This window comes from Roseovarius litoreus (genome assembly GCF_900142765.1).
In the GTDB taxonomy this organism is placed as follows: domain Bacteria; phylum Pseudomonadota; class Alphaproteobacteria; order Rhodobacterales; family Rhodobacteraceae; genus Roseovarius; species Roseovarius litoreus.
This window is the reverse complement of the sequence record NZ_FRCB01000003.1, coordinates 344,223-400,778: the sequence shown is the minus strand read 5'-3', so window position 1 is coordinate 400,778 and position 56,556 is coordinate 344,223. Positions and strand designations below refer to the sequence as shown.

55 protein-coding genes, 2 tRNA genes, 1 other RNA gene and 1 pseudogene (1 of these 59 cut by a window edge) are annotated in these 56,556 nt (G+C 61.3%); 31 read left to right on the top strand and 28 right to left on the bottom strand.

What is annotated here, in order from left to right:
• Window positions 1–659 carry the 5' portion of a 2-hydroxyacid dehydrogenase gene (locus F3H35_RS08300; protein WP_149779136.1) on the bottom strand. 328 nt of this gene lie to the left of the window's left edge, so 659 of the gene's 987 nt are visible here — the first part of the coding sequence; it begins with the start codon at window positions 657–659; its stop codon lies off the left edge, out of view.
• Between the two features lie 111 nt (window positions 660–770).
• Between F3H35_RS08300 and F3H35_RS08295 the strand changes: the two genes are divergently transcribed.
• Both F3H35_RS08295 and F3H35_RS08290 read left to right on the top strand, forming a co-directional pair.
• Window positions 771–1,271 (top strand): SH3 domain-containing protein, encoded by a 501-nt coding sequence (locus F3H35_RS08295; protein ID WP_149779135.1) that lies wholly within the window; start codon window positions 771–773, stop codon window positions 1,269–1,271.
• 127 nt (window positions 1,272–1,398) lie between these two features.
• Window positions 1,399–1,473: transfer RNA gene (locus F3H35_RS08290), tRNA-Gln, on the top strand.
• Between the two features lie 456 nt (window positions 1,474–1,929).
• Here F3H35_RS08290 and F3H35_RS08285 read toward each other — a convergent pair.
• Window positions 1,930–3,077 (bottom strand): annotated as a pseudogene (locus tag F3H35_RS08285) (IS3 family transposase).
• A 481-nt stretch (window positions 3,078–3,558) separates the two neighbouring features.
• Between F3H35_RS08285 and F3H35_RS08280 the strand changes: the two are divergent.
• The 7 genes from F3H35_RS08280 (at window position 3,559) to F3H35_RS08250 (ending at window position 11,350) form a co-directional block, all read left to right on the top strand.
• Window positions 3,559–4,974: a TRIC cation channel family protein gene (locus F3H35_RS08280; RefSeq protein ID WP_188129921.1), complete on the top strand. Its 1,416-nt coding sequence runs from the start codon at window positions 3,559–3,561 to the stop codon at window positions 4,972–4,974.
• Window positions 4,975–5,650: 676 nt separating this feature from the next.
• A complete protein-coding gene (locus F3H35_RS08275) occupies window positions 5,651–6,649 on the top strand; it encodes a substrate-binding domain-containing protein (protein ID WP_149779133.1) in 999 nt (332 codons plus the stop codon).
• Window positions 6,642–7,379, top strand: a complete 738-nt coding sequence (locus tag F3H35_RS08270; protein ID WP_188129920.1) for a 50S ribosomal protein L11 methyltransferase — start codon at window positions 6,642–6,644, stop codon at window positions 7,377–7,379. Before F3H35_RS08275 ends, F3H35_RS08270 begins: the two co-directional genes overlap by 8 nt.
• Complete coding sequence (locus tag F3H35_RS08265; protein WP_149779131.1) at window positions 7,376–9,019, top strand: transporter substrate-binding domain-containing protein; 1,644 nt, start codon at window positions 7,376–7,378, stop codon at window positions 9,017–9,019. The genes F3H35_RS08270 and F3H35_RS08265 overlap by 4 nt, the downstream gene beginning before the upstream one ends.
• Window positions 9,016–9,672, top strand: coding sequence for an ABC transporter permease (locus F3H35_RS08260; protein ID WP_149779130.1), 657 nt, complete (start codon window positions 9,016–9,018; stop codon window positions 9,670–9,672). Before F3H35_RS08265 ends, F3H35_RS08260 begins: the two co-directional genes overlap by 4 nt.
• Window positions 9,669–10,901, top strand: a complete 1,233-nt coding sequence (locus F3H35_RS08255) for a type 2 periplasmic-binding domain-containing protein (RefSeq protein WP_149779129.1) — start codon at window positions 9,669–9,671, stop codon at window positions 10,899–10,901. The genes F3H35_RS08260 and F3H35_RS08255 overlap by 4 nt, the downstream gene beginning before the upstream one ends.
• A 38-nt stretch (window positions 10,902–10,939) precedes the next feature.
• The gene (locus F3H35_RS08250; protein ID WP_188129919.1) at window positions 10,940–11,350 is read left to right on the top strand and encodes a cupin domain-containing protein; all 411 of its coding nucleotides are present in this window, start codon (window positions 10,940–10,942) and stop codon (window positions 11,348–11,350) included.
• 291 nt (window positions 11,351–11,641) lie between these two features.
• Here the strand turns inward: F3H35_RS08250 and F3H35_RS08245 are convergent, their stop codons facing one another.
• From F3H35_RS08245 to F3H35_RS19205, 6 genes are all read right to left on the bottom strand, one after another.
• A complete protein-coding gene (locus tag F3H35_RS08245; protein ID WP_149779127.1) occupies window positions 11,642–12,385 on the bottom strand; it encodes a response regulator in 744 nt (247 codons plus the stop codon).
• Between the two features lie 12 nt (window positions 12,386–12,397).
• Window positions 12,398–12,991, bottom strand: a complete 594-nt coding sequence (locus F3H35_RS08240; protein ID WP_149779126.1) for a winged helix-turn-helix domain-containing protein — start codon at window positions 12,989–12,991, stop codon at window positions 12,398–12,400.
• A gap of 846 nt (window positions 12,992–13,837) precedes the next feature.
• Complete coding sequence (locus F3H35_RS08235) at window positions 13,838–14,173, bottom strand: DnaJ family domain-containing protein (protein WP_149779125.1); 336 nt, start codon at window positions 14,171–14,173, stop codon at window positions 13,838–13,840.
• Window positions 14,174–14,709: 536 nt separating this feature from the next.
• Window positions 14,710–16,881, bottom strand: coding sequence for a TRAP transporter permease (locus F3H35_RS08230; RefSeq protein WP_149779211.1), 2,172 nt, complete (start codon window positions 16,879–16,881; stop codon window positions 14,710–14,712).
• Window positions 16,882–17,077: 196 nt separating this feature from the next.
• The gene (locus F3H35_RS08225; RefSeq protein WP_149779124.1) at window positions 17,078–18,073 is read right to left on the bottom strand and encodes a TAXI family TRAP transporter solute-binding subunit; all 996 of its coding nucleotides are present in this window, start codon (window positions 18,071–18,073) and stop codon (window positions 17,078–17,080) included.
• Window positions 18,074–18,455: 382 nt separating this feature from the next.
• Window positions 18,456–18,623, bottom strand: coding sequence for a hypothetical protein (locus F3H35_RS19205; RefSeq protein ID WP_223228363.1), 168 nt, complete (start codon window positions 18,621–18,623; stop codon window positions 18,456–18,458).
• Here F3H35_RS19205 and F3H35_RS19005 point away from each other — a divergent pair.
• The 8 genes from F3H35_RS19005 (at window position 18,564) to F3H35_RS08185 (ending at window position 28,149) form a co-directional block, all read left to right on the top strand.
• Window positions 18,564–18,683: a TIGR00366 family protein gene (locus tag F3H35_RS19005; RefSeq protein WP_223228356.1), complete on the top strand. Its 120-nt coding sequence runs from the start codon at window positions 18,564–18,566 to the stop codon at window positions 18,681–18,683. The genes F3H35_RS19205 and F3H35_RS19005 overlap by 60 nt on opposite strands.
• 56 nt (window positions 18,684–18,739) lie before the next feature.
• On the top strand, window positions 18,740–20,152 hold the full coding sequence (locus tag F3H35_RS08215; RefSeq protein WP_149779122.1) for an amidase: 1,413 nt from the start codon (window positions 18,740–18,742) through the stop codon (window positions 20,150–20,152).
• A 284-nt stretch (window positions 20,153–20,436) separates the two neighbouring features.
• Complete coding sequence (locus tag F3H35_RS08210) at window positions 20,437–21,072, top strand: TetR/AcrR family transcriptional regulator (protein WP_149779121.1); 636 nt, start codon at window positions 20,437–20,439, stop codon at window positions 21,070–21,072.
• A 65-nt stretch (window positions 21,073–21,137) separates the two neighbouring features.
• Complete coding sequence (locus tag F3H35_RS08205; protein WP_223228355.1) at window positions 21,138–22,664, top strand: acyl-CoA carboxylase subunit beta; 1,527 nt, start codon at window positions 21,138–21,140, stop codon at window positions 22,662–22,664.
• A 3-nt stretch (window positions 22,665–22,667) separates the two neighbouring features.
• Window positions 22,668–23,462 (top strand): crotonase/enoyl-CoA hydratase family protein, encoded by a 795-nt coding sequence (locus F3H35_RS08200; protein WP_149779119.1) that lies wholly within the window; start codon window positions 22,668–22,670, stop codon window positions 23,460–23,462.
• Window positions 23,459–25,459 (top strand): acetyl/propionyl/methylcrotonyl-CoA carboxylase subunit alpha, encoded by a 2,001-nt coding sequence (locus F3H35_RS08195; RefSeq protein ID WP_149779118.1) that lies wholly within the window; start codon window positions 23,459–23,461, stop codon window positions 25,457–25,459. Before F3H35_RS08200 ends, F3H35_RS08195 begins: the two co-directional genes overlap by 4 nt.
• Window positions 25,431–26,576, top strand: a complete 1,146-nt coding sequence (locus F3H35_RS08190; protein WP_149779117.1) for an acyl-CoA dehydrogenase family protein — start codon at window positions 25,431–25,433, stop codon at window positions 26,574–26,576. The genes F3H35_RS08195 and F3H35_RS08190 overlap by 29 nt, the downstream gene beginning before the upstream one ends.
• A gap of 460 nt (window positions 26,577–27,036) precedes the next feature.
• Window positions 27,037–28,149 carry a serine hydrolase domain-containing protein gene (locus F3H35_RS08185; protein WP_149779116.1) on the top strand — a complete coding sequence of 371 codons (1,113 nt, stop codon included), beginning with the start codon at window positions 27,037–27,039 and terminating at the stop codon, window positions 28,147–28,149.
• Window positions 28,150–28,511: 362 nt separating this feature from the next.
• Here F3H35_RS08185 and F3H35_RS08180 read toward each other — a convergent pair whose 3' ends face one another.
• The 3 genes from F3H35_RS08180 to F3H35_RS08170 all read right to left on the bottom strand — a co-directional run bounded on the left by F3H35_RS08180 (window position 28,512) and on the right by F3H35_RS08170 (window position 31,017).
• Window positions 28,512–29,450, bottom strand: a complete 939-nt coding sequence (locus tag F3H35_RS08180) for a pirin family protein (RefSeq protein WP_149779115.1) — start codon at window positions 29,448–29,450, stop codon at window positions 28,512–28,514.
• 187 nt (window positions 29,451–29,637) lie between these two features.
• Window positions 29,638–30,186, bottom strand: a complete 549-nt coding sequence (locus tag F3H35_RS08175; protein WP_149779114.1) for an amino acid synthesis family protein — start codon at window positions 30,184–30,186, stop codon at window positions 29,638–29,640.
• Window positions 30,187–30,630: 444 nt separating this feature from the next.
• A complete protein-coding gene (locus tag F3H35_RS08170; protein ID WP_149779113.1) occupies window positions 30,631–31,017 on the bottom strand; it encodes a lysozyme inhibitor LprI family protein in 387 nt (128 codons plus the stop codon).
• 350 nt (window positions 31,018–31,367) lie between these two features.
• Between F3H35_RS08170 and F3H35_RS08165 the strand changes: the two genes are divergently transcribed.
• Entirely contained in the window at window positions 31,368–31,790 is a 423-nt protein-coding gene (locus F3H35_RS08165; RefSeq protein ID WP_223228354.1) for a c-type cytochrome, read from the top strand.
• Window positions 31,791–32,091: 301 nt separating this feature from the next.
• Here F3H35_RS08165 and F3H35_RS08160 read toward each other — a convergent pair.
• Both F3H35_RS08160 and F3H35_RS08155 read right to left on the bottom strand, forming a co-directional pair.
• Window positions 32,092–32,178: transfer RNA gene (locus F3H35_RS08160), tRNA-Leu, on the bottom strand.
• Between the two features lie 69 nt (window positions 32,179–32,247).
• Window positions 32,248–32,745, bottom strand: a complete 498-nt coding sequence (locus F3H35_RS08155) for a DUF2306 domain-containing protein (RefSeq protein WP_149779112.1) — start codon at window positions 32,743–32,745, stop codon at window positions 32,248–32,250.
• Window positions 32,746–32,846: 101 nt separating this feature from the next.
• Between F3H35_RS08155 and F3H35_RS08150 the strand changes: the two genes are divergently transcribed.
• The 5 genes from F3H35_RS08150 (at window position 32,847) to folP (ending at window position 38,389) form a co-directional block, all read left to right on the top strand.
• A complete protein-coding gene (locus F3H35_RS08150; RefSeq protein ID WP_149779111.1) occupies window positions 32,847–33,641 on the top strand; it encodes a LytTR family DNA-binding domain-containing protein in 795 nt (264 codons plus the stop codon).
• The gene (gene lipB, locus F3H35_RS08145; protein ID WP_149779110.1) at window positions 33,634–34,308 is read left to right on the top strand and encodes a lipoyl(octanoyl) transferase LipB; all 675 of its coding nucleotides are present in this window, start codon (window positions 33,634–33,636) and stop codon (window positions 34,306–34,308) included. The genes F3H35_RS08150 and lipB overlap by 8 nt, the downstream gene beginning before the upstream one ends.
• Window positions 34,309–34,564: 256 nt before the next feature.
• Window positions 34,565–36,238: a cytochrome c oxidase subunit I gene (gene ctaD / locus F3H35_RS08140; RefSeq protein ID WP_149779109.1), complete on the top strand. Its 1,674-nt coding sequence runs from the start codon at window positions 34,565–34,567 to the stop codon at window positions 36,236–36,238.
• 165 nt (window positions 36,239–36,403) lie between these two features.
• Entirely contained in the window at window positions 36,404–37,336 is a 933-nt protein-coding gene (locus F3H35_RS08135) for a dihydroneopterin aldolase (RefSeq protein WP_149779108.1), read from the top strand.
• 42 nt (window positions 37,337–37,378) lie between these two features.
• Complete coding sequence (folP, locus tag F3H35_RS08130; protein ID WP_149779107.1) at window positions 37,379–38,389, top strand: dihydropteroate synthase; 1,011 nt, start codon at window positions 37,379–37,381, stop codon at window positions 38,387–38,389.
• Between the two features lie 119 nt (window positions 38,390–38,508).
• On the opposite strand, the gene F3H35_RS08125 is transcribed toward folP, so the two are convergent.
• Window positions 38,509–39,429: a DMT family transporter gene (locus tag F3H35_RS08125; protein WP_149779106.1), complete on the bottom strand. Its 921-nt coding sequence runs from the start codon at window positions 39,427–39,429 to the stop codon at window positions 38,509–38,511.
• 110 nt (window positions 39,430–39,539) lie between these two features.
• On the opposite strand from F3H35_RS08125, the gene F3H35_RS18830 reads away from it, so the two are divergent.
• Window positions 39,540–39,701, top strand: coding sequence for a hypothetical protein (locus F3H35_RS18830; RefSeq protein WP_188129918.1), 162 nt, complete (start codon window positions 39,540–39,542; stop codon window positions 39,699–39,701).
• 58 nt (window positions 39,702–39,759) lie between these two features.
• Here the strand turns inward: F3H35_RS18830 and ilvC are convergent, their stop codons facing one another.
• Entirely contained in the window at window positions 39,760–40,782 is a 1,023-nt protein-coding gene (gene ilvC / locus F3H35_RS08120) for a ketol-acid reductoisomerase (protein WP_149779105.1), read from the bottom strand.
• A gap of 132 nt (window positions 40,783–40,914) precedes the next feature.
• Here ilvC and F3H35_RS08115 point away from each other — a divergent pair, with 132 nt between their 5' ends.
• The 4 genes from F3H35_RS08115 to F3H35_RS08100 all read left to right on the top strand — a co-directional run bounded on the left by F3H35_RS08115 (window position 40,915) and on the right by F3H35_RS08100 (window position 43,552).
• Complete coding sequence (locus F3H35_RS08115; RefSeq protein ID WP_149779104.1) at window positions 40,915–41,370, top strand: Lrp/AsnC family transcriptional regulator; 456 nt, start codon at window positions 40,915–40,917, stop codon at window positions 41,368–41,370.
• Window positions 41,367–41,825, top strand: coding sequence for an Lrp/AsnC family transcriptional regulator (locus F3H35_RS08110; RefSeq protein ID WP_149779103.1), 459 nt, complete (start codon window positions 41,367–41,369; stop codon window positions 41,823–41,825). The genes F3H35_RS08115 and F3H35_RS08110 overlap by 4 nt, the downstream gene beginning before the upstream one ends.
• Before the next feature lie 103 nt (window positions 41,826–41,928).
• Window positions 41,929–42,276 (top strand): YgiW/YdeI family stress tolerance OB fold protein, encoded by a 348-nt coding sequence (locus F3H35_RS08105; RefSeq protein WP_223228353.1) that lies wholly within the window; start codon window positions 41,929–41,931, stop codon window positions 42,274–42,276.
• A 148-nt stretch (window positions 42,277–42,424) separates the two neighbouring features.
• Window positions 42,425–43,552: an aminotransferase class V-fold PLP-dependent enzyme gene (locus F3H35_RS08100; RefSeq protein WP_149779102.1), complete on the top strand. Its 1,128-nt coding sequence runs from the start codon at window positions 42,425–42,427 to the stop codon at window positions 43,550–43,552.
• A gap of 36 nt (window positions 43,553–43,588) precedes the next feature.
• Here F3H35_RS08100 and F3H35_RS08095 read toward each other — a convergent pair whose 3' ends face one another.
• From F3H35_RS08095 to F3H35_RS08085, 3 genes are all read right to left on the bottom strand, one after another.
• On the bottom strand, window positions 43,589–44,791 hold the full coding sequence (locus F3H35_RS08095; protein WP_149779101.1) for a UbiH/UbiF family hydroxylase: 1,203 nt from the start codon (window positions 44,789–44,791) through the stop codon (window positions 43,589–43,591).
• Window positions 44,792–44,838: 47 nt separating this feature from the next.
• Entirely contained in the window at window positions 44,839–45,051 is a 213-nt protein-coding gene (locus F3H35_RS08090; protein WP_149779100.1) for a hypothetical protein, read from the bottom strand.
• Between the two features lie 85 nt (window positions 45,052–45,136).
• Window positions 45,137–45,781, bottom strand: a complete 645-nt coding sequence (locus F3H35_RS08085; protein ID WP_149779099.1) for a pyrimidine 5'-nucleotidase — start codon at window positions 45,779–45,781, stop codon at window positions 45,137–45,139.
• A 113-nt stretch (window positions 45,782–45,894) separates the two neighbouring features.
• Between F3H35_RS08085 and F3H35_RS08080 the strand changes: the two genes are divergently transcribed.
• Window positions 45,895–46,539: a GntR family transcriptional regulator gene (locus F3H35_RS08080; protein WP_149779098.1), complete on the top strand. Its 645-nt coding sequence runs from the start codon at window positions 45,895–45,897 to the stop codon at window positions 46,537–46,539.
• Here F3H35_RS08080 and F3H35_RS08075 read toward each other — a convergent pair.
• Together F3H35_RS08075 and carA are read right to left on the bottom strand one after the other, a co-directional pair.
• On the bottom strand, window positions 46,513–48,411 hold the full coding sequence (locus tag F3H35_RS08075) for a glycosyltransferase (protein ID WP_149779097.1): 1,899 nt from the start codon (window positions 48,409–48,411) through the stop codon (window positions 46,513–46,515). The two genes, F3H35_RS08080 and F3H35_RS08075, sit on opposite strands and share 27 nt — an antisense overlap.
• A 94-nt stretch (window positions 48,412–48,505) precedes the next feature.
• Window positions 48,506–49,654: a glutamine-hydrolyzing carbamoyl-phosphate synthase small subunit gene (gene carA / locus F3H35_RS08070; protein ID WP_149779096.1), complete on the bottom strand. Its 1,149-nt coding sequence runs from the start codon at window positions 49,652–49,654 to the stop codon at window positions 48,506–48,508.
• A 187-nt stretch (window positions 49,655–49,841) separates the two neighbouring features.
• Here carA and F3H35_RS08065 point away from each other — a divergent pair, with 187 nt between their 5' ends.
• Window positions 49,842–50,300 (top strand): GatB/YqeY domain-containing protein, encoded by a 459-nt coding sequence (locus F3H35_RS08065; RefSeq protein ID WP_149779095.1) that lies wholly within the window; start codon window positions 49,842–49,844, stop codon window positions 50,298–50,300.
• Between the two features lie 19 nt (window positions 50,301–50,319).
• Here the strand turns inward: F3H35_RS08065 and F3H35_RS08060 are convergent, their stop codons facing one another.
• From F3H35_RS08060 to F3H35_RS08030, 7 genes are all read right to left on the bottom strand, one after another.
• Window positions 50,320–50,829 carry a DUF2244 domain-containing protein gene (locus F3H35_RS08060; RefSeq protein ID WP_149779094.1) on the bottom strand — a complete coding sequence of 170 codons (510 nt, stop codon included), beginning with the start codon at window positions 50,827–50,829 and terminating at the stop codon, window positions 50,320–50,322.
• A gap of 118 nt (window positions 50,830–50,947) precedes the next feature.
• An RNA gene (gene rnpB, locus F3H35_RS08055) (RNase P RNA component class A) lies at window positions 50,948–51,353 on the bottom strand.
• An 11-nt stretch (window positions 51,354–51,364) separates the two neighbouring features.
• Window positions 51,365–51,985 carry an N-acetylmuramoyl-L-alanine amidase gene (locus F3H35_RS08050; protein WP_223228362.1) on the bottom strand — a complete coding sequence of 207 codons (621 nt, stop codon included), beginning with the start codon at window positions 51,983–51,985 and terminating at the stop codon, window positions 51,365–51,367.
• An 84-nt stretch (window positions 51,986–52,069) separates the two neighbouring features.
• Complete coding sequence (locus F3H35_RS08045) at window positions 52,070–52,789, bottom strand: hypothetical protein (RefSeq protein WP_149779093.1); 720 nt, start codon at window positions 52,787–52,789, stop codon at window positions 52,070–52,072.
• A gap of 39 nt (window positions 52,790–52,828) precedes the next feature.
• Window positions 52,829–54,310: an Asp-tRNA(Asn)/Glu-tRNA(Gln) amidotransferase subunit GatA gene (gatA, locus tag F3H35_RS08040; protein ID WP_149779092.1), complete on the bottom strand. Its 1,482-nt coding sequence runs from the start codon at window positions 54,308–54,310 to the stop codon at window positions 52,829–52,831.
• A complete protein-coding gene (gatC, locus tag F3H35_RS08035; protein ID WP_149779091.1) occupies window positions 54,310–54,597 on the bottom strand; it encodes an Asp-tRNA(Asn)/Glu-tRNA(Gln) amidotransferase subunit GatC in 288 nt (95 codons plus the stop codon). Before gatC ends, gatA begins: the two co-directional genes overlap by 1 nt.
• A gap of 33 nt (window positions 54,598–54,630) precedes the next feature.
• On the bottom strand, window positions 54,631–55,293 hold the full coding sequence (locus F3H35_RS08030) for a ceramidase domain-containing protein (RefSeq protein ID WP_149779090.1): 663 nt from the start codon (window positions 55,291–55,293) through the stop codon (window positions 54,631–54,633).
• Between the two features lie 58 nt (window positions 55,294–55,351).
• Between F3H35_RS08030 and F3H35_RS08025 the strand changes: the two genes are divergently transcribed.
• Entirely contained in the window at window positions 55,352–56,047 is a 696-nt protein-coding gene (locus F3H35_RS08025; protein WP_149779089.1) for a metal-dependent hydrolase, read from the top strand.
• Between the two features lie 16 nt (window positions 56,048–56,063).
• Here the strand turns inward: F3H35_RS08025 and F3H35_RS08020 are convergent, their stop codons facing one another.
• Window positions 56,064–56,537 (bottom strand): nucleoside deaminase, encoded by a 474-nt coding sequence (locus F3H35_RS08020; protein WP_149779088.1) that lies wholly within the window; start codon window positions 56,535–56,537, stop codon window positions 56,064–56,066.
• Window positions 56,538–56,556: the final 19 nt, after the last annotated feature.

Sequence of the window (56,556 nt, the reverse complement as noted above, 5' to 3'; positions counted from 1 at the left end):
GTCGAGGGCGTATGCGGACAGTTGATGCTCAGAACATCCATCCGCGCCACCATCTGATCCAGACTTTCCCAAAAGGTCGCGCCCAGGTCCTGTTCAGTCTCTTCGCGCAGCCGGCGCCGGTTGTGGTAATGGATCTGCATGCCGAACGCCGCCGCGCGCCGCGCCACCGCCTGCCCGATCCGGCCAAGCCCCAGGATTCCAAGGCGCCGCCCCGCCAGACGCCCGCCCAGAAGCGCCGTCGGCGACCAGCCGTCCCAGCCGCCTGCCTGCATCACCGCCAGCCCTTCGGGAATCCGCCGCGTGACCCCCAGGATCAGCGCCATCGCCATATCCGCCGTATCATCGGCCGAAACGCCCGGCGTATTGGACACGAGGATGCCGTGCTGACGCGCCGTGTGCACGTCGATATGGTCCACCCCCGCGCCGTAATTCGCGATCAACCGAAGCTGGTCGCCGGCCTGTGCGATCAACGCGGCATCGATCCGGTCGGTCAGCGTAGGCACGATCACATCCGCCGTCCGCACGGCCTCGACCAGGTCCGCGCGGCTCATCGGGGTGTCATCCTCCCGCAGGGACACGTCGAAAAGCTCGCTCAACCGTTTCTCGACCGGCTCGGGCAAGCGTCGCGTAACGACAACACTCAAGCGTCCAGATGACATGTCCCCCTCCTTTTTCTTTTCTTGCCTGCGCAATACTGCCAGACTGGCGCAGGAACGGACGGGGCACAAGAACCCCATGCAAATCGTCGGGCAGAAATCGGATCACGTGAAATGAAAACACTGCTTGTGTTGCTGTGCGCGCTGTTGGTGTCGGTCGGATCTGTTGGCCAGGCACAGCAACAAGAGCGTGGCCCGGTGACGAATCTTCCCCTGCCGCGCTTCGTGTCGATGAAGGCGAGCGAAGGCAATGTGCGCCGTGGTCCCAGCCTGACCCACCGGATCGACTGGGTCTTCAAGCGCCGCGACGTGCCGCTCGAGATCACCGCCGAACATGGCCACTGGCGCCGCGTGCGCGACCGTGACGGCGCGGGAGGCTGGGTGCATTATTCGCTCCTGTCGGGCAGCCGCACCGCGATCGTCGAAAAGGACATGCTCGACCTGCATGTCCGCCCCGATCCCTCGACCCGGGTGACGGCCCGGCTCGAGTTGGGCGTGATCGCCCGGATAAAGTCCTGTGCGCCCGACTGGTGCGAGATATCGGCAGGCGGCTATGACGGCTGGGCGCCGAAATCGGCGATCTGGGGCGTCGGCGCGGATGAAATCCTCGAGTGACGCGGCACGAACCCGCCCCAGCCGCGCCGCTTCTTCGCAATGTTGCCCGGCTCGTCCTCTTTAGGCGCATTTTTTTCATTTCCGGCCTTGAACAGCCCAGAGGTCCAGAGTAATTAGCGCGGCACGTTGGGGTGTAGCCAAGCGGTAAGGCAGCGGTTTTTGGTACCGTGTACCGTAGGTTCGAATCCTACCACCCCAGCCACTACCCTTAAATCATTATTTTTCAATAACTTAACTTGGCGCTACTTCGCGCCTCCGGAACACTTTTGGGGACCATGCTTCCGTCCCATTTTGATCTGCCGTTGAGCCGACGAGTCGGTCAAGACAGATAACAGACCGCGGCTGACCGTTCGGACACTTCAACTGAAACGGCGCAACCTGAACCCGCGGATGCTACAGTCACGCGGGTCCATGACTGCCAATAAGCGTTCAAAATGACCCGTTTTGAAATCGCCACCGCGGTCGTGTTCATTGGGAGCGAGCGTATCGCGGGCCGTTTGAGATCGACCTCGAAGTCTGCGGCTATGGGAGGATAGGTCGTCGGACCGTGCCGACGCCAGACTGCATCCCCGTCGTGCTTGACGAAAAGTCTAGGACTTCGTCGGATCCCATGCACTTTGTCTAGTGTGTGGACTTTCCCGGATTTAGTGGAGAGCGTTTAGCTCACTTTCCGGGCTTTTCGCTCGAATGCGATGGGGCTGAGAAAGCCGAGCGATGAATGTCGCCTGACGGGATTATAGAACCCGTCGATGTATCTGACGATGGCGTTTTCAGCCTGTTTCCGGGTTTGCCAGGCGACCGGCCAGATCAGTTCCGACTTGATGGACTTGAAGAAGGTCTCGACCATCGAGTTGTCGTAGCAGTTCCCCTTGCCGCTCATCGAGATCAGGATGCCGCGTTTTCGGAGCGCGGCCTGATAATCGACAGAGCAGTATTGCGATCCACGATCGGAATGATGGACCAGCCCCGGCGCAGGTTCGCGGTTCACGATGGCGCGCCGCAGAGCCTCGACTGCGAGGCCGCGCTTCAGCCGGTCACTCGTCGCCCAGCCGACGACCCGCCTCGAGTAGAGGTCAATGACCACCGCGAGATAGAGCCAACCCTGCGCCGTCCAGATGTAGGAAATGTCAGCGCCCCATTTCCGGTCCGGCTTCTCGGCCCGGAAGTCCTAGGCGATCAGGTTGGGGGCGACCGGCCAAACATGCTGGCTGTCCGTCGTCCGCTTGAACCGCCGTTTCTGCCTTGCCACGAGGCCGTTCTCGCGCATCAGTCGGACCGTTCGGTGACGCCCGATCCGGTGCCCGTCGTCGATCAGATCCCGGTGCATCCGCGGGCTGCCATAGGTGCCGTTCGACAAGGCGAAGGCCGTGCGGATATGCGCGAGGTAGACCATGTCCTGCCGCTGGCGCTGGCAGGCCGGGCGTTCCCGCCACGCAAAGAAGCCGCTCTGGCTGACACCCAGAGTCTGGCACATGCGACTGATGGGCAAGCTGGCCTTTTCCGCTTCGATGAAGGCAAAGCTCATCGACTTGCGTCTTTCGCGAAGAAGGCTGCGGCTTTTTTTAGGATGTCGCGCTTCTGCTTCAGCACCGCGTTCTCCTTGCGCAGCCGCTTCAGCTCGGCCCGGAGATCGGCCTGGTCTTCCGCAGGCTCCTCGGCATCCCGATCCTGCCTCACCCATCGCGTCAGCGTTGAGAGGCCCATGCCGAGATCATCTGCGATTTCACGTCGTGTGCGTCCGCTGGTCAGTGCCAGCCTGACCGCTTCGCGCCGAAACTCCGGCGTCGGTCTGTTTCCGTTTCCCATAAAACACCTCCTGGTTCCTCAGTTGGTGCTCTCCACTTTTTCAGGGCAAGTCCAGTCCCTGTCAGGCAGCTTCTGCAGTAGTCCAAACCGCTCACTGGGCCTCACAAGCCGATCGGCAATTTTATCTTGTATTCTGGGATGTAATCCTCCAACCAATCATCAAGTGTCCCTCGCTTAGGAAATAGCGCTTGCATGAATCTAACGAAACCTGTGCGGTGATCAACAAGGTCACTGCTCCAGTAACGAGAACGTTCGTGTGTCCGCGACGCAGTGACTGGTAACCGGAACGAGCAGTATTGAAATGCGATCCTGGGCCCAGGTATTCCTGTTTTTCACTACCTTGAGCTTCGCTACTGCTTTGAGCCTCTGCGTCCCACTCATTCCAGCGGCGATGGCGCAGGACATAGTAGGTCCATCGGGAACAGCTCCTCCGCCAGCGCTACCGAAATACGGCACGGCTGTCCTGCGTGGTGGATGGATCATGTCCAAACCTTACCAATTTCCAGTGGCCGGACAGCTGCAGGGCGTTGAAGGGCTGGATATCACGATCCTGACAGATGTTTTGCAGCTAGCTGGCATCGAAGCTAATTTGCGCAGGCAGTCTTGGCATGATCAGCTGCAATATCTTGCCGAAGGTCGGGGCGATATTGCGCTTGGGGCTTTCAAGCCAGACAACGGCGACGACCGGTTCCATTATTCTCTTCCTTATCGATGGGCGCGGATCTCGCTTTATGTCAGAAAGGACGAGACCAACCTGTATGACACGACCGATATCGCCAAGCTGATAAACGAACTGCCCGACTTCCGGCTTGGAGTAGTTCCGGGTCGCCTGTTCGCAGACTCCGCACTGAATGGAAGCATAAAAACCGCGACACGGGCCGGGCGTATTGTTAACGCATCGAGTGACGAGGAAAACCTGCGTAACCTATTGGCAGGACGGATCGATGGGTTTGTTGGAGACAGGCTTGGCGTATCGACGTCGGCACTCGAGGCTGGGCTTAAGTTTCAGGCCGCCGAAATCGTGATGCCGGGTATCGCGAGTGTTCACTTCATTTTCAGTAAAACTACCATGCAACCCAAAACACTGGCCGCCATCGATCAAGCGATTAAGACACTTGAAGACAACGGACAGTTGAAGAAACGCCTGCATTCAGGCATTTCTTCTGTCCTGATGAGCTACGTGCTCGATACCACGCTGTTCTACATTCTGACAATTGTCGGGACAGTGGCTTTTGCAGTCTCAGGGGTATTGATCGCCTACCGCGAAAATTTCAGCTTCTTTGGCGCACTGGTGCTGTCCGCCCTTCCCGCCTTGGGCGGGGGGGCCTTGCGGGACATACTGTTGGATCGGCACCCAATGGGCATGATGTCATCGCCGCTCTACCTGTGCCTGGTTGGTGTCACCGTTTTGGTTGGCTTTTCCATCATTCTAGCGATGCGACTACTGGCAGGCCGGGGCTGGACCTTGTCGCGCCTGCCTAAAGCGCCGCGGTTTCTCACGATGGCAAATATTCAGGAACTTGCGGACTCAATGGGAATGGCTGTTTTTACGGTTTCTGGCCTTGCCATCGCAATATCCATGGATGCCGAACCGCTGTGGCTATGGGGACCCATTATCGCGATGCTGACAGCCGCCGGTGGCGGCATCCTGCGCGACATCGTGCGCCAATCCGGTCAAGTTGGAACCCTCAAGACCGAGCTTTACGCCGAAGTTCCCTTTTTCTGGGGGCTGGCCTTTTCGGTCTTCTTGTTGACTCGTCCCGACGTGCTGGCGCCGGAAGAAATCCAACTGGCCATTATCATTACCGTCCTCGGCACTTTCCTGACGCGTATGACCGTCGTGCTCCTCGGGGTGCGGCCGTTTCCGTTCAGTTGGACGCCTAAAGCTTCCGGCTGATAATCTGAACGCGAGGAATTGAACTAACCCGCTCACGCTTGATGAGTGTCGCTATTGGCCTGAATCGCCTTATGATGAGAAGGGTTGGTTGCTGATACCAACCTTTGTTCAGGTGCCCGGAATAAGCCTAGTTCACTTGAAACGTAAGCTCAGGGTATGGCGCATATCCACAAGCGTCACACAACCGAGGATGACGCATGTCGAATAGCCGACAGCAGCGTGCTTCTGCACGCGAGCCAGAGCTGTCAAGCCGCTTTCGTTCCGTTTGGTTTTGGCGTGCGGCAACGCACATGACAGATGCACTCAAATACAGATCATCGAGGCGAGCATGACGCGCATTATCAGTCTGGTGACCGCCATCTACGCCAGATGAAAGGTAATGGCACGGATTTGACGGCGACTAACTGTTCACGAATGACATGCTCTTAAGCAAGGCTATCTTTGATTTCGCGGCAAAGCTGGACGAGCTAATGCAAGCCCAACGATCCATCGGAGATCGTCTCTCCAAAGATAGATAGGTCCAAGCCTTTTGCTGGTCTACCCAGTTTAGGCACTGGAAAGGCCGATATGCATTCGATCCGCGCACGAGCACAGCCAATGGCACATACGCCTGAGCCGGCCCTGCAAGCTCGGGTCTTGGCATGTGCGGGTCACGCACAATTAGACGGAATATACCTTGCGGCGGGTTGATGCCCATGACGTGCCTCTATCCCGTCGTGCCTTTGGTCTGGGCGCGGTCACGAGCCTTGTCACTCTAAGTCACCCCGCGTGGGCCTTCGGGGCCGAGCCGACGCGCACACTATGGCTGCGCGGGGTTGGCGCGTCGGTGCCGCATCCGATCTACTTGGCATGGGCCGACCGTTTTGGACCGGAGCTGGGGATCAAGCTCGGATATGTGCCGCTTGGGTCCGGGACCGGACTGAGGGCGGCGCGCAACCGCGAGGCCGATTTCGGAGGCTCGGACATTGCCATGCCGCGCGTCGAGCTTGAGCGCGCCGATCTTGAGCAAGTCCCTATCGTTGCGGCGGCACTTGGATTCGCGGTGCACCTTCCGGGGATTGACGTGGGCCGGCTGCGGCTGCGTCGGGATGATGTGCGGGCGATCTTCGAGGGTGAGATCCGTGTGTGGTCCGATGCACGGTTGCGCGCGGGAAATCCGGGGCTGGCGCTGCCGGATCTTGCGATCACGCCTGTCGTCCGGCGGGATGTGTCGGGGTCTTCGCGCTTGGCGGCAGCGTGGCTGGCCGGGCAACGTTCAAACGCTCAGGCCAAGGACACGCCCTTCACGGCAACGCCGGGCCTTGCGGTTTTCGGAGCGCATGGGGTGGCGCAGACAGTGCGCCGTTTGCGCGGCAGTATCGGATACCTGGAATTCTCCACGGCGCGGCTATTCGGGCTCGAGATGCTTGATCTGGAGCTCGCAGATGGCGGTTTCTCAACATGGCAACCGGACCATGGCGCGACCGCGCATGAATGGCCGCTGCTGACGCGCACGCGGATTTTGATACCGCGCGCGGCGGCGCTGGCGGAACGGTCGAATGCGGTGGCGCGTTTCTTCCGGCATTGCCTGTTGCATGGCGGCGAGCTTGCGATCTCGGCGGGCTTCGTCCCCCTGCCCGCCCCTGTGCGCGCTGCCAGCCTGGCGCAATTGGAAAGGGTGCTTGGCCGTGGATGACCTCGGAGTGATGACCAGCACCGGGATCGCCGGGCTGCGCCCTTTCTGGCCTAGCGATTATTCCGGACTGATCGTCCGGCATCTGATGCGGCATCCGGGCCTGTGCCGGGGGCGCCACGTCCTCGATCTGGGCACCGGATCGGGGGTTCTGGCCGGAACTGCCCTGCAGCTTGGGGCGACAGATGTCGTGGCGACCGATCTGGATCCCGATGCATTGCATCTTGCCGAAGACCGGTTGGCACGGATCGCGCCCGAGGCCCGTGTGCAGCTTGGCCAGGGCGCCATGTGGGACGCGGTCGAATCGGACCTCCGGTTCGATCTGGTGCTGGCAAACCTGCCCAATTTTCCCGCCGAGCAACTTCAGAGCGGAAGCCGTGCCGCGTTCTGGTCGGTGGGCGGTGAGGATGGCCGTAAGGTGCTCGATCCATTTCTTGCCGGTCTGCCAAAGCGGCTTCGGCAAGGCGGCAGCGCGGTCTTCACGCAGAACCGCTGCGTCGGGTTGCGCATGACATTGGACCGTCTGGCGGAGGCTGGTTGCGGCGCACGTGTCGTGGAAACGGCGTTGGTGCCGGTCGGGCCGGACAAGCTCGCGGCACTCTCGAGGATCAGCCACGAGCCTGAAGGTCTGATCGAGATGGCGGGTTTCGTGTTCCTCGAGGTGGTGCTGGTCGTGGTCGAAAGCGAAGGGCCAGAGCGCCGGTCAATATCGGGACGGGAGAAAACGGCATGAGCAGGCTTCAAGGCTTCGGCGCCCTTTTCACGCTAGCCGCACTGATCTGGGTGATAGCGCCGACGCCGGGCGCGACGCAGAGCACCGAACTACCAGCGGTCAAAGCTCTTCACGCGAAAGTTGCCGCAGGCTGTGAGAACCAAGCCAACGAAACCCGGTCGGTGGAAACGCGGGTGGTCTGCGACCGGCTTCTGCGGGTCGGGCTGCGCGGCGACTATCCGCGCTTCGCCGAGATCGGGCCGGCTGGCGCCACCGGGTTCGAGGCCGATGTCGCGCGTGAGATCGCGGCACGGCTGGACGTGGCGTTGGAGGCTGTGGAGGTCACGCCGGTGAACCGGATCTCGAAGCTAGGCGAGGGAGAGGTCGATCTGGTCATCGCGACCATGGGGCATAACACGCAGCGCGATCCCACAGTTCATTTCCTGCGCCCGCATTACTTTCAGAGCGAGACGATCGTTGTGGGCGCAGGGGATCAGACTCCGCTGGCGTGGGAGGACCTGGAGGCGCGTCTGGTCTGCACGACGGTGGGGAATTATTCCAACGTGATCCTTGCGCCTGATGTGGGGCGCTTGATGCTGTTCTCGCGGTCGCAACAACTAATCGATGCGCTGTTGAACGAGATGTGCCCGCTCATCGCGCAGGATGACACGCTGCTGCTGCCGCTAGTATCATCCGAAACCGAACCGAGCCGGTTCGAGCGCAAGCTTGGCTTTGCGCCGGTGCCTTGGGGGATGGCAATGCCCTTGGGAATATCCGACGAGATGGCGGCGGCTATGTCGGAGATTCTGAAGGAGATGCACCGCGACGGAAGCTTTCTGCGGCTTGCCCGCAAATATGATGTGCCGGTAGCGTTCCTGACCGAGGAACAAGAGCGCTGGCAATCGGCGGAGTGCCGTGCCGCGCCCGAAAGCTGCCTGTCGCCGCCGCTGAACGTGCAACTGGCACGTAGCCCGGTGGCTGGTCTGGGCGCGCGGTTCGAGAGCGCACTGAAAGCGCGGCTGGGGATCGAGGTTCGTCTGGGATTCATGGAAAGCGACGTAGCTTGGCGCTTGTTTCTGGGCGGTCTTGGGACATCCATGCTTGCGGTAAGCCTTGCGCTGATGGCGACGACGCTGGTGGGCCTGTCAATTGGCAAGATGCTGGTCAGCCCGATCTGGCTGTTGAGGGCGTTGGCGAAATCGGTGCTGACGGTCTTTCAGAATGCGCCGGTCATGCTTGTCCTGGTGGTGATGGGCACGCTGACCGTTTGGACGTTTTCGTATTCCTACAGTTCGGCCATGCTGGCGGCCATTCTGGCGATCGCGGGGATGAACGGCAGCTTCGCCGGTGCCGCTGTGGCCGAAGCCTACAGGATCACCGAGGCCCGCGAGGGCACATCGCGGTTCATGCGCGCGCTCAGCCTGTCCTCTGCACAGGTGGACAGTTACCTGATCAATGCGGTGCGTGGCATTTCGGCGGCGAGTGTCGTGGGCGTGCCCGATCTGGTCAACGCGCTGAACGGCATCACCGCCTTTTCCGGGTCACAGACGTTCTATTACTGGCTTCTGGTGCTGTTCTATATCGTCGCAGTGCTGTTTGCGGCACAGCTAACGCGGCGGGGACTGTCCCGGATTCTACCCTCGGAAGGAGCCGTCTCATGATGCTGTTGGAGGCGGTGTCGCCGGATTTCCTTATGGCGTTCCTGCGCGGGTTTTCCCTGAATCTGGGTGCATCAGTGCTGGCGCTGGCGATCGGCCTGCCGCTGGCCCTCGTAGCGGCGTTGGGTATGTTGTCGCGGGTCGGGATCGTGGCGCGTTTGTTCAAAACCTATAATCGACTGTTGCACGCACTGCCGGTCTTCGTGGTCCTGTTCTTCCTGTCGGGCCTGTTGCCGAACGGGGGCGCACGGCTTGGCCCGCTGGCCGAGATGCGGCCCCTTGTGCTGCTCGTGTTGGGCAATATCCCTTATGTTGCGGCCTATGGGGCCGATCAATTCGTCGCCATGTTCCGACATCTGAGGAAAGGCGACAGGCGCGCCGCGCTTCTGGTCATTCCCAGTTTCGGGCGGGCTTTGCAGATGGTGATATCGTCATCCTGTCTGGGGGCGGCGATTGGCGTGCCTGAGGCGATGTCCGTAGTGATTTTCACCGCCGAGCAGATCGCGGATGAAGCTGCGCGGCTGATTTTCTTCGTGGCGGTCGGCCTTCTGTTTGTCGCGGCGCAGCGGATCTGCGTCATACCCTTTGGCATCCTGCACAGGGTTACGGACCGGCGCGCCATGTCGGCGCAAATGACCGCGGACGCAGCCCGATGATCCGGCTCAAGGTCGTGGTGGTGACGCTGTGCGCCGCGGCCTTGGGCCTATATGTCGTGTTGGCGCTGCCGCCACGCGGCATCGTAATCGAGGCCGGGCCAGTGGGCGGCACGTATCATGCTCATGCCAGGGCCTATGCAGAGGTGCTGGCCGAGCACGGCTTCACAACCGAGCTGCGCGCCAACCCAAACTCCGCCGAGATCATCGACAATGTGAACGCTCCCGACAGCGGCGTTGATATCGGCTTTGTCGCGCAGCCTGTCGATCCGGCGGCCACGCCGCGGGTGCGGAGCCTCGCAAAGGTGGAACTTCAGCCGCTTTTCATGTTTCATTCCATTGCGTTGGGCGAACTTGTGTCACCAGTGAACCTGCGTGGTCGGCGCGTGATAATGCCCCCCGAGGGCAGTGCCACGGCCGTGGCCGCGCGCGCATTGCTGACGCTTTACGGGGTGACGCCACAGACCGCCACGATCGAGCATGCCGAGATCACCGAAGCCGCAAGGCGGCTCACCGATGGGGAGGCTGATGCGGGCTTTTTCATGCTGGCCGCTGAAAACCCATTGATTCACACTTTGGCTCGAGACAGAGATCTTGCGGCGTTCAGCTATGGAGACGCACGCTCGATAACGATCAACCTTGATTATCTGAGCACCACCATGCTGCCGGCGGGTGGGTTCGACCTGTCGCAGTCATTGCCTCCCGGCAATCTGGACCTTGTAGGCGCAGAGGTAAATGTCATCACCCATACGGATCTGCATCCGGCGCTGGCCTTCGCTATGTTGGACGCGCTGGAGCGCAGACATCAGTCCGCCACGGCGATTGCCCGGATGGGGCAGTATCCTGACATAGTGGGCACGCGTCTGCCGTTATTGCCCGAAGCCAGGGATTACACGCAATCTGGGCGGCCCTGGAGTTACCGGTTATTCGGCACCTATTGGGGCAGTTTGATCGATGAATTCTCGGTGGCGATCTTCGCGCTGTTCGTGATCACGCAAGGGTATCGGACAATCAAATATATGCTGGAAGCGTTGACGCTGGTGGGCTTGTGGCTCGCCGGCGGACTGATCGAGCGGCAAATCCGCGCCCACGCCCAAGGACGCAATCCGGGCCGGCTGGAGATGTTGTTGATGGCTTTGAGTGCGGGATTGATCAACCGGGTGAGCGTATCGGGACGGGCGCGCGCCAAGTTGGAAGATTGGCGACGACTGACCGCGGGCGCTGCGAGATGAAGCAAGACCGAAGGGAAATATCACAGATGTTCAGAACAATGACCAAGTGTTTGATTGCGGTGCCGGCGCTGGCCCTTCTGGCGGCGCCCGGCCTAGCTAAAGACAGCTACCCGCCGGTCGAGGTGCTTTTGCAGACGGAAACGACGGTGATCGGCCAACCGATTGCCTACCCCAAAGGCCCGGCGCAGATCACGGTGGCGATCGTCACCATGCAAAGCGGTCAAAAGACGGGCTGGCACCTGCACGAGGCGCCGCTGACCGCGCATATGCTGGAGGGAGAATTGACCGTCGATTACGGCGCGGATGGAACGCGGGTCTATCGCGAGGGCGACACGCTGGTGGAGGCCTTGGGCTCCTGGCATCAGGGCACCAATACCGGCGCGGGCATTGCGCGGATATTCGTCGTGTTTGCAGGTGCCGTCGGCACGCCCAACACGGTGGCCGAGTGATCTTGTAATATGCGTGACCTTTTGGGATGCAAATGAGCGATTTGGCCATAGAGCTGGAACGGCACTGCGGAGAAATCGTTGAAGCAGACTTCCAGACCAAAAACAATTGAATTGGTAGGTTTCAATCGCCAGAGTCTGATGGCGCCGGAAGGCATCCCCAACGCTGTTCACTGGAATTTCTAGGAGTTCGACTTGCGTCTGGGATCCGACGGCCAGCATTGGCATGAACGTGAATGCTTAGCCATTCCTGAGCCCGACTGCGCATCAGGGAACTCTTGCCCTCCCATTCCATCAACGGCTTAAGCAGACCTGCAGCCCAACATTATCCAAGCCCTCAAGCAAACGGTTCCGAAAGACTGGCTTGTATAATGTGACGTCGCCGATCGATTTCCTATGGCATGAGAAATCATCTTTTTTCGCCGTACTGGACAAAAGGATTATCGGTATGTGGGAGCAGGCTTGTCGGAAATCCATCAGATCATCGACGCTTGCCTCAATGCAGGAACCTGCATCAAGGTCGAAGATCAGCAAATCCCAAGTCTCAGGCTGATCACAGATGCTTTTCAGAATTGCATTGCTGTCGGTGGAGTGATGAACCTCATGTCCAAGACCCGCGAGATCGGTTCCGATGATACGGCTTTGTGCCGCGTAACGACCGAAAGCAGCGACCCTTAAAGGGAATGACGCAGCGGCCCGTTGATCATAAGAACGCCATACGTCACCCGGACCGTGTGATTCATCGCATGTGTCATCGGCCTCGAGACATGCCATGTCTCGGCGTTGGACACTGATGAAGCCGATGGCGTGAATGCCTAGGAACGACATGATCTGGGCGCCCCAGGCGATCAGCAATGACGCCAGGATTAACCGACCTGCGACAAGCAGGGTAGTGAGGGTTACAAGCCCAACAGCGACACTTCCCACCACGCCAGCCAAGGCGACATTTGGCTGGCTTGTCTGCCAATCCAGAGTATCTCGAGTGAGCTTACCCGCCTTAGTCTGCTCGAGTTTGCGTGATAGGTTGGAGAATTTCATGCGTCCGACTTTTCAGCTTGGACCTAGACGTTGTTCGCAGACCATCTTGTATCCGCTGCCATATACGGATGTGATCAAATGCTTCGAGATACCGGCATCCAGAAGTTTGGTTCTGATCCGCTTGATGTGACTGTCGATCACTCGACTTTTGGCCTTGGGCATGTTCGGGTCCAAGGCTTTGGCCAAATCCTCTCTGCTGATCAGACTGTCCCGGCTGTTCCACAAAACTTCGACAATCTTGGTTTCAGCAGGGGTAAGACTGATCTTTCGCCCTTCTACCAAAAGATGCTGGTTCTGAATGTCGACGTCGATATGCGGACCGGCGACGGCACTTTCCACACCCATTCGTGAGGAAAGTGGTCCAGTGCCGTGAATGTGAAGGCTTTGCGCCGCCGTGATGCGTTCCTTGATCACCCCGGTGCTCATCCTGTGATGAACCACGTCATACACTCCGAGGCGAAGCCCCAACAACTCGGCCACTTCGTCATATTTTGGCAAGTAGATGACCGCAGGTATTCTCCCCTGCGCCTGATCGAGATGGCTCGCCGTGGTACAAATCTGGTGATAATCAGAGCTGGCCAGAACGACGAAATCGGAACTCTTCAATCCTGTTGGCAGGTTCACACCGGTCGTCGGGTCGATCAGGTGAATACCTGACCCACAGCGCGCCACTGCGTCTCGGATTTTTTTGACGTGAGAATTCGTGCTTGGTCAGTGGGCTCAACGACTTGAACCCACTCTGTGATGTCGGCTTTGCGTTCTTGTCCATGACGCCCCCGGAATTACACCTAGAGCGGGTGCTTCCGAATTCAAGTATACCTCAAGGCAATACGAACGGCTTACTGTTATGACGCGGTTGATCTACACTCGCTGTCTGTGAAACAGGGTGAAATCGGACTGGCCGCTGCAACGCTTCCCAAAGCGCGAACGCTTCTACTGTCGTGAGCGGTCCAAACCGCGCCCTGCCCTGCAACGCGTTCAGTCAGGCCGGGTGAACCTGTTCGCCGTTCGCATGAAAGAACTCAGTCCTGGAGAAAATTTTCGGCCAGGGACCGTCATGGCTGCAGCCTGGCGTTCAACCTCGGGTTCCACGAACGGGCGTTGTATCAAACCGGGAAGGCTGACGGAAAATTATGGCATAAACGCATAGCCTATCGCGGCGGGCACTATCGCCTGCACCCAGCCTTCCCGCTATGAACGAAAGCGTGCATAAAGTTCCACGCCTTCCGTCTGAAAACCTTCATGACCATCTCGCGCATCTCGCAGGATGATCGAGGCGAGAATGACGCGCATCACATGCACGTTCATCATCTTTGAAGTCAGTTGAAAGGTAAAGACGTGGATGTGGCGGCCAACAGCTGTTCACGAAGGACATGCTCTTCAGCAAGGCTATCTCTGATTTCGCAGAGCTGGACGAGCTGATGCAAGCCTTAGATGAGTGGCCGAGTCAGTCTAATTCCCCATAAACCTACGCCTTGCCTCGACCGCTATGTTGTAACGCTGCTGAAGGTCAGCGATTAGGGCCATTGCAATGCGTCTGGCATCCTCGCCTTCAGCTTCCCTGTAGCTTTGCTTTGCTGCGTCCAGCAGTTTCTTGATTTTGAACTCCTCGGGCAGTGCGCCTGCTTCGGCCATTATTCGAACTGCCACTGCTGTTGCCATGTCGGTAAAAGCCTCGCCTGAGCGATCGGGCAGCGGCTTCCCCTCACCTTTGAGACCGCGCAGTTTGCCCTCCGCCAGCACCTTTTGGATTTGACGCTCCACGAGGCGATCAAAGGATTGGGTCATACAGCATACCTGCCTTAAAGAAGCCCCTGCGCAGAAATTCACGAACAGATATGTTGTCCATAGTTCCTAGAAACAAGGCGGACATTCGAAAACCTAAGTCGAACGGTGGTTTCGTTCGCGTAGCTAGCCAAGGCGGCGGCAATGGTCTTGAGACAGTGGGTCGGACCGTGAAAGAAGTGGCTTCGGACGTTCATAGACAATTCTGAAGCAATACTTCTCCTGACCTTAATCTCAATCTCGATCACTATGCGCTGAAACGATACGGACCGCAGGCCTTGAGGCTCGGCGTCTAGAACGCGAAAGCAGTATCGGCAATGGCCTCTGGTTCGCCGGTTTTGGATTTCTCATGTCAAACCGCGCCATTGCGTCAAGCTGTGCTGCTTGGGTGAGAGCCTGCTCGGGCAATGCGTTCCCTCCCTTGACCAGCAGAGACTGATAAGTGTTTGAAATGCTTGAAAGCATTCCAAACACGTCGCCATTTTCGTGAAAAACCCGGAGCAAACACCACCGTTACACGTGCCATTTAAACGGAGGCCTCAGTCCATTCCTCGAACGTCGAGCTGTGCATCAGGCGGTGGGGCAAGCACCTTTTGCACGAAGAACACCGCCAGCGCCGCCCCAATGCCGATCAGGTCCGTGATAACCCCGCCTTCGATCATGAACAGCGCCGCCAGGATCAGCCCGGCACGCAGGAACCATGCCGGACGCGCGCCGATGAACCATCCCTGGACCCCTGCGCTCAGCAGGAAGACCCCGAAGATCGCCGTGGCCCCTGCACGCAGGATTTCGAAGGTGCCGCCATCCATCAGGAGCGCACTGTTGTAGAAGAACATGAAGGGCACGATGAACGCTGCGATGCCGATCTTGAACGAGGCAACCGAGGTCGACATCGGGTTGCCGCCCGAAATGCCGGCCGCCGCATAGGACGCCAAGGCCACAGGCGGTGTGATGGCCGAGACGACCGCGAAGTAGAAGACGAAGAAATGTGCCGTCAGCGGTGGAATTCCGATCTCGATCAGACCGGGCGCCACCACCGAGGCGGCAACGGCATAGGCGGCGGTGGTCGGCATCCCCATACCCAGAAGGATCGCGATGCACATCGCGAACATAAGCGCCAGAAGCTGGCTCAGGCCCGCCAGGTTCAGCAGCAGTGCCGAGAAGCGCGCGCCGACGCCGGTCAGGCTGATGACGCCTACGATGATACCGGCCGCGGCACAGACGGCGATGATCTGGATCGACATGAGGCCCGCAAGCTCGAGCGCCTTGACGATGGCGCGCGGCCCCATGCGCACCGGTGTCAGCCAACTGACGACCGCCGCCGAAATCGTGGCCAGCGTGCCGGCACGGATGACCGAATATCCAAGGAAAAGCGCCACGATCAGGATGATGATCGGGATGAACAGGTAAACCCGCTTGATCATCTCCTTGAGCTTGGGAAGCTCGTCCTCGCGCATGCCGCGCATGCCCAGCTTTGCGGCCTCGAAGTCGACCATGAAATAGATCGACACGAAGTAAAGCACGGCGGGGATGATCGCCGCGAATGCGATCTCGGTATAGGGAATGCCAGTGATCTCGGCCATGATGAAGGCGCCCGCACCCATGATCGGCGGCATGATTTGCCCCCCGGTCGAGGCGGCCGCCTCGATCGCGCCGGCGGTTCGTCTATGGTAGCCGACCTTTTTCATCAACGGGATCGTGAGCGAGCCTGTGGCCACGACATTGCCCGCCGATGTGCCGTTGATCATACCCATGAGGCCCGATGCAAAAATCGCCACCTTGGCCGGGCCACCGCGCGCGCGCCCTGCCGCGGCGAAAGCAAAGTTCACAAAGTAATCACCAACTTTCGAGGCCTGCAGGAAAGCCGCGAAGATGATGAAGAGGATGATATAGGTCGAACTGACCGCAGTAGTCGGTCCGAGAATGCCCGCGTCGGAATAGACATGGCCGAAAAAGCGCTGCCAGGTATAGGCGCTCTGAACGGCAAGGACCCCGGGCAGCAGATGCGCGGTGAAGGTATAGGCAAGAAACACGCCGGCGATGATGACCAGCGCAAGCCCGGCCACCCGCCGCGTCAGCTCGAGGATCAGGGCGGAGCCGGCCGTCGCGGCAAAAGCCACGCCGATGGGCACGAAGGACGTGCCGACCGAATTGCGCGCCGCGGTCGAATAGATCGCAACGAGGTAGAGCGCCACGAGAACGCCGCACAACGCCATGACTATATCCGAGGCTGCCATAGTTTGTGGCTTGCTGCGCTCGAACCAGCTCAGGATGATGGCCCCGAACGTGGCGATCAAGAGCGGTGTGCCATACCACCAAAGTTCTTGCGCGTAGACCTCTGTTCCGGGAAAGGCGGGCCATGTCACCAAGCCCCCCATGACGGGCAGCTCGCCACTGTTGAGCCGCAAAAGGAACTGGACCACGGTCCAGGCCGCGATCGCAACGGGGATCAGCAGAGCATAACCCGTCAGGCGCAGGATTGGTGTCTCACGCGGGTCGTCATCCGTGTTCACCCTGTATGCGGCGAACATGAGAAACCCCAGAACCAGTGCCCCGGCGATATGCACGACGCGGAAATTCCAGGTTTCCATGGGAAACTGAGGCAGAAGCGGCAGATCGATCCCGGTATAGTCGGATATCGAAACACCGTTCAGCGCCGCCATGTGGAACGCCGCATAGACGATGGCGAGAAATGCCGCAAACTTGGCCATCAGGCCGGTGAATTGTCTGCGATTGGGTTCGACCGGTTCCTGGTCGACGCCTTCTGCAATAACGGGTTCGACAATTTCTGATCTTTCGTCCGACACGTCAACTCTTCCCTCGTGCTGCGGCTTTTGCCTTCTTTTATACGGATGCGCCGCGCCCCACCGAAGGGGCACGGCGCTTTGTTGGGTCACTTATTGGATATTACATCGCCGAATGGATCATGTCGTCCGGAATGTCGGCTCCGGCGTTTTCCTTGAACCATTCCGCAGCACCCGGGTGCCATTTCATGACCTTGTTCTTGTCCCAGTTCTCGGGCAGCGTCGACCGGGCGGCGCGGTGAATGTTCATCATCCGCTCGTTATCCGACATCACCACATCGACGGTGGCCTTCACGAAGCTTGCGGGCAGATCGCAATTGGCGACCGCGAAGTTCCACATCGACACGGACCGCGCCGGTGCCTCGAGCGTGGTATAGATGTCCGCCGCGATCTCGAATTCCGAAACCGGGAAGGCCTCGAGCAGCTTGGCCTGCTCTTCTTCGGTGAATTCGATGATGTTCACGTCGGTCTGCACTTCAAGCTGCGACACCGCCGGCACCGGCACGCCCGCCGCGAAGGCGATCACGTCCAGAAGACCGTCCTGAAGCTGGCTGCCAAGATCGCCCCAACCGCCGTTGCGGCGCTCGAACTCGACGCCGAGCGTTTCCATCATGCGCGGAAAATAGGTGTCCGAGGTCGATCCCGCGGGACCAAAGCCGATGCGCGCACCGGCGGGGATTTCGGAAACCGACGTGATGCCCGACGAGGACAGAGCGGTTACGCTGAACGGCGTCTGATACATCGGGAACATGGCACATGCGTTGGTCATCTGCAGACCCGGTGCGATCGGGTTGGTGCCTGCCAGCGATTCTGCCGCCGGTCCCATGGTCGTCATGCCGAACTGGGCTTCGCCGGTATGCACCAGCGCCATATTCTGCATCGGGCCACCGGTCACTTCGGCGCCACCGGTCAGGCCAAGCTCTTCGGCAACAAGGCTCGCCCAGCCCGAACCATAGGCGAAATAGGTGCCACCCTGTGATGCCGTGCCAACCGTGAATCCTTCGGGCCAGCCCGTGCGGTCTTGAGTGGTGTCGGCAAAAACGGCTCCCGCCGTGATGGTAGTCCCAAGTGCCACGACTTTGAAAAGTGTCGTCGTCATGTTCTCTCCCTCGATGTTTAACTGAAACTCCAGCATGAGAATGTCGGAGCGTATCTTACGAATGCTCAGGATCGTCTGTCTCTAATTGCGTTCGCTCGCTACAGATGTTGCAGATAGCATGAATTGCAACACATCTGTCCATGTCCATTTTTCAAGATATTTCGAAACTCGCCGTTTATTCGATCATTCTCGAGCCAACCCGGGCTTCTATCAGTGTTGGGGAGCAGAGCAGTTCCTACCACCCCAGCCAACTCCTCCCGATTCTTGAACCGATGCGCCGCGCGGGTTGCCCCCGGGCCAAAGTGCCCCGGAAAGTGTCCCGCGACGGGTGGCTCGGGTGACGCCTAGGTCGGCTCGGCGTGGCCCCTCCTGCGCGCGAAGGTCAGAGGAAGTGCGGGTCAACCCCGTAAGCCCAGTTCTCCCAGTCGTCGCGCTTGTTGTCCGCCTGCGAGCCGATCTGCAGGTGCTCGGGGGTGATGCATGTCCGGTTGTGACACCGGTGCCCATACTGGCCATCGCGGGCTTGGGCATTCGCAACATCATGGGCTATACGGTTGTTGTCCTGCTGGTCAGAGATGTGGTCATTGGTGATATCCTGCTCGCTGTCTAAACCTGAGCGGGGCGTCTGTTCAACAGGTGCCCGATCCCAAAACCCGAGGATAAGCCGTGTCCCATACCGATGACATCACCCAGCTTTCCGCCGTGGAGCTTGCTGCGCTGATCCGGGCTCGGCGCATCAGCTGCCGCGAAGTGACTGGCGCCTTTCTCAACAAGATCGAGACGCACAATCCCACGATCAACGCGATCTGCACGCTGGATGCCGACCGCGCGCTGGACACGGCTGATGCGCTTGATCGTGACATCGCGGCGGGCCTTGGCGCAGGACGCAGCCTCATGGGGCTGCCCATCGTGCTCAAGGACCTCACGCCCACCGCCGGCATCCGCACGACACGCGGCTCGCGGCTTTTCGAAAACTGGATCCCGTCCGAGGATGCGGCCCTCGTCACCCGGCTCAAGGATCAGGGCGCGATTGTCCTCGGCAAGACCAACACGCCCGAATTCGGGCATAAGGCGGTGACCGACAATGCGATCTTCGGCCCAACGGCCAACCCCTGGCGGCTCGACCGGATCGCAGGAGGGTCAAGCGGCGGGTCGGCAGCGGCCGTGGCGGCGGCGCTGGTGCCTTTCGCCGAAGGCAGCGACGGCGCCGGATCGATCCGAATTCCCGCCAGCATCTGCGGCACGGTGGGCTTCAAGCCCACCTTCGGGCGGGTGCCGGATGTGGCGCAAAGCTTCTTCAGCCACACGCCCTATTTCCACAACGGACCGATCGCGCGCAGCGTGGCGGATGCCGATCTGCTTTACCGCGCGATGCTCGGCCCCACCGCTGGCGGCATCTTCTCGCTCCCGGTCGAGCAACCGAACGGTCTTGCGCAGAAACCGCTTTGCGACATTCGCGTGGGCTTCAGCCCCGATCTCGGCCTCTTTCCCGTGCGCGCCGATGTCGCGCGGGCCTGTCGCAAGAGTGCCGAAGTGTTCGCCACCCTCGGCTGTCAGGTGGTCGAGGCCGATCTGACGCTGCCCCCGGACACCGAAGCGGCGTTTCTCGATCTCTGGCGCGCCAAGGTCGCGGGCCTTTATGGAGAACTCGGCGCGGGCGATCTCGATCTTCTCGAACCGGTCGTCCAAACCCTGATCGAAGAAGGGCGCGCCATCGACATGGTGCGCTTCGGCAAGGCCCTCAAGACCCGTGACCGCGTATGGCAGGCCATGACCGCGCTTTTTGACAAGGTCGATATCCTGCTCTGCCCCACGACCTGCGTTACCGCCTTTGCCCAGTCAGGCGGCCCGCCGTCGGATATTTCGGGACAGCCGGTCAATCCGCTGATCGGCTGGTTCCTGACCTACCCGATGAACATGACAGGACACCCGGTCATCTCGGTGCCGTGCGGGCTCTGCGACGAGGGGCTGCCCGTCGGCCTGCAGATCGCCGGACGCAGGCTCGAGGATGATCTCGTGCTCGGACTGGCGGCGCATTTCGAAGCGGCGCACCCCTGGCCGAAGATCGCACCACTCTGACCCTGCCACGAGACCGGATCACCGTTCTTGCCCCTATGATGTGATCGGCGTGGTCGCGGCCATGCGCCCGAAAGCGGCCATTGGCTAATCTCGGGACTGGTTTTGAAATGTTGGAGCGGGCACCGTTTCATCATCTTCAGAGGCTACGCCCCCCCCCTGCCCGCGTCCAGACAAGTCAACCTGACAAGACCCGTTGAATTTGCAGCCGTGCTGCGCCAGCACTTGACAGGGGGCGTATGCTGTATGACATTCTATCTATCGTTAGTTAGGCGATTGCTCACCCGATGTCAGCCGCAGATCCATCAGTCAAGCTCAGCGCTCCCCGTAAGACCAAAGGCGCGCTCCCTGCCGCGCGGCCCGATCAGATCATGGATATCGCGGCGCGCCAGTTTCGCGCGCGTGGATACGCGGCCGTATCACTGCGCGACATCGCGACCGAGGCGGGCATGCGCACCCCCAGCCTTTATTATCATTTCCCGTCGAAGGACGATCTGGTCATCGCCGTCATGAACCGCGGGATTGCCGTGGTGCGCGAAGCCGTGACAGAAGCGCTTGCGGCCCTCCCACCTGATGCGGAACCCTTCGCGAAGCTGGAAACGGCCATGCGCGTCCATCTGCGCGCCCTGCACGGGCTGAGCGATTACACATCGGCGAATGTGCGCATCTTCGGGCAGCTTCCGGAGGAACTTCGTCGCGCCAACCTACCCGAACGACGCGCCTATCAGGAAATATGGGCCGATCTTCTGTCTGCGACCTGTCCCGACAACCTCGAGATGCTGGCCATTCGTGTTCCCTTCGTCATCGGGGCGCTGAATGCCACGCTGGAATGGTTCGACCCCGATCGTGGCGATCTTGACGTGTTGGCCGATCAGGTTGGTCGCGTGCTGCTGGCTGGTCTGAAAGAGCGAGAAGACAGGTGATATTCGAGACAGCGATCCGCACTGACAGTGAAAATTTTTGCGCCAACAGGGCCGCTTACCAGGCTTTGATTGATGAATTGCGCGCCCGCGTCGCGCGGGTCACGCAAGGCGGCAATCCCGCGCATGTGGCCCGGCATCTGGCGCGCGGCAAGCTTTTGGTACGTGACCGGATCGACAGGCTATGCGATCCGGGAACCGCTTTCCTGGAACTTTCCACCCTCGCGGCCTGGGGGCAGTACGACAACGATGTGCCCGGCGCCGGGATCGTCACGGGCATCGGCGTCGTGCAAGGCCGGCCCGTTGCCATCATCGCCAATGACGCCACCGTGAAAGGTGGCAGCTTTTTCCACGAGACGGTCAAGAAACACTCCCGTGCGCAGGAAATCGCTGCCAACCTGCGACTGCCCTGCCTCTATCTTGTCGATTGCGGCGGCGCTTACCTGCCCGAACAGGACCGTGTCTTTCCGGATCGCGACCATTTCGGGAACGCCTTCTGGCGGCAATGCCGGATGTCGGCCTCTGGGCTGGCGCAAATCGCGCTCGTTTTTGGCGGCTGCACGGCAGGTGGGGCCTATATCCCGGCGCTGGCCGATCAGGTGATCATGGTCGAAGGCAACGCTCGCATCCACCTGGGCGGCCCCTCCATCGTCAAGGTCGCGATCAACGAGGATGTGGATGGCGAAACCTTGGGCGGCGCGGCCATGCACACGACCGTGTCGGGTGTCAGCGATCACCGCGTGGCAACCGAACCCGAAGGTCTGGACCTTCTGCGTCGACTGGTGGCCGATCTGCCTGATCCGCGCGCCGGCTGGACCCCGCCGAACCAACCGGTGCCGCCTGTACTGGATCCGTCCGAGATTCCCGGCATCGTCAGCGCCGATCCAAAGAGCCCTTATGACGCGCGCGAGATCATGGCCCGGTTGGTCGATGCCAGCGACCTGTCCGAATTCAAACCCGAATGGGGCGCAAATGCAGTCTGCGCCTTCAGTAAGATCCATGGCTGCCAGGTGGGTATCATTGGCAACAATGGCGCACTTGTGTCAGAGGCTTCGCTAAAGGCAGCTCAATTCATCCAGATCTGTGACCAGCGGCGTATCCCGCTGCTTTTCCTGCACAATATCACTGGCTTCATGGTCGGCACTGCGGCAGAGCGCGGCGGTATCGCCAAGGACAGCGCCAAGATGGTCTATGCCATGGCCAATGCCCGAGTGCCCAAACTCTCTGTGATTGTCGGCGGCTCTTATGGGGCGGGAAATTACGGGATGTGCGGGCGTGGTTTCCGGCCTGATTTCCTCTTCGCCTGGCCCTCGGCCAAGCTGGCGACCATGTCAGCCGATATCGCGGCCAACGTGATGCTGGAACTGCGGCGCAGCAATCTTCGACAGAAACCCACGCAGACCGAGCTGGAGGCAATCGAAGCGCAGGTGCGCGCGCAATACGGCGAACAGAGCGATCCCTACTACGCCACCTCGCGGCTCTGGGATGACGGGCTCATCGAACCCGCAATGTCGCGCGATGTACTGGGCCTGTGCCTGTCCTTGCTGGCCTCTCGGCCTGACGACGCACATTTCGCCCCCGTCTACAGGATGTGAACCATGGCTGACTTCGAGACACTGACGCTTGAGATGGACGCACGTGGTGTGGCGCGCCTGACGCTGAACCGGCCAGACAAGCATAACGCGCTGAATGCAGCGTTGATCGCCGATCTAGCGCGTGCGGCGGCGCTTCTTGCGGCGGATGATGCAGTGCGCGTCGTGGTGCTAACCGGGGCGGGCGCCAGTTTCTGCGCGGGTGGCGATATTGGCTGGTTTCGCGATACGCTGGCGCTGGACCGGGCGGGCCGCGTGGCGCAAAGCGCCGATCTGGGTCGGATGCTTGCGGCTCTGGCGCGTCTGCCCAAGCCCCTGATTGGCCGCATCCAAGGCCCGGCCTATGGCGGAGGTGTCGGCATGATCGCAGTCTGTGATGTGGCCATCGGCGCGGATGACGCCCGTTTTGGATTGACCGAGGTGCGGCTTGGCCTGATCCCGGCCAATATCTCGCCCCATGTGATCGCCAGGATCGGGCCGGCACGGTCGCGCGCCACGATGCTGTCGGGTGCGCTGTTCGATGCGGCCCATGCCGAACGGATCGGGTTGCTGGATCGCGCCGTGTCTGCCGACGATCTGGACGCGGCGGTCGAGGAAGTTGTGACCGCACATCTGCAAGCCGCCCCCGGTGCGGTGGCCGCGACCAAGGCACTGATCCGAGACGTGGTGGCGACCGCACCTGCGGATCATGTGACGCTGACCGCAGAGCGTTTGGCCGATGCCTGGGACAGCACCGAGGGCAAGATCGGGATTGACGCGTTCCTGTCGGGCCAGACCCCACCCTGGCGGAGCGGTTCATGAGTTTTGATACCGTCCTCATCGCCAACCGGGGCGAGATCGCGCGCCGCATCATCCGGGCCTGCCGCAGCCTGGGTCTGGGCGCCGTCGCCGTCTATTCCGAGGCTGATCGCGATGCGCCTTTCGTGGCCGAGGCTGATCTGGCCCTGCCCATCGGCCCGGCGGAGGCCGCGCAAAGCTATCTTGATCCCCACCGGCTGCTGGATGCCGCGCGACGCGCGGGTGCTCAGGCGGTGCATCCGGGTTATGGCTTTCTGTCCGAGAATGCCAATTTCGCCCGCGCCGTTGTGCAGGCCGGGCTGGTCTGGATCGGCCCTGATGCCGATGTGATCGCGCTGATGGGATCGAAGGCTGCGGCCAAGGCCGAAGCCCAGGCCGCCGGTGTGCCGATCCTGCCCGGCTATCGCGGGTCGGATCAATCCGATACGACCCTGCTCGCCGAGGCAACCAGCTTGGGCGCGCCGTTGCTGATCAAGGCCAGTGCCGGGGGCGGCGGGCGCGGCATCCGGCGGTTGGATGATCTGGCGGATTTCCCCGCAGCCCTTGCCTCTGCCCGGCGCGAGGCGCAAGCGGCCTTCGGCAATTCCGATGTACTGCTCGAACGGTTTCTAGAGGGCGCGCGCCATGTCGAGCTGCAGGTGCTGGCCGACCATCACGGCACTGTCCTGCATCTGGGCGACCGGGATTGTTCGGTCCAGTCGAACCACCAGAAACTGATCGAAGAGGCGCCCGCTCCGGATATCCCCGACAGTATCCGCGCCGCCATGGCGGAGGCCGCGGTCAGGCTGGCGGCCAGCATCGGCTATCGGAACGCGGGCACAGTGGAATTTCTTTACGACCCGGACAGCTATGCGTGGCACTTCCTTGAGATGAATACACGTCTGCAAGTCGAACATCCGGTAACAGAGGCGGTGACCGGGCTTGATCTTGTCGCTTGGCAGATCCGTATCGCTCAGGGGCAGGCGCTGACCCTGGCACAATCCGACATTCGCATGAGTGGCGCCGCCATCGAGGCCCGTATCGCGCTGGACGGCCCAGGGGGTAATGTGGTCACCCACTGGGATCTGCCTGAACTGCCCGGGCTCCGGCTGGACAGCGCCATTGAGGCAGGCAGCCCCGTGTCGCATCACTATGATCCGATGATCGCCAAGCTGATCGCCCATGGCCCCGACCGCGCGACGGCGTTGGCGCGACTGCGTGCGGGACTTGCGGCGCTCGAGGTGGGGGGGATCGGCACCAATGCGGCGCAGGTGGCGATGGTGCTGGCCACGCCCGATTTCGCCTCCGCCCGGCTGGGCACGGATTTCCTGGCGCGCCATCCGCAGGCGCTGCCCTCTGCGCCAACGGCACAGACGCAGGCGCTGGCGGCATTGGCCCTGGCCTTGCACTCGGCGCGTATCAGCGGCGCGCAGGGTCATCTTGGTCCTTGGACAAATCTTGGCGCCTGGCGTCTCACGGCTTTAGCGGGGCGTGGCGGAGCAAGCTGGCATATGATCGACGGCGCGGAATACGCCGTACACGAGACAGCCGCCGGGCATGAGGTAATGGACATCGCGGGCGCGGTTTTGCTGCGCGCGGCCCATGCCCGATTGCAGGGCAATACGCTGGATCTCGAAGCGGACGGCGTGCGGCGGCGGATCGCGGTTGGCTGGAGTGCGACCGAGATCACCCTGACCGAAGGACTTGTGACCACCCGCGTGCCCCACGGTCGGCAGCACACAGGCGCTGACCGGGGCTCGGGCGGCACCGATATCAATGCACCCATGCCGGGCCTCTTGGCCGAGATACTGCACCCCTTGGGGACACCACTGAAAGAGGGTGATCCCGTTCTGGTCTTCGAAGCAATGAAGCTCATGCAAACCATGACCGCGCCTTGCGACGGTATCCTGACCGATCTGCCGCATGCTGCCGGTGCAACCGTTCCCAGCGGGGCCTTGCTGGCCCGATTTACCCCTGACGAGGATACCGGATATGACCGACATGCCCCTTCTGACCGATGAGCATCGCATCTTCCGCGATCAACTGCGCCGCTTTGTGGAGAACGAAGTCCGCCCCCATGGCGATACATGGGAAGCGGACGGCCAGATCCCGCGCGAGGTCCTGCGCCGCATGGGCGAGTTGGGCTTTCTGGGCATTCGCTATCCCGAAACCTATGGCGGGGCAGAGATGGACACGGTGGCGACGGTCATTTTCGCCGAGGAACTGGGACGGTCCGGCTATGGCGGTTTTGCAATCACGGCGCTGGTGCATACCGACATGGCCTCACCTCATCTGGCCAATGCGGGCACGCCCGATCAGCTGGCGCGCTACATGCCCGACATCATCGCCGGGCGAAAGATTACAGCGGTGGCAGTCACCGAACCGGATGCCGGATCGGACGTCAGCGGTATAAAGACCCGTGCGCAACTGGACGGGAACCACTGGGTGCTGAACGGGCGCAAGCTTTACATAACCAACGGGGTTCTGGGGGATCTCTATTTCGTGGCCGCGCGGACCGACATGGCGCAGAAATCCTCACGCGGGACGACCATCTTCATCGTCGAGAAGGGCACTCCCGGCTTCACCGTGGCGCGTCCACTGGACAAATCGGGCTGGCGCAGTTCGGACACGGCCGAACTGATCTTCGAGGATGTCCGCATCCCGGCCGACCAGGTGCTGGGCCAGATCGATGGCGGGTTCTACGCAATCATGCAGAATTTCCAGAACGAGCGCATCGTGCTGGGCGCACAGGCCATGGGCGAGGCGCTGCGCGCTCTGGAGATTACGCTGGATTACGTCAAGGACCGCAAGGCCTTTGGCGCGACGCTGTGGGACAAGCAGGCAATCCGGCAGCGTTTGTCACAGCGTTGGGCCGAGGTGGCGGCGGCGCGGGCACTGATCTACCAGACAGCACTTGCGATGGATGCAGGCAATGACTGCGTGCGCGAGGTCTCTGCAATCAAGGCGCTCTGCGGTGATCTGGTCAACAAGGTGATGTATGACTGCCAGCAATTCCACGGCGGTTTCGGCTACATGTCCGGCACCGAGATCGAACGCATGGTACGCGATGCCCGCGTGCAGGCAATCGGAGGCGGCGCGACCGAGGTGATGCTTGAAGAAATCGCCAAGCGTCTGTGACCAGCGTTGTGTCCGGCCTAAGCCCTTGCTGTCCATGTCGCCATTCAGATCCCGCAGCAAACGCTTGTGCTTGCACATCTCGGTCAGCACATCTCCGAAGGTGCGCAGGCCGCGCACCCAAAGCATCGGGAGCATACGCAGGGTGCGATCAGACCAATGCGGACCCGCTACGATGCAGTATCATCATCAGGCTGATGATCTCGGGGCTGTTTGAAGTCCTTGATGGGCGAGCGTTTGGTCATGATCACAGACTGCGAGCGCCCCCTGCCCGCCTCAAGCCAGGTTCGTGAGAACAGACCGTGCTGGCCGCTACGGGTTTCTGGGCCGGCCAATGGACGTGCTTGATGTCGTCTGAAAATATGCCATGGTGATATCGCCCATGGCAGTCCGGTCTCGGACACTCCCGGACAACGCTCCTTCCCGCACAAGTCAGGCTTTCAGACAAGCGAGACCTTTGAATATGGATCAGAAAACCTTTGAGGGCTGGGATACGATCGATGCCGAGGAGGCTGGGCTTGATGCCGACGCCTTGGAGCAGATCATCGACTACGCCCGTGGCAACGAGTCCACGATGAACCGCGACATCGGCCAGGCCCTGGCTGATGGTCACTTCGGAGAGCCATGGCCAATCGGCGAAGTCGTCGGCCCGGTCAAGAACAGGGCTGGACCGTCCGGCCTCCTCCTGAGGCGCGGGAAAATCGTCGCCAGTTGGGGCGACGTCGACCGCGTGGATATGACCTTCAGCATCAGCAAAAGCTATCTGTCGCTCTGCGCCGGGATTGCAGTCGATGACGGCCTCATTCCCGACATCGATGCGCCCGTCCGTGAATTGGTGCGGCCCGGTTGCGGGTTCGACAGCCCCCAGAACCGCGACATCACTTGGCGACAGCTTCTCCAGTTGACCAGCGAGTGGGAGGGCACGATGTGGGACAAGCCCGACTGGATCGATCATAACCGCGTCGTGATGGGACAAGCCGGCAACGGTGCCCCGAAAGGACAGAAACGTGATCTGCACCGCCCCGGCACACATTGGGAATACAACGATGTTCGCGTCAATGTCGCGTCCCTCGCCCTGATGCACGTTTTTGAACGGCCGCTGCCCGAGGTGCTGAAAGAGCGCATCATGGACCCGATCGGCGCGTCGGAGACCTGGCAGTGGCATGGATATGAGAAATCCTGGATCGAGATCGCTGGCCGAAAGATGCAGGCTGTTTCGGGCGGGGCACACTGGGGCGGCGGTCTGTGGATCAGCACCATGGATCACGCGCGCGTCGGACAGTTGATGCTGAACAAGGGTGTTTGGAACGGTGTGCGGATCCTGTCGGAACGCTGGATCGAAACGATCACGACGCCCTGCGATTTGAACCCGGTCTATGGGATGCTGTGGTGGCTAAACACCGATGGCAGCCCGATCTACCCTGCCGCAAGCCGATCGAGCTTTTTCGGGATCGGCGTCGGGACCAACCTTCTTTGGGTGGATCCGGACAACGACATGGTGGTTGTGGCAAGATGGATTGAGGGCGACGCGATAAATGGCTTCACAGAGCGCGTGATGGCATCATTGATCCAGTGAAAAGGTTACTCCGATAGGTGCTTTCCCGGTACTAAAAACGGTAACTTGCGAATACGCGTGTTGAACGCCTTTGGCCCCTGCCCCAACAGATATTTGGGCCTCAGGTAGATTAAACATCTTGGCGCCTGCGCGTGTCATGCACATTAAATCTCGAAAGCGGATTTTTGCGGCAGTTGTCCCAAATGACCGCCAAGCGGACAATCCCGCCATTCGTTTCGCCGTCGCTTTCAAGAAAAAGGCCGCCTTGAGGCGGCCCAAGACCCGCAAATTGATATGCCGTCATTCCGGCACGATAGCGGCATCGAGCATTTGGATTATGCCGTTTGAAGCTTAACCGTCGGCGTTGACGTCGGATGCATCATCTACTTTTCCGGTAACGGTATGAACTCTGCATCGTCGCCCGGCGGCAGTTGGAACCGACCGTTTTGCCAATCGCCCGCGCGCCATGCCTCCTTGGCTTCTTCGATCCGTTCCTTCGATGATGCAACGAAGTTCCACCAGATATACCGGGACCCCTCAAGCGTTTCGCCACCGAGCAGCATCACCCGGGCGCCCATAGGCCCCGCCTTCATAGACAACCGGTCTCCGGGCCGTAACACCATCATCCGACCAGCTTCGAATGTCTCGCCGGCAATTGTCACCGCACCCTCCACTACATAGATGCCGCGGTCTTCATGTTCGTCGGGCAGCGGAATTGCGGCGTTCGGCGCAAGCGTTGCATCGGCATAGAACATTTCGGAGGCTGTTTTCACCGGCGCGCGTTCGCCCCATGCGTTCCCAAGGACGAGCCGCACCGATTTGCCCTCGCCTTCGAGCAGGGGCAACGCATCGACCGGCGCATGCACGAACTCAGCAGCCCTGTCCTCATGGTCCTTCGGCAATGCGACCCAAGTCTGGATGCCGAAGAATGGCATCGGGTCAACCTGCGTCTTGTCATCGGTGCGTTCGGAATGGGTTATGCCGTGGCCCGCGACCATCCAGTTCACCGCTCCGGGTTCGATCCAAGCATCTGTTCCGAGGCTGTCGCGGTGATGCATGCGCCCCCGGAAGAGATAGGATATTGTGGCCAGCCCGATATGCGGATGTGGCCGCACGTCCATACCCCGCGTTGGAAGAAACTCGGCAGGACCCATCTGATCGAAGAAAATAAACGGACCAACCATCTGGCGGCGCGGAGCCGGCAGCGCACGCCTTACCTCGAAACCTCCAAGATCACGGGCGCGAGGGATGATGATTGTGTCGATCGCGTCCACCTCGTCTCCGGTAGGGCAATGCGGATCAAGGGCAGGGTTCCAGCTCATGCTTGCTCTCCATTTTTGGCTTAACAGGCAGGATAAATGTTCTTATCCGCGCAGCAACTCCTTCCTGAGCGCATAAATTGAGCATTTTTGCACAGATCCTCACTGCGAGCGAAAATTGGTCGACATGGTCATTCGTTCCGAATTTGCCGAATTTCCGAATTGCGGAACGAAGTGGACGTTGACCTGCCTAAGTAGACATCGGTCCCTTGCCGCATCTCGGAAGCGGGCGCCCGCGATCCGAATAGGCGAGAAACATTACGATCTCGTGGGGTGCGGGACCGTCGGGAATGCAAAGCGTCATAGTATCGAAATGATCGAAGGACCAAGGGTTGTCCTTGTGTCCAAGCGGTAGATCGATCGACGCCCCGGCGGCCCCAACCTTCACGTTGGACGGAATGACGGCTTCGCCGCCCCCAGAGGCTGCACGCATTGGCGCGCCCAGACGGGGATGTATCACCGCGCCGCCGTGTTCCATATCCCCGGACGTCCCGACAATTGCAGCCTTTCCGTAAGAAACCGGAACGTTGCCCAGCAACGCGACGGCCTGCTTGGCGAGACGCTGCCCCAGTTCCGCCCCGATCTCGAAAAGCGGGGAAAGGTCCTGCTCGAAACGCCCGCTCAGAGGGTTACTGAATACCGCAGCGATGGCGACGCGCGAAACGGGTTCGCAAGGCTCACCGAATGAATCTGTTTCGATCAACTCCCGCACGACGACGGTCTTGCGTGTCTTGGTCATTTTCGAACTCCAAGCACTCCATTGATAGCAAGATGGCCTCCTATTTGGCCAAGGTCGAGCATTTTCGCTGCGTCACTATTTAATCAATGTCTGCAAAGCGCTCCTTGCTGCCGTCCGGTGCACTTCGCCGGAACGTCGGCTCTAGCAATTTCGAGCAGCTGGAACATCATGCCGCATAGATCAGGTACAGTATCGCGTCCCTGTTCGTTCCATCACATTCACTGTTATCAGGGAAGTTCCCTGCAGACTTGATAGCTTAGCACTGCCCACCCCAGCCAACTCCTCCCGATCCTTGAACCGATGCGCCGCGCGGGTTGCGCCCGGGCGAAACTGCGCCGGAACGTGCCTCGGGTGACCGATCGGTCGGCGCGGGCCAAGGTCAAGTGCACCACATAAAGACCGGCCGCACCCGCTAAAATGGATGTCAGGCGCGTCCTGCTGGTCTCATTGCGCGTATCGCATCAAGTCTTCCGCCCTGTCCCGGCCCAGCTTGATCTTGCACGAGTCCACCCCAATGGCGGTTCCGGAACCGCCGCCGAAGGTTGCTCCGACATAGTCGCAATGCGCATCCCGATAAGCCGACCACGCGGCTTGCCCGGCGTCCAGAGCCGGAACGGCACTGCTTCGACCGGTGATCTCGTCCAGCGCCTCAGCCGCGCGCATTGCGAAGCCGAGGTAGATGTCCACCGTCAGATCGACACGCTCCAACGTTTCAGCGACGCAGGCTCCGATCTCGACCTGGCTGCTGCCACCACACTCCGTTGCCGGGTCTGAAAATACCGCACTCGGCACACAAAATGCGCAGAGCATTGCTGCCAAAAGACGTTTCATGGCTCCACCTCGGCCGGTTGACGCAGGCGTGCGAAAAAGCCCGCCGCCTGTGTGAAACATGATAGATCCTCACCCATTATCGCGACACAAGAAAATCCCTTGCGCGCAGGACGACCACACAAAGCCTTCTCTTGTCGCGGCACGCGCGCATAAAGGATGCCAAGCGCCGTCATAATGCCCGATGTTCGTTTCTCACGCGACCCTTGTTCGGACAAAGACCCTCCACCGGCGTCAAACGACTTTGGTTTGACACGCCCCGTTTCTTTCCGGCGGCTCATTGACCATAGGCAATGCAAAAAATACGCGTCGGCCTACACGTTTTCCCTGCAATCGCTCAAAGGGAGGATGACATGTTTTCCAATAAATTCATTGCTTCGATGTTTTTGGCTGCTCTATCGAGCGCCGGTATTGCCCATGCTCAAGACATGACGCTTGGTGAGTTCGAATATCAGAACAGCTGCGCCGCCTGTCACGGCATGTCAGGCAAAGGCGATGGTCCTGTGACCGACTTTCTATCGGGGGCCGTTGTGCCGGACCTGACCATGCTGCAAGAAAACAATGGTGGGGTGTTTCCGGTTGCCGCCGTATTCGCGACAATCGATGGAAGTGAGACTGCAAGCGCACATGGAACCCGCGATATGCCGATTTGGGGAAGTCGCCTGCGTGCAAGAGCATCCAGCGATCCGGATTTCTCGCCATCAGATGCCGAGGCTTTTTCGCAGGCCCGGATCCTTGCGCTGATCGAGTACATTTCAAGTCTGCAGAAACAGTAAAACGTTCATTTTCCGGCTGTTCCGCAAAACTGGGTTATCGGCCGTTTTTTGTGTAAGGCTGATATCTGGAACGACCTCGCGGGCATTTTAAGAGCCACGGTGCAAATTTTGGTATCCCCGGCCAACGATCCTCAGCCGGGGGGCTTCTCAGGGCAGCCTGCGCCACCCCGTAGTCCGCCACCCAACGCCAGATTGCTCCGGGCGTGTCTTGCTTCGGAAGCACCCTCAGTCCCGTCCGTCCCCGGCATGGGCCGGGCCTGCATCGCCGATGCGGGATCAAGCCCTTGATTTGATGGGTGATTGGTGCGGTCGAGAAGACTCGAACTTCCACGGGTGTTACCCCACAGCGACCTCAACGCTGCGCGTCTACCAATTCCGCCACGACCGCACATGATCCGTGATCTGGTAGGTGCGCGCTCTCTAGCCCAAGGCCCAGCCCATCACAAGTACAAATTTATCACCGTCCTCTCACCTTGCCGCGCATCCCCCTCCCGCGCAGCGCACGCCCCAGAACAGCCGTCACGCCCACAGCGATCACTCCCCAACCAAGGGACGGGTCCGCGGCGAAAAACACCTCGTTCAACGTGCGCCCAGGCAGAAAGGTGAACAGCCCCGCAAGGATCACCCCGTACCAGTAAAGGCTCCGGAATGCCGCCTGATGGGCGGCGATATCCTTGCGGATCGCGGCCCGTGTACCGACCCACAGCGTCCACAGCGTCAGCACCGACAGAAGGTGAATCGGACTGAACGGGCCGATAAGACCGATCGTCCAGATGAAAAACCCCGACGCGGCCGTGATCACCATCATCCCCACCCAGACATAGCCCACCCGCTTGTGCCACCTGTCGCGCCGTGCGCGATACAGCGCCACCGGCCCCGTGATCACCGCCACCAGTGCGGCGATCGTATGAAGTTGTATGACAAGCAAGGCTTGCGTGAATGCGGCAAGGGTCATCTGGCGTCTCCGGTCTTGGCAGTTGCAACGGGATGTCCTAACCATTGGGTCGCGCTGTAACGGCGCTCAACGGCGGATGCGTGACACACGAAAGGACATACGTGACTGACGTCGCCTCGCATTCCACGCTTCGCGAATGGTGGCACCACCTGCGCCAGCCCATCGCGCTCGCCCTCATGGCAGGTGTCGCCATCGTGCTGACCCTGATGGGGCCGTTCGGCACCGACAGCAGCCTGCGCCCCGTCCCGCGCCTTGCCTTCTGGATGTCGATCACCACCAGCACTTATGCCGTGGGATGCTTCGTCGCGATCCGGCTCGGCGCCGCATGGCCTGCGGACAAGCCGCTGGTCATGCGGATCGCTCTGACCGGCGTGCTGACGGGTCTCGGCGTGACCGCGACGGTGATGCTCATCAACTGGGCCGCGCTCGGCCAGCGGCCCGACAGCATCTCTTTGCCCGCCACCGTGTTCGGCATCGCCGTGATCGTCTCGATCATGTTCGACCTGCTGCGGACCCGGCACGATCCGCCGGCTGCACCCGCGCCGTCCATCACACCACAGACCACCGGCCCCACGATCCTCGATCGTCTGCCCGTCGAACGGCGCGGCGCCCTGCTGGCGCTCTCGGCCGAGGATCATTACGTGCGCGTCCACACGGATCGTGGCGACGCGCTCTGCCTCATGCGTCTGTCGGACGCGATCCGCGAAACGGGGGATATCCCCGGATTGCAGGTCCATCGCTCGCACTGGGTCGCAAGACCCGCCATCGCCGCCACCCGTCGCAACGGCGACAAGGCGGTGATCCGCCTGACGGACGGCACCGAGCTGCCCGTCAGCCGCCGCTACGTTCCCATCCTCAAGGAGGCGGGGCTTCTGCCACGCGCATCACATGGTTGAATGGATCACATCCGCCGGTCTGACCGACTATGACACCGCCATCCGCGAGATGGAGGCGCGCGCCGACGCCATCGCGGAGGGCCGCGCAGGCGAGGCGGTCTGGCTGCTCGAACACCCTCCCCTTTACACCGCCGGAACCTCGGCCAATCCTGCCGATCTGCGCGATCCGCACCGCTTTCCGGTGCATCCCTCCAAACGCGGCGGGCAATACACCTATCACGGGCCGGGCCAGCGGGTGGTCTATGTGATGCTGGATGTGGGACGGCGCGGGCGCGATGTGCGCGCCTTCGTCAAGCAGCTCGAAACCTGGGTGATCGACACGCTGGACCAGTTCAACATCCGCGGTGAGATCCGCGAGGGCCGGGTCGGCGTCTGGGTCGTGCGCGACGACAAGCCGCTCACCGCCACGGGCCACAAGCCCGAGGACAAGATCGCCGCCATCGGCATCCGTCTGCGCAAATGGATCAGCTTTCACGGCATCTCGATCAACGTGGAACCCGATCTCGAGCATTTTTCCGGCATCGTGCCTTGCGGCATTACCGAGCATGGCGTGACAAGCCTCGTCGATCTCGGTCTGCCGGTCAGCATGACCGATCTGGACGTCGCACTGAAACGCACCTTCGAGGACAGCTTCCCGCCACTGACCCGATCCAGCATGGCGGGCTGACATGCCGCACCCGCCCGGTGCCCACCGCCGCAGGACGGAAAGCCACGGCTGATATGTAGGCTTTTCAAGCCCTTGCGCTTCCTCCACGTCAACGGAACGCCCAAGGCCCACCGCAAGGGGGTGCGACAAAATTATTTGATTTAGGTCAACTTCACGCATTGCCCTGCATGCATCGGCATTCTAAAACCTGAATGGATAGCGGACATGCGGTGACGGGAATCGTGTGTCCATGAAATTACCTAGCAGGAGGCATAAAATGGCAGACGCAGCCATTCACGGCCACGAGCATGAGGATCAGCGCGGGTTCTTCACCCGGTGGTTCATGTCCACGAACCACAAGGATATCGGTATCCTTTACCTGATCACCTCGGCGATCGTCGGCCTGATCTCGGTTCTATTCACCGTATACATGCGGATGGAACTCATGGAGCCGGGGGTACAGTACATGTGCCTCGAAGGCGCTCGCTTCACGGCCGCGGCCGCGGGCGAATGCACACCCAACGGTCATCTGTGGAACGTCATGATCACCTATCACGGTGTGCTTATGATGTTCTTCGTCGTGATCCCCGCCCTGTTCGGCGGCTTCGGCAACTACTTCATGCCTCTTCAGATCGGTGCGCCGGACATGGCGTTCCCGCGGATGAACAACCTCAGCTTCTGGCTGTTCGTCGCCGGGACATCGCTCGGGGTGGCCTCGCTGCTTGCGCCTGGCGGCAACGGTCAACTCGGCTCGGGCGTGGGCTGGGTGCTCTATCCGCCGCTCTCGACGCGCGAGACCGGCATCTCGATGGACCTTGCGATCTTCGCCGTGCACGTGTCGGGCGCCAGCTCGATCCTCGGCGCGATCAACATGATCACCACCTTCCTGAACATGCGTGCCCCGGGCATGACGCTCTTCAAGGTGCCGCTGTTCGCCTGGTCGATCTTCGTGACGTCGTGGCTCATCCTTCTGGCCCTGCCGGTTCTGGCTGGCGCCATCACGATGCTGCTGACCGACCGTAACTTCGGGACCACCTTCTTCGATCCTGCCGGTGGCGGCGATCCGGTGCTCTATCAGCACATCCTGTGGTTCTTTGGCCACCCGGAAGTCTATATCATCATCCTGCCGGGCTTCGGCATCATCAGCCACGTGATCGCCACCTTCAGCCGCAAGCCGATCTTCGGCTATCTGCCGATGGTCTGGGCGATCATCGCGATCGGTGTGCTGGGCTTCGTCGTGTGGGCGCACCACATGTACACCGTCGGCATGAGCGTGACGCAGCAATCCTACTTCATGCTGGCCACCATGGTCATCGCGGTACCCACCGGCGTGAAGGTGTTCAGCTGGATCGCCACCATGTGGGGCGGCTCGGTCGAATTCAAGACACCGATGCTGTGGGCCTTCGGCTTCCTGTTCCTCTTCACCGTCGGCGGCGTGACGGGCATCGTCCTCAGCCAGGCCGGCGTGGACCGCGCCTATCACGACACCTACTACGTCGTGGCGCATTTCCACTACGTGATGAGCCTCGGGGCCGTGTTCGCCATCTTCGCGGGGATCTACTTCTACTTCCCCAAGATGACGGGCCGCATGTATCCCGAATGGGCCGGCAAGCTGCACTTCTGGGCGATGTTCATCGGCGCCAACCTGACATTCTTCCCCCAGCACTTCCTGGGCCGTCAGGGGATGCCCCGCCGCTACATCGACTACCCCGAAGCCTTCGCTCTCTGGAACTACTGGTCGTCGATCGGTGCGTTCCTGTCCTTCGCGTCCTTCGTGTTCTTCTTCGGCGTGATCCTCTACTCGCTGTTCCGTGGCGCCCGCGCCACCGAGGCGAACCCGTGGAACGAATACGCCGACACGCTGGAATGGACCCTGCCCTCGCCGCCGCCCGAACACACGTTCGAGCAGCTGCCCAAGCAGGAAGACTGGGACAAGCAGCACGCACACTGATCCCGGATCGGACCAGCACACACCCATCAGGCCCCGGATATCCTCCGGGGCCTGTTTCATTTGCACAGGTCCCTGCCGCAAATGGCCCCTTCTGTGCCGCCCCCCTGCGTGTTAAAGCGCCGCCAACATGCAGACTGGCCCCAGCCTGACACCGGAGCACGCGACATGAGCAACGAGATCCGCCTCGCCTTTGAACATCCCGCCGCGCGCGCCGATGCCACCGCCCCCGATGGGCCGCTCGATCGCATTTCCGTGCGCGATCACATCGTCGAGGTCGAGATCGGCGCCTTTCAGGCCGAGCGCGGCGTCACACAGCGCGTCTGCTTCAACGTCGTGGTCGAGGTGCGCCCGATCACCGACCCTCTCGATGACGACGTGGACCGCATCCTCAGCTACGACAAGGTAACCGAGGCGATCGCCGCCGAACTGGCCGAAGAACGGCTCAACCTGCTCGAAACGCTCGCGGAGCGCATCGCCGAGCGTATCCTCTGGGAGCCTCAGGCCGTCCGCACCTTCGTGCGCATCGAGAAGCTCGATCGCGGCCCCGGTGCGCTTGGCGTCGAAATCGTCCGTTCCGTCAGCGATCTGGCCACCAAGCCCGTGGGCCATCACCCGGTCATCAAACCGCACCCGCATGTGGTATTTCTCACCAACCCCGCCATCCGCTCGCCCAACCTTGCCCGGTGGCTCGATCAGCTCGAAGCCCGGGCCGAGCCGGTGATCCTCTGCGTGGGCCATCCCGAAACCTCCGCCCCGCGCACCGGCCACCGCATGACTCAACGTCGCGTCGACCTGCTGGCGCTCGAGCAGAACGCCTGGGTGCTGGCGGGCCGCGATGATCGCTGCGTTGTGGTCAACACCCGCACCGAGCTCGACTGGGCGATGAAGAACGGGCAAATCTCGGTCTGGGCGCCCTCCAAGATCGTGCTGGATGCGGTCGATGGCCCCTCGAGCGGCCCTGATGATCCCGTTGCACTGGCTGCATGGTTCTCCGGCCATATGGAGGCGTCGGACCTGCTGCTGATCGGCGAAGCCCCCCCGAAGACCGGCGCGCCCGTTCCGGTGCAGGTGCAGGACATCGCCCAAAGCGGTCTATAACGCCCCTGCCAGCCCTCTCTGCCCCGATCCAAGGTCGCCCCCATGCCCTATTATCGTCCGATCCCCCGGTTCGATCACGTCCGCCCCGCTGACGCCCTGCCCCTTGCGGGCGGCTGGCTCTGGTTCGACACGGTCGAGGAACTGCATCGCGACGCGCCTGCGCGCCTGATCCCCGCACGCGATCTGCCGCCCGACGTTCTGAGCCGCCTCACCGCCCCACGCGCGTCCATCGCCGGTCTCGACCTGTCCAAACCGCAGCTCATGGGCATCCTCAACGTCACCCCCGACAGCTTTTCCGATGGCGGGTTGCATTTCGATCCCGCCGACGCGCTGGCCCATACGGACCGCATGATCGACGGCGGCGCAGTGATCATCGATGTGGGCGGCGAATCAACCCGCCCAGGGGCCACCGAAATTCCACTGGACGAGGAAATCCGCCGCACGGCCCCGGTGATCGCCGCGATCCGCGCGCGGCACCCGGTGCCCATTTCCATCGACACCCGTAAAGCCCCCGTGGCCCGTGCCGCCCGTGACGCAGGCGCTGATCTCATCAATGATGTGGCAGGCTTCACCTTCGATCCCGATCTCGCCCCCTTCGCCGCCGAAGCCGGTCTGCCGGTCTGCGTCATGCACGCCCAAGGCACGCCCGAGATCATGCAGAAAGACCCGCGCTACGATCATGTGGCGCTCGACATCTACGATTACCTCTCCGACCGCATCGAGGCGCTGACCGCCCTCGGCATCCCCCGCGCGCAGATCATCGTCGATCCCGGCATCGGCTTCGGCAAGACGCTCGAGCACAATCTGACCCTGCTGCAGACCCTGTCGCTGTTTCACGGTCTGGGCTGTCCGATCCTGCTCGGCGCGTCGCGCAAGCGGTTTATCGGCACCATCGGCGGCTCGGACGAGGCGCGCCACCGCGCGCCCGGCTCGATCGCCGTGGCGCTGGCCGGAGTGGCGCAGGGCGCGCAGATCCTGCGTGTCCATGACGTGCGCGAAACCAACGAGGCGCTTCGCCTCTGGCAGGCCGCAACTTTGGGTCAGCTCCCCTGACGCAAGGCGGCGCCGGGCTGTGGATAACGGCCCCGAATATGAGTTATGTACACAATTCGTGGGAAAAGGCGCGGGGTTGGTCCCAAACGCGTGTAAGTTTTGTACAAGTCATACACAACTCAACCACGCCGAAACAGCCGTCTCAAAGCCGCGGCTTGGCTTAATCCAACGCCGCACAGGATCAGGATAAGCGCCGTCAGCAAGCTCGGCGGCAGCGGCTCGGCCAGGATCAACGCTCCCAACACCACCGACCAGACCGGAACCTGGTAATTCACAAGGCTCATGAACACCGGTCCCGCCGTACGGATCACCAGAACCCGCAAAAGACTGGCGCCCGCCGTGGGCACCATGCCCAGAAAAATAAGCACATACAACGTGTTACGGTCCGTCGCAGGTGGCGGCCCTTCGACCGCCCATGCCGCGCTGATGACGATCACCGCCCCGATCAACAGGGTCACGGCATTCAATCCGATCGGATCCACTGTGGGCAAAAGCCGCATCTGCACCGAACTCAGCGCGTAGCACGCCGCCGCCGCGACGCAGGCGGCACGGCCAAACGGCTCCAGATATTCACCAGTCGTTTCAAAGGCTTGACCGCCTATCAGGATGACCACACCGACAAACCCGATCACGAACCCCGCGATCTTGCGCAGGTTCAAACGCTCGCCCGGCACCAGAAAATGCGCCAAGGGCAAAACCAGCAGCGCCACCGCCGCCATGGACACCCCGGCAAATCCGGATGTCACGAATTGCTGCCCCCAACTCAACAACATGAAGGGCACGGCCGATGACAGGGCACCAATCGCCCCAAGCCGGTAGATGTCCTTCTTTTCAATGGGTTCCGCGAATAACCTGAACCCCCGGAAGGCCCAGATCGCCAGCATCAGAAGCGTCGCGAACCCGATCCGCGCCGAGGCCAGCCAGAACGGCGTGATCCCCTCAAGGGCCACTTCGATAATGAGAAACGTGGCGCCCCAGACTAGGCCCAGGGTCGCCACCATCAGCCAGCTTTGCGCCGTGATGTCAGGATTTTTAGTCATATTTATCAGTATCTTACGCGCTGCTCTGCACCCCGTGACAGGACGTCCCACTTCACGCCGCGCACCAGGGCCACATCTGTTGGGGTGGAAAGCAACGAAAGGAGCGATCCATGAATACCTATCTGATACCCGGTCTCGCGCTGATCACAATGGCAATCGTCGGCCTCGTGGCCCTGCGCAGCAAGCGCCAAACCGAAGAGCGGCGTCATAGCGACAGCACTCCCAAAAGCGCGCTGGCCAAAGACGGCAACCCGCACCGCAAAGCCCCGTGATCTCGTGCGATCCGGCCCCGCGGGGCCGGATCAACTTTGTCTCTCAAAGCCCTGACAATCAGTTCTTTTCCTGATCCACCAGCTTACCGGCGCTGATCCAGGGCATCATCGCCCGCAGCTTGGCGCCGACCTCTTCGATCTGGTGTGCGTCGTTCATCCGGCGCGTGCCCTTGAAGAACGGCTGACCAACCGAATTTTCCTGCATGAAGTCACGCACGAAGGCACCGGTCTGGATGTCGTGCAGGATCGCCTTCATCTCTTTCTTGGTGCGCTCATACGGCAGCACGCGCGGACCGCTGACATACTCGCCATACTCGGCCGTGTTCGAGATCGAGTAGTTCATGTTCGCGATGCCGCCTTCATAGATCAGGTCGACGATCAGTTTCACTTCGTGCAGGCACTCAAAGTAAGCCATTTCAGGGGCATAGCCCGCCTCGACCAGTGTCTCGAAGCCCATGCGGATCAGTTCCACAAGGCCGCCGCACAGCACCGCCTGCTCACCGAACAGGTCGGTTTCGCATTCTTCGCGGAAGGTCGTCTCGATCACGCCCGAGCGTCCGCCACCAATGGCCGAGCAATAGCTCAGACCGATTTCCAGCGCCTTGCCCGAGGCATCTGTATCCACAGCCACAAGGCAGGGCACGCCACCGCCCTTGACATATTCACCACGCACCGTGTGCCCCGGTCCCTTGGGCGCCATCATGATGACGTCAATGCCTTCTTTCGGCTCGATCAGCCCGAAATGCACGTTCAGGCCATGGGCAAAGGCAATTGCGGCACCCGGCTTGATGTTGTCATGCACATATTTGCGGTAGGTTTCCGCCTGCAATTCGTCGGGCATGGTGAACATCATCACGTCGCACCATGCGGCGGCTTCGGCGATGCCCTTGACCTCGAGGCCTTCTGCTTCGGCCTTCTTGGCGCTCTTGGAGCCTTCGCGCAGGGCGACGCACAGGTTCTTGGCACCCGAGTCGCGCAGGTTCAGCGCATGGGCATGGCCCTGGCTGCCATAGCCAAGAATGGCGACTTTCTTGTCCTTGATCAGGTTGATATCGCAATCGCGATCATAATAGACGCGCATGGCGGTCTCCTCTCGGTTAGGTTTCCATGTCGCGAGACTAACCATCCACCTCCAAAAATCGGTGCAAATACCACTGTATTTCTCTGAATTATGCTTTATCTATTCGTTTAGTCTCTATTATGTGAAAATTCCATGCTCGACGACACCGACAGACGTCTTTTGCGCCATTACCAGCATGACGCCACACTTGGACCGGCCGAATTGGCCGAGCTGGCCGGTCTGACGCCGGCAACCTGTGCGCGCAGGCTCGAGAAACTCTACAAATCCGGGATCATACGCGGCAATCACGCGGTGATCGATTGGCGCGCACTTGGCTATGCGGTGGAGGTGTCGCTGCGCATCACGCTCGACAAGACCCAACCGCGCGCCTTCGACGAATTCATGGAAGCCGCCCGACAGGTGCCCGATGTCGTTGAAATCCAGACCTTTCTTGGTCGCGTGGATGTGCGTCTTTCGGTGATTGCGCGGAATATGGCGCAATATCAACAGGTGTATCGCAGCAGCATCCTCACCCTGCCCCATATCGCCGATATCGAAGCGTTGATGCATGTTGCGCGGATCAAATCCGACGAGGTGCTGCCTCTATGACCGATCTCGACACCACCGACCGCCTGATCCTCCGCGAACTGAGCCGGGATGCCACGCAGGCGACCAGCGCTCTGGGGCGCAAGCTGGGTCTGTCGCAGCCTGCCACCTGGCGGCGCATCAAACGCCTGCGCGAAGCGGGCGTGATCAAGGGACAGCGGCTGGATCTGGACAACGAGAAACTGGGCTTCGGCGTGACGGTGTTTCTGGGGATCAAACTGGCCACCAAGGGGCGCGTCAGCCTTGAGGATTTCGAGCGCGCGGTCTCTGCCATTCCCGAAGTGCAGACGGTCGAGCATATCCTGGGGCTTTACGATTATCGCCTGCGGGTCGTGGCCCGCGACATCTCGGATTTTGAACGTGTCTTGCGCCGGCGTCTCATGACACTGCCGGGGGTGGGAAATGTCGAGGCCAATGTGCTGCTCAGCGAAGAGCGTCGCCCCGGCCCTATCGGGTGACGACCGCGACATTTTGGACTGCATTATTGCAAGCGCGCCGGGCCTTCCCAAATCACGGCCATACCAAAACATCTGAACCATATGACCTCACAGGGAATAGCCGATGACCACAAGACGCAATTTCTTGATCATGTCTGCCCTCGCATTCGCCGCAAGCCCCGCGCTGGCACAGTTCACCGGCCCCAGCGAACAGGGCGCGCAGTCGAGCGTACAGGATGCGCTGGACGCGCGCATCGGCGCTTATATGACGCTGGAAGGATATATCACCCACCATCTGCGCGAGGATTACTATCGCTTCACAGATGGCATGAACGAAATTCGCGTGGAAATTCCTCAAAACGTGTTTGCGGGTCGCCCGATCGGACCCAACGACCGTGTGCGACTGCGGGTCGAAGTCGACCGTGGGCTGATCGGTCGCTATCTCTGGGTCGAGGCGCTCGAAATTCTGTAGCGCTTGCGCCCGGTCTTCAAAGGCCCTGTTTGCGGATGCGGTGGAGCGCTGCGCAAACGGGGCCTGTTACGTCGGTATTCCCAAGTAGACTTTGCCTTTGCTTTCACATCAAGCTAGCACTTGGGCCAATTCTGATAGGAGACCCCGCATGACCGCCCTTCTGGATACCGTAGACCCTGATGGATTGCTTGAATATTCGGTGGTGTTTACCGACCGGTCACTCAATCACATGAGCCAGAGCTTTCAGCAGGTGATGCGCGACATCTCGGAGATGCTGAAGGACGTCTACAAGGCCGATGCCGTGGCGCTGGTACCCGGTGGCGGTACCTATGCGATGGAAGCCGTCGCACGCCAGTTCGGAACGGACGCTCATGCCCTTGTCGTGCGTAATGGCTGGTTTTCCTTCCGCTGGAGCCAGATTTTCGATGCCGGGAAATTCACGTCGGAAACAACGGTCTGCATGGCACGCCAAACGGGCAACGGCCCGACGGCGCCGTTTGCCCCTGCCCCGATCGACGAGGTGACCGCCAAGATCCGCGAGGCGCGGCCCGACGTGGTTTTCGCACCGCATGTCGAGACATCCGCGGGGCTTATCCTGCCCGATGATTACATCACGGCATTGGCCGATGCCGCACATGAGGTGGGCGCGCTGATGGTGCTGGATTGCATCGCCTCGGGCTGTGCCTGGGTCGACATGACGGCGACTGGCGTGGATGTCTTGATCTCGGCGCCACAGAAGGGTTGGTCGGCCTCGCCTTCGGCAGGGTTGGTGATGATGTCGCAACGCGCGGTTGATCGACTGGACAAGACCGTTTCGAACAGCTTCGCCATCGACCTGAAAAAATGGCGGGACATCATGAAAACCTATGAAAACGGCGGTCATGCCTATCATGCGACGATGCCGACGGATGCGCTGCGCGCGTTCCGCGACACGATGATCGAAACGCGCGACTATGGCTTTGACAAGCTGTGCGAGGCGCAATGGGCTCTGGGGAACGGCGTGCGCGCCATGCTGGCCGAGAAGGGCGTCACATCGGTTGCGGCGCCGGGCTATGGCGCGCCGGGCGTGGTGGTCAGCTATACCGATGACCCTGCCATTCAGAACGGCAGCAAGTTTGCCGCTGAAGGAATGCAGATCGCGGCGGGCGTGCCGCTGCAATGCAACGAGCCCGAGGGGTTCCGGACCTTCCGGCTGGGACTGTTCGGTCTGGACAAGCTCTATGACGTGCCGGGAACCCTGGCGCGGCTCAAGACTGTCATCGACAAGGTGCTCTAGCGCGGCTTGTCAGGCGTCACCGCCTGCCGCGCGACCTCAGCCGCGTGCGCCAAGGCCCAGTTGCATAAGGGTCTTGCGCACCGGCGCCAGTGAATAGATCGCATTGAGCGTCATGGCGCGCGCATCACGCAGAGGCTGTGCGTGCATCATCGAGGCCCGGTTCAGCAGATCGATCCCAGTCACCCGTGCCGTGACCTCGAGATGGCGGCGACGGTGATACGTGTCGAGCATCGCCGCATCGCCAAGCCGCTCCGGCGCGGCCTCGGCCAGCTCAAGCAGCACACGCATGTCACCGAGGCTCATGTTCAGGCCCTGCGCGCCGATGGGCGGCACGACATGGGCGGCCTCGGCCACAAGAGCCACGCGTTCGGCGGACATGCGCTCCGCGAGCTGGCTGATGATCGGCCAGACCGTGCGCCGCGAAACCAACGTCAGAGGACCGAAGAGAAGGCAGGAACGCTCATTCATCGCCGCTTCGAACTCAGGTACGGGCAAATCCGCAAGGCGCAGCGCCTCTGGCCCATCTTCCATCCAGACGATCGCCGACGAGGGCCGCCCCTCGTGGTCCGGCAGCGGCACAAGGGTGAACGGCCCGCCCGAGCGGTGAATTTCGGTCGAGACGTTTTCGTGAGGGATTGCATGGGTGACCGCAAAGGCCAGCGCCTTTTGCCCATATCGCGTCGTCTTGACCGGCACGCCGGCCGCCTCGCGCACCGGGGAGCTGCGCCCATCCGCCGCGATCACCAGACGGCAGCGCAGTTTCGTTGAGTCGCTCAGCCCGACATGCGCCTGCGTTTCACGGGTCACAAGCGAGGCCACCCCAACGCCGGGGCGGAACTCGACGCTGTCGAGACTGTCGAGATGCGCAACCATTTCGCGCCGCAACAGCCAGTTGGGCAGGTTCCAGCCGAATGGCTGATCCGAAATATCGGCGGCGTCGAATTCCTTGGTGATGCGTGGTTTGGCCTGTTTGCCGCCCGCATCGACGATGCGCATGATCTGCAGGCTCGCGGCATGGGGCGCCAACCTGTCCCAAAGACCGGCCCGATCCAGCAATTGCCGGGCGGGTTGCAGAAAGGCTGTGGTGCGCAAGTCAGACCCCGCCGCGTCACGCGCGGTTACAGGCGGCGCGGGATCGACGCAAAGTACCGAGAATCCCGCGGTGCCGAACACCGCCGCCGCCGTGAGACCAGCCACGCCCCCGCCAGAGACAAGGATGTCATACTCTGCAGTGCTCATCTCATGGTCCTTTCCTGGCAAAGCCCGACGCGCGCCCGGACCCCGGATCAGCCGCGCGAGATCACGAGCAGCGCCACCCAGATCACCGGCACCATCGCCAAGGCAGGGATATAAAGCCCCGGAATGCCCCAAAGCGCAATGCTGACGCCCCATGCTGCCAGAAGGCCAAGAACGGCCAGGAGAATCGGAATGGCCGCCGCTTCATCAGGATCGCGGTCGGTGAGATCGGCAATGTCGCTGTTGGTTTGGGCAAGTGCCATGGATGGAGGTTCCTTTATCTGTTTACGCTCCTAAAATATGACCCCGGCCCCGAGTGCAAAGGCACATATCGCCGCAGAACAGCAGTCAGACGAGGCCGGAGAGGAAGCCGCTCAGATCGGAGGTGTGGTGGTGGATATGATCGGCGGGATGCTCGCGCGGCGCGACGTGGACGGTGCGCATGCCCATGGCGTGAGGCTGGGCAAGATTGCGCGGCTCGTCTTCGAACATCGCCGCGCGCGCAGGCGTCAGGCCATCACGCGCGAAGACTGCATCAAAGGCTTCCCGGTCAGGCTTGGGCCGATAGCCCGCATGTTCAACGCCATAGACCGCATCGAACACCCCCGACAGGCCCCGCCGCTCAATCACGCGTTCAGCATAGGGCGCGCTGCCATTGGTATAGACAATGCGCCGCCCCGGAAGCGCCGCTATGCGGGCGCGCAACTCGGCGTCGGGTTCCAGCGCGTCGAAAGAAATATCATGCTCATCAATCAGATAGGGATCGGGGTCGATGCCATGCTCGCGCATCAGACCGGCCAGCGTGGTGCCATGTTCATGCCAGTATTTGCGGCGAAGGCGGTCGGCTTCGGCCCGATCGACCCCAAGCTCCGTCATCACGAACTGCGTCATGCGCTGCTCGATCTGGTCGAAAAGACGGACCTCGGGCGCGTAGAGCGTATTGTCCAGATCGAACACCCAAGCCTCGATATGCGTGAAATTCTGCCTCGTCATGACCAGGGTTCTAGGACGCCGCGACAAAGGGTGCAATCGCAGGAGGCTTGATTGTGCGCACAACCGGCGATTACTGTCATCATAACAAGTTACAACAGGGACAGGTCACGTTCATGAAAGCGCCCCAAAAAGACGCCTATACGCTTATTCTGGAAGCCATCGACATGGGCATCTACAAACCCGGAGACCGGCTTGTCGAAAGCGACCTTGCCGAACGCTTCGGGGTGTCTCGCACGCCGATCCGCGAGGCGCTCCAACGGCTCGAGACACAATCTCTGCTGACCCGCGATGGCCGCAGCCTGATCGTGGCGTCGCTGGATCACAATCAATTGGCCGAACTTTATGTCGTGCGCGCCGAACTCGAGGGGCTGGCGGCCAACCTCGCCGCGCGTCACGCGACCGATGAAGAGGTGCGGGTGCTGCGCGATATGGTCGAGGAAGACCGGAAGCTGTTGAACGATCCGCAGGCGATGGCGCGCGCGAACCGCCGGTTCCACAAGCAGATTCACCTGTCGTCGCATAACCGCTTTCTCGTGCAGCAACTTGACCTCGTGCACAGGTCGATGGCGCTGATGGCGACCACCTCGCTGGCGGCACTTGGCAGGCCCGCGGATGCGCTGAAGGAACATGACGCCATCGTCAGCGCGATCGAAGCGCGGGACACAAAAGGCGCGGGAGACGCCCTGAAAGCTCATATTTCCAAAGCTTTCGTCACGCGTCTGAAGCTCGACTCAGGGGAAGTCGGCACGATCGTCTGACAACCCCTCAATCGATCCCTGCGCGGACGTGACAGGCAGCGACACGCCATGCGTTGTCTTGTCCCAGAAAAACGGGTTGACCACCAACTCATAGAGCGCCTTGTAAGCCGCCACCGCCCCGAGGGTCGCATAGACATGCATCGTGGGCACCCATGGCAGAAGGTGCCTGTGCCCATGCCTGTTGACCGCCGCTGCATGGATCACGATCGAGACTATCTCGGCGGTGAGGAACAGACTGCCAACCATGTACAGAACGGATCTGCTCACCATCGGATCGAGCGGGTGCGGCAAACCCAACAGGACCAACCAGAAGGACCACAGGATCGGAGCCAGAAGCAACTGGGACAAGGCCACCATGAAATGCGCATGAAAGCCCAGGAATTTCCATGTCCCCAACTGCCTGTAAAGTAGCGCAGGCCGGCGCATGTGCACCAGATAGGTGGTCATATACCCCTTGAGCCAGCGTGACCTTTGCTTGATCCAGGGCCAGACACGGCAATTGGCCTCTTCCGCGGTCACGGTGGCTACCATTTCCGTCCGCATGCCATGACGCGCAAGACGAAACCCAAGATCGGCATCTTCGGTCACGTTGTGGGAATCCCACCCGCCCAGACGTTCCAATGCATCGCGGCGGAAATAGAGCGTGGTGCCGCCAAGCGGAATTGCAAAACCGAGTTTGGCCATACCCGGCAGCATCACCCGGAACCATGTCGCGTATTCGATGGTAAAGCACCGCGCCAGCCAGTTTTGACGGGGATTGTAGTAGTCCAGCACCCCTTGCAGGCAGACAACATCCTCCGGGACATGCTGGAACCGGCGCGCAATGATGGTGATCTGATCCGGATCGGGCGCATCTTCGGCGTCGAAAATACCGATGATGTCACCGGCACAGAAATCCAGCGCATAATTCATCGCGCGGGGTTTGGTGCGCGGCTGCCCATCCGGTACGATCACCGCCCGCATCCATGGCGGCAGGTCGATCTGCGCCAGTGTCCTGCGGGTCAACGCATCCTCCTCTTCGAGCACGAGAATTACATCGAGCAGGCATTTCGGATAGGTCAGCCGCTGCAACCGCGCAATCAGGTGATGGGCAATCTCGGTTTCGCGAAACAACGGCACGATGATCGAGACTTTGGGCAAAGGCGGCCCCGCATCACGGAGCCTGTCGGCGCGGATTGACGGAATTTCCGAGGACAGACTGGCCAGAAAGGCGGCCAGCTTCAGCAAAATGGACACCGCCAGCGTCGCCGAAGCCCAAAGGGCGACAATTGCAAACATGATGGAAGGAAAGGCGACTGTCAGCGTCGCCAGCATGGCGACAAGAGCGACGGTCACAGCAATCCTGCGATTGAAGGCATTTCCCCATGTGCGGCAGCTTTCTTCGGCTGAAACCCGAGACTGTGCGGCATCGGTCAGGGCCGTCCGGTGACGCACGGCGATTTCATCCTGAATAAGGGTGCGCGGAGCGATCAGGATCCGGGCGCCATCCGCTTGCTGCGCGGGTCCGGGGGCATGGGTGACAATGGCCGGCATCCCGTCACGGTCGCTCACGGGAAGCAGTGCCTGGCGCAGCATCAGGCCGGGCGGGAGATTGCCCGGACGGGAGGCCAGGGCGGCAACAGCCTCACGATCGACAGTGCGCGTCTTGAGCCTTGCGGCATGCGCCGCCAGCAAAACATCCTCGTCGATCAGGCCTTCGGCCTTGAGGATATCATCGATCGAGGCATCGCAATGCGCCCGCACCATCCCGGCAAGCACGATATCCGTGCGCGAGATTGCACCCTGTCGCACCAGCTGAGCGCCAATTGAGTCCGGCGCATCCGCTTGCTTCGCACTCGGGGTCGCAAGCTGACGCAGTTCCGTTATGCCCATGCCGGCCTCCTGCCGTTACCTTTTCAGGCAGCATGAACTTAAAGGGTTAAGGCTTTGTAAATCAGAGGTTAATGAAGGGTAAACAAGAACCGGATCAGCCCGCCATCGACTCCGCGAAGCGTTCAAACAGATAGAAGCTGTCTTGCGGTCCCGGGCTGGCTTCGGGGTGGTGCTGCACCGAAAACACCGGGCGGTCGATCATGCGGATGCCGCAATTGGATCCATCGAAAAGCGACACATGCGTTTCCATGATGCCTTTCGGAAGCGTCTGGCTGTCTACTGCGAATCCATGATTCATCGAGGTAATCTCGACCTTGCCGGTTTCCATATCCTTAACGGGGTGGTTCGCTCCGTGATGTCCGTGATTCATCTTGATGGTCTTGGCGCCGAGGGCCAGCGCCAGCATCTGATGGCCCAGACAAATCCCGAACACCGGCAATCCCGCATCGAGGACACCTTGAATCATCGGCACCGCATACGCGCCTGTCGCTGCAGGATCGCCCGGGCCGTTCGACAGGAACACCCCATCCGGTTTATGGGCCAGCACGTCTTCGGCGGTGGCGGTCGCGGGCAGAACGGTCACTTCGCAGCCAACGCTGGCCAGACACCGCAGGATGTTGCGCTTGGCACCGTAATCCACGGCGACCACCTTGTGCCGGGCCTCGGTCTGGCGCGTGTAGCCATCGGGCCAAGCCCACCGCATTTCATCCCAACGGTAGGATTGCGCACAGGTCACGCGGCGCGCGAGGTCCATGCCCTCGAGGCCGGCAAAGCCCCGCGCCTTGGCAACAAGTGCCGCGGTGTCGAAATTTCCCTCGGGGTCATGGGCCAGCGCCACATGCGGCGCGCCCTGCTGGCGGATCGCGCGGGTCAGACGACGCGTATCCACCCCACCGATCGCGATGCGCCCGCGTTTCGTCAGCCATTCACCCAGTGTTTCGGTCGCACGCCAACTGCTGGGTTCGGTCGGATCCCATTTGACGACCATGCCCTCGGCCACGGGATCGGCGGTTTCGTCATCCTCGGGATTGACGCCGACATTACCGATATGGGGAAAGGTGAAGGTCACCACCTGCCCGGCATAGGAGGGGTCGGTCATGATCTCCTGATATCCGGTCATCGCGGTGTTGAAGCACAGTTCGGCCGTGGTTTCGCCAGTGGCGCCAAAGCCCTTGCCGTAGAACAGGGTGCCATCGGCCAGAGCAAGACAGGCGGTGGGACGGTCTTGGGTCGCATGTGCCATGGCGTGAGTCTCCGGGTCTGGGCAAATTGGCGTATACCTATGAGGGTGACCGCCAAGGGTCAAGGGACAAGATGCCCATCTCGCACCCCTTCAAAACAAGGTATTTTGCTGCATGACGCTGCCTTGTCTCCGGATACGGAGTTCTATATTGTGGGCCACTTGTGACCACAGCGCGGGATGGACCGGCATGGATTTGCGAGACAGGGTCAACACGGCCCTCAAGACGGCGATGAAAGACAAGGACACGGCGCGGCTGACCACGTTGCGGCTCATCAATGCCGCGATCAAGGATCAGGATATCGCGCGGCGGGGCACGGATGATGCATCCGGTGTGACCGATACCGATATTCTCGCGATCCTCGCAAAGATGACCAAGCAGCGTCAGGAAAGTGTGCGGGCCTACGAAGAGGGCGGGCGTCTCGATCTTGCCGAGCGTGAGGCGGGCGAAATCGCGATCATCGAGGAATTCCTGCCGCGTCAGCTGTCCGAGGAAGAAATCGAGACGGCCGTGGATGACGTGATCACCGAAACCGGCGCGACGTCGATCCGGGATATGGGCAAGATCATGGGTCGGCTTAAAGACAAGTATGCCGGCCAGATGGATTTCGGCGCAGTCGGGCCCAAGGTGAAATCCAGACTGGGATGAGACACGGCGCTGTGCCGGGCTATTGCGCGGGATCTGGCCGCGCGGCCATGCGCAAGGCGTCCACCAGTTCAGCGTAAAGCGCCTTGCGTTCGTCTTCGGACAGAAACGCCCCGATTTCGACCTCGCGGCCCTTGCCTTTGAGCGTGATATAATGTGCGACAGGCCCGCCCGTGGGGTGCATCTGCGCCTTGGCCCAATAGCTTTGACAATCCCACTCCTGAACGCGGCCACCGGGATTGACGCGCACCAGATGCACCTGTTCGGGATCGATCTGCAATTCCTCGGTGATCTCGGCATCGCGGTAAGAGCGCTCGAGCGCCCACCATATGCCGCCGACCGCCATCAGCAGAAAAGGCAAAAGACCCCATAGGACAACCGTTCCAAGCAAGGGATAAAGCGGGATGGTGATCATCCCGAAGGTCGCAAGGATAAACGCCGCGAAGCCCTTGCGGGGCAGCGAACGATGCGGCCAGAGCTTGAGGCTGGAGGCGCGCGCGGTGTCTGTATCGAAGGTCCATTCATACGGCATGGCGCTATATTAGCGCGGCCTTCGGCATTGAAAAGAGACGCCAAGAGGCTGAGACGACAAACGTACCTAGAGGCAGAACATGCATCGGCTCAAGCGGCGAAAAATGCCTCAGAATATCATGCGCGGAAGGCCTGTAAGCCGGATTCTGTCCAGGGGTCGCCCCCTTGGATGACCATTCGTCTGGGCGCCGTGTTGCCACGACACCTCAAGCTGCCAACCCGGATCGCTGGGGCAAGACGTCCCTGCGGGCGGTATCGGTTGCCCGACCTGAACCCCGCGCGCGATCCCTATTCGGCATTGCTCCCGGTGGGGCTTGCCATGCCGGGGCTGTTGCCAGCCCCGCGGTGGGCTCTTACTCCACCGTTTCACCCTTACCCGTGCAGACGCTTGCGCAGCTGCGGGGCGGTCTGTTCTCTGTGGCGCTTTCCCTCGGGTTTCCCCGGCCGGGCGTTACCCGGCACCGTTGTCTTGTGGAGTCCGGACTTTCCTCGGGGGCGGACCCCCGCGGCCATCCAGCCTTCCGCGCATCCTGCATCTAGGCATCGTGCGGCGCGCGGTCAACCGGGAAGCGCGCGGCCAGATCGGCGATCAAGGCGCGATCGGTGTCATCCAGCGCCCCCGACGCCCATGGCCGGAACCGTTGACGGAACGCGCCAAGGAGTGTGGCCTCGTCCCCCTCAGGCGGCAGCGCATAACCGAATTGCCGCGCCGCCCCAAGAAAATCATCAGCAGGTGCCCCCGCTTGCGGCCAGACGCTGAGACCCTGGCGCGCCAGCCTGCGCCAGTCGAAACGCGGGCCGGGATCGGATTTGCGGGTGGGGGCCATGTCGGAATGAGCGATCACCCGTTCGGGCGTGATCGACCAACGCTGCATAATCGCCTGCATCAGCTCTTCGAGCGCGCGCATCTGCGGCTCGGGGAAAGGATGCGTGCCGGGATTGGCCAGTTCGATGCCGATCGAGCGGGAATTGACATCGGTCACATCCCCCCACTGCCCTGCCCCGGCGTGCCATGCACGCGCGGCCTCGTCCACCAGACGCCAGACACGCCCACGCTCACAAATCAGGTAATGGGCCGACACCTCGGCTTGGGCATCGCACAGACGCTGCAGTGCCGCCTCGGCCGTCTGCATGGCCGTGTAATGCAGCACGATCATATCCGGCTGTGCATCGCCCCGGCGCGCCCCGAAACTGGGCGAAGGGTGCTCCATCATCGACGGCCCGGAGGCAGCCAAGGGCCGTTACCCGCCAAGCGCCTTGCGGAACGGGCTGGGATCCCAGCCGCAGGCATAGCCATCGCCGTCAGGGTCAAGGCCCATCCGGTCACGCTGCGGGCCGCCCTTGGACATGAAGTCGATCTGGGCCTTGTCGGGCGAGGTGTAGCCCGCACAATTGCGCTGGAACCGGGCCTGACTGTTGACTCCGACGCGGCTATAGACGCGGGTGCCCACGGGATGCGTGCTCGACAGGGCATATTGCACGATATTCGGCTCACTGCCGGTGCGGGCAGGCAGCGCCTCGGGTTCGACCACCTTGTAGCGGGCACGATTCTGCGCGATCAGCGCCGCGTCGCTTTCGATCGAGCGTTCGGCGCTGACCGCGTCGAAATTGGTCTCGACCGACATGCCGGTGGCGGTTGTCACGGTCTGCGGCGGTGGGTTCGAGGGATCGGCATTCAGCACAGGCTGCCCGGAATTCAACGCCTGTTCGCGCAAGGCGGCCTGCGTTTCGGCCACCAGATCCGATGCATCCCCGGTTTGCGGTGTTCCGCCATCAAGCGGCTCTGACGACACAGCCATCGGCGATGGCAGCGCCGTGCCTGCCAGACGGGCGTCGCGCGCCTGTTGCTCGGCCTGATAGGCGTCGTAATCGCCAAAGCCCACGCCAGCCGCGCTGTCAGGGACTGCCGGGGAACAGGCGCTCAGCGCCAGAAGACCCGCTGCACACAGAAAGAAACGCATTTGTCTTACCCTGCAATCAAGGACGTTTTGCCGTCGGGTTTACCACCATTTTTCAGGCTTTGCCACAAAGCCTGCCGCCTGTTCGAGCGCATAGGCCGTATTCAGCAGATCGCCCTCTTCCCACGGGCGCCCGATGAGCTGCAGCCCAAGGGGCAGCCCCTTGGCATCGATGCCGGCCGGCACGGCGATTCCGGGCAAGCCGGCAAGGTTCACGGTCACGGTAAAGACATCGTTGAGATACATCTGCACCGGATCGGCATTGGCCATTTCGCCCAGTCCGAACGCCGCCGAGGGCGTGGCAGGTGTCAGGATGGCATCGACACCCGCATCGAAAACCTGTTCGAAATCGCGCTTGATCAGGGTGCGGACCTTGCGGGCGCGGTTGTAGTAGGCATCGTAGAAACCAGCCGAGAGCACATAGGTGCCGACCATGACACGGCGCTTGACCTCGTCACCGAAGCCCTCGGCACGGGTTTTCTCGTACATCTCGGTAATGCCGTCGCCCTGTTCCAGCCGCGCGCGGTGTCCGTAGCGCACACCATCATAGCGCGCGAGGTTCGAAGACGCTTCGGCAGGGGCAATCACGTAATAAGCGGGCAACGCATATTTCGTGTGCGGAAGAGAGATATCGCGGATCTCGGCCCCGGCATCTTTCAGCATCGCGCTGCCATCTGCCCAAAGCTTTTCGATCTCGGCAGGCATCCCGTCCATGCGGTATTCGCGAGGAATGCCGATCACCTTGCCCTTGATGTCGCCGGTCAGCATGGCTTCGAAATCCGGCACCGGGATATCGGCGCTGGTGGAATCCTTGGGGTCATGGCCGCACATCGTCTGCAGCATGATGGCGGAATCGCGCACCGTCTTGGTCATCGGTCCTGCCTGATCGAGCGACGAGGCGAAAGCCACGATGCCCCACCGCGAACACCGCCCATAGGTAGGCTTGATCCCGGTGATGCCGGTGAAGGCTGCAGGCTGGCGGATCGAGCCGCCGGTATCGGTGCCGGTGGCTGCAAGACACAGATCGGCGGCCACCGCAGCGGCCGACCCTCCGGACGAGCCGCCCGGGGTCAGCTGCCGGTCGTCCACTTTCCAGGGGTTCACCGCATTGCCGTAGACCGATGTTTCATTGGACGAGCCCATGGCGAACTCGTCCATGTTCAGCTTGCCCAGCATCACGGCACCCGCATCGAACAGGTTTTGCGTGACGGTGGATTCATATTCCGGGCGGAACCCTTCAAGGATCGCGCTTGCCGCCTGGCTCGGAACGCCGCGGGTGCAGAAAAGGTCCTTGATGCCCAAGGGAATGCCGCACAGGGACGGCGCATCGCCGGCCTTGATCCGCACATCGGCAGCACGGGCCTGTTCGCGCGCCAGATCCGAGGTGTCATGCACAAAGGCGTTGAGCGCGCCCGCGCCTTCGATTTCGGTCAGACATGCCTCGGTCAATTCGAGGCTGGTCACATCCCCTTTGCGCAGCGCGTCGCGGGCTTCGGCAATCGTCAGTTTGTTCAGATCAGTCATCACTCGACCACCTTCGGCACGGCAAAGAACCCCTCGCGGGCATCGGGCGCGTTGGACAGAACCTTGTCGACCATGCCGCCTTCGGTCACCACGTCCTCGCGACGTTTGAGCCGCATCGGCGTGACGCTGGTCATCGGTTCGATCCCGTCCACGTCCACCTCGTTCAACTGCTCGATAAAGCCCAGGATGTCATTGAACTCCTGCGCCAATGCCGGCAGGGCGTCGTCTTCCACGCGGATGCGGGCCAGCTTGGCCACCTTGGCGGCGGTATCCTTGTCGATCGACATGCATCAATCTCCGTTTTTCAGTCGCCCAAGCCTTTAGCGCCGGGGCAGAGGCGGTGCAAGCATATGGCGGCGGTAAACCTCGATCATCCAGCCCAGCATCACCGCGTTGAGCAAATGCCAGCCGAAATGCGTCCCGAAGGGCAGGATATCGCAGACCACCTGATCAAGACTGCGGAACATCAACGAGACCACCAACAGCCCCGCGCCGATCAACAGACCCCGCGCCGTGTCCGGCGCCCGCGACCGCAAGGCCAGACCATAGCCCGCGATCAGCAAGGGCAGCGGCAAATAGCTGGCCGACACGCCGATGAGCGGGATGACCGCCAGCACCGGGATCAGCGCCACCGACAGCGCGATGGCGACCCCTACCCCGAAGACCGACGCCAGCCGCCCCTTGCGCCAGAATGCGCGGTTCGCGGCATAGATATAGACCAGCACGAACGCCATGATCGGCAGCACATCGGCCAGCGCCGACCAGACCTGCGCATGTGTGTGAAACAGGAACGACCCAAGCCCGATCGCGGCCAGGATAACCACCAGCACGCGCGCCAGCGGCAGCGGTGCATTCCCCAACCTGCGCCACATGATGAGCGCAACCAACAAAAACGCGGCATTGGTCACGGCATTGATCGGCTCGCCCCAATAGCCGGGGTCCAGACGTTCGCAATAGCCGTCAATGTGGCGCGTCCACTCCATGGGGCTTTTCTCCGGCAGCGGGATGGGTAGTGTGAGGGCAACAGATAGGGAGAGATACATGAAAATCACATGGCTTGGACATGCGTCATTCCGGCTCGAGATCGGAGGTCTGGTTCTTCTGATCGATCCATGGCTGACCGGCAATCCGATGCTGGAGCCGGAGCAGCACAAACCCGCCATCGAAGGGGCGACCCATATCCTGCTGACCCATGCGCATTTCGATCACGCGGGCGATCTGCCACGTCTGGCCAAAGAGCTTGGCGTGCCGGTCGTCGGGCAATACGATCTGATGTCCTATTGGGAAGAAACCGAAGGGATCGAGACCGTGGGCTTCAACAAGGGCGGCACGGTGGATCTGGGTGGTGCGATGGTGACGATGGTGCACGCGGTGCATTCAAGCTCGATGGGCGGCGGCACCGGCGGACCCAATGTACCCGGCACCGAATGCGGGTACATGATCGCCGGTGAAGGACATACGATCTATGTCTCGGGCGATACGGATGTGATGGCCGACATGAAGGTGTTCAACGATCTGCACGCGCCCGATATCGGCATTCTCTGTGCCGGGGGGCATTTCACGATGGACATGCGCCGTGCGGCCTATGCGGCGAAAACCTTCTTTGATTTCAAGACGGTAATTCCCTGTCACTACAAGACCTTCCCGATCCTCGAACAATCCGCCGAGACGCTCATCAAGGCGCTGCCGGATGTCGATGTGATCGAGCCGCAGGTCATGACCCCGATCGAGATCTGACCCTCCTGCCCCGGTCTCAGAGGTCGGGGCGCGCGCCGCCCTCGCGCCGGTCGCGGAAAAAGGCCTTGAGTAGGGCTTCGGCCTCGGCTGCGGCGATGCCATCGTAGATCTCGGGGACATGGTGGCACTGCGGGTGCGAGAACACCCGCGCACCATGCGCCACGCCCCCCGACTTGGGATCGGACGCGCCATAGTAAAGCCGCGCGATGCGGGCCGCGGATATGGCAGTGGCGCACATCGCACAAGGCTCGAGCGTGACGTAAAGAGCGTACCCGGGCAGTCTTTCGCTGCCCTCAGCGGCGCAGGCCTCGCGGATGACAAGGATCTCGGCATGGGCGGTGGGATCGCTGAGTTCGCGGGTGCGGTTGCCGGCGCGCGCCACGACCCGACCCTTAGGATCCACCAGAACGGCGCCCACAGGCACCTCGCCGCGAGCGGCGGCGGCGCGGGCTTCGGCAAGGGCCGCGTCCATATGGCTTGCAAAACTCATGCAGGTGTCTTGCCCCGCA

Bases quoted from the DNA above. Each gene is read 5' to 3' on its own strand.
- F3H35_RS08295 (WP_149779135.1), top strand. From the start codon at position 771: ATGAAAACACTGCTTGTGTTGCTGTGCGCGCTGTTGGTGTCGGTCGGA.
- F3H35_RS08280 (WP_188129921.1), top strand. From the start codon at position 3,559: ATGTCCAAACCTTACCAATTTCCAGTGGCCGGACAGCTGCAGGGCGTT.
- F3H35_RS08265 (WP_149779131.1), top strand. From the start codon at position 7,376: ATGAGCAGGCTTCAAGGCTTCGGCGCCCTTTTCACGCTAGCCGCACTG.
- F3H35_RS08260 (WP_149779130.1), top strand. From the start codon at position 9,016: ATGATGCTGTTGGAGGCGGTGTCGCCGGATTTCCTTATGGCGTTCCTG.
- F3H35_RS08255 (WP_149779129.1), top strand. From the start codon at position 9,669: ATGATCCGGCTCAAGGTCGTGGTGGTGACGCTGTGCGCCGCGGCCTTG.
- F3H35_RS08250 (WP_188129919.1), top strand. From the start codon at position 10,940: ATGACCAAGTGTTTGATTGCGGTGCCGGCGCTGGCCCTTCTGGCGGCG.
- F3H35_RS08245 (WP_149779127.1), bottom strand. From the start codon at position 12,385: ATGAAATTCTCCAACCTATCACGCAAACTCGAGCAGACTAAGGCGGGT.
- F3H35_RS08235 (WP_149779125.1), bottom strand. From the start codon at position 14,173: ATGACCCAATCCTTTGATCGCCTCGTGGAGCGTCAAATCCAAAAGGTG.
- F3H35_RS08230 (WP_149779211.1), bottom strand. From the start codon at position 16,881: ATGGCCAAGTTTGCGGCATTTCTCGCCATCGTCTATGCGGCGTTCCAC.
- F3H35_RS08225 (WP_149779124.1), bottom strand. From the start codon at position 18,073: ATGACGACGACACTTTTCAAAGTCGTGGCACTTGGGACTACCATCACG.
- F3H35_RS08210 (WP_149779121.1), top strand. From the start codon at position 20,437: ATGTCAGCCGCAGATCCATCAGTCAAGCTCAGCGCTCCCCGTAAGACC.
- F3H35_RS08200 (WP_149779119.1), top strand. From the start codon at position 22,668: ATGGCTGACTTCGAGACACTGACGCTTGAGATGGACGCACGTGGTGTG.
- F3H35_RS08195 (WP_149779118.1), top strand. From the start codon at position 23,459: ATGAGTTTTGATACCGTCCTCATCGCCAACCGGGGCGAGATCGCGCGC.
- F3H35_RS08190 (WP_149779117.1), top strand. From the start codon at position 25,431: ATGACCGACATGCCCCTTCTGACCGATGAGCATCGCATCTTCCGCGAT.
- F3H35_RS08185 (WP_149779116.1), top strand. From the start codon at position 27,037: ATGGATCAGAAAACCTTTGAGGGCTGGGATACGATCGATGCCGAGGAG.
- F3H35_RS08180 (WP_149779115.1), bottom strand. From the start codon at position 29,450: ATGAGCTGGAACCCTGCCCTTGATCCGCATTGCCCTACCGGAGACGAG.
- F3H35_RS08175 (WP_149779114.1), bottom strand. From the start codon at position 30,186: ATGACCAAGACACGCAAGACCGTCGTCGTGCGGGAGTTGATCGAAACA.
- F3H35_RS08170 (WP_149779113.1), bottom strand. From the start codon at position 31,017: ATGAAACGTCTTTTGGCAGCAATGCTCTGCGCATTTTGTGTGCCGAGT.
- F3H35_RS08165 (WP_223228354.1), top strand. From the start codon at position 31,368: ATGTTTTCCAATAAATTCATTGCTTCGATGTTTTTGGCTGCTCTATCG.
- F3H35_RS08155 (WP_149779112.1), bottom strand. From the start codon at position 32,745: ATGACCCTTGCCGCATTCACGCAAGCCTTGCTTGTCATACAACTTCAT.
- lipB (WP_149779110.1), top strand. From the start codon at position 33,634: ATGGTTGAATGGATCACATCCGCCGGTCTGACCGACTATGACACCGCC.
- ctaD (WP_149779109.1), top strand. From the start codon at position 34,565: ATGGCAGACGCAGCCATTCACGGCCACGAGCATGAGGATCAGCGCGGG.
- F3H35_RS08135 (WP_149779108.1), top strand. From the start codon at position 36,404: ATGAGCAACGAGATCCGCCTCGCCTTTGAACATCCCGCCGCGCGCGCC.
- folP (WP_149779107.1), top strand. From the start codon at position 37,379: ATGCCCTATTATCGTCCGATCCCCCGGTTCGATCACGTCCGCCCCGCT.
- F3H35_RS08125 (WP_149779106.1), bottom strand. From the start codon at position 39,429: ATGACTAAAAATCCTGACATCACGGCGCAAAGCTGGCTGATGGTGGCG.
- F3H35_RS18830 (WP_188129918.1), top strand. From the start codon at position 39,540: ATGAATACCTATCTGATACCCGGTCTCGCGCTGATCACAATGGCAATC.
- ilvC (WP_149779105.1), bottom strand. From the start codon at position 40,782: ATGCGCGTCTATTATGATCGCGATTGCGATATCAACCTGATCAAGGAC.
- F3H35_RS08115 (WP_149779104.1), top strand. From the start codon at position 40,915: ATGCTCGACGACACCGACAGACGTCTTTTGCGCCATTACCAGCATGAC.
- F3H35_RS08110 (WP_149779103.1), top strand. From the start codon at position 41,367: ATGACCGATCTCGACACCACCGACCGCCTGATCCTCCGCGAACTGAGC.
- F3H35_RS08105 (WP_223228353.1), top strand. From the start codon at position 41,929: ATGACCACAAGACGCAATTTCTTGATCATGTCTGCCCTCGCATTCGCC.
- F3H35_RS08100 (WP_149779102.1), top strand. From the start codon at position 42,425: ATGACCGCCCTTCTGGATACCGTAGACCCTGATGGATTGCTTGAATAT.
- F3H35_RS08095 (WP_149779101.1), bottom strand. From the start codon at position 44,791: ATGAGCACTGCAGAGTATGACATCCTTGTCTCTGGCGGGGGCGTGGCT.
- F3H35_RS08090 (WP_149779100.1), bottom strand. From the start codon at position 45,051: ATGGCACTTGCCCAAACCAACAGCGACATTGCCGATCTCACCGACCGC.
- F3H35_RS08085 (WP_149779099.1), bottom strand. From the start codon at position 45,781: ATGACGAGGCAGAATTTCACGCATATCGAGGCTTGGGTGTTCGATCTG.
- F3H35_RS08080 (WP_149779098.1), top strand. From the start codon at position 45,895: ATGAAAGCGCCCCAAAAAGACGCCTATACGCTTATTCTGGAAGCCATC.
- F3H35_RS08075 (WP_149779097.1), bottom strand. From the start codon at position 48,411: ATGGGCATAACGGAACTGCGTCAGCTTGCGACCCCGAGTGCGAAGCAA.
- carA (WP_149779096.1), bottom strand. From the start codon at position 49,654: ATGGCACATGCGACCCAAGACCGTCCCACCGCCTGTCTTGCTCTGGCC.
- F3H35_RS08065 (WP_149779095.1), top strand. From the start codon at position 49,842: ATGGATTTGCGAGACAGGGTCAACACGGCCCTCAAGACGGCGATGAAA.
- F3H35_RS08060 (WP_149779094.1), bottom strand. From the start codon at position 50,829: ATGCCGTATGAATGGACCTTCGATACAGACACCGCGCGCGCCTCCAGC.
- F3H35_RS08050 (WP_223228362.1), bottom strand. From the start codon at position 51,985: ATGATCGTGCTGCATTACACGGCCATGCAGACGGCCGAGGCGGCACTG.
- F3H35_RS08045 (WP_149779093.1), bottom strand. From the start codon at position 52,789: ATGCGTTTCTTTCTGTGTGCAGCGGGTCTTCTGGCGCTGAGCGCCTGT.
- gatA (WP_149779092.1), bottom strand. From the start codon at position 54,310: ATGACTGATCTGAACAAACTGACGATTGCCGAAGCCCGCGACGCGCTG.
- gatC (WP_149779091.1), bottom strand. From the start codon at position 54,597: ATGTCGATCGACAAGGATACCGCCGCCAAGGTGGCCAAGCTGGCCCGC.
- F3H35_RS08030 (WP_149779090.1), bottom strand. From the start codon at position 55,293: ATGGAGTGGACGCGCCACATTGACGGCTATTGCGAACGTCTGGACCCC.
- F3H35_RS08025 (WP_149779089.1), top strand. From the start codon at position 55,352: ATGAAAATCACATGGCTTGGACATGCGTCATTCCGGCTCGAGATCGGA.
- F3H35_RS08020 (WP_149779088.1), bottom strand. From the start codon at position 56,537: ATGAGTTTTGCAAGCCATATGGACGCGGCCCTTGCCGAAGCCCGCGCC.